General features: G+C 66.5%; 38 protein-coding genes and 2 tRNA genes. 20 read left to right on the plus strand and 20 right to left on the minus strand.

The features are described 5' to 3' along the window. A partial coding sequence (locus tag VAE53_RS10845) for a transglycosylase domain-containing protein (protein ID WP_322819398.1) occupies positions 1-2435 on the minus strand: 2435 nt, incomplete at its 3' end. Between the two features lie 117 nt (positions 2436-2552). Between VAE53_RS10845 and gatC (VAE53_RS10850) the strand changes: the two genes are divergently transcribed. From gatC (VAE53_RS10850) to VAE53_RS10860, 3 genes are read left to right on the plus strand one after another with little or no spacing between them, the layout of a single operon-like run. Further along, positions 2553-2840, plus strand: coding sequence for an Asp-tRNA(Asn)/Glu-tRNA(Gln) amidotransferase subunit GatC (gene gatC, locus VAE53_RS10850; RefSeq protein WP_322819399.1), 288 nt, complete (start codon positions 2553-2555; stop codon positions 2838-2840). Further along, positions 2837-4306, plus strand: coding sequence for an Asp-tRNA(Asn)/Glu-tRNA(Gln) amidotransferase subunit GatA (gene gatA / locus VAE53_RS10855; RefSeq protein ID WP_322819400.1), 1470 nt, complete (start codon positions 2837-2839; stop codon positions 4304-4306). The genes gatC (VAE53_RS10850) and gatA (VAE53_RS10855) overlap by 4 nt, the downstream gene beginning before the upstream one ends. A 52-nt stretch (positions 4307-4358) precedes the next feature. After that, the gene (locus tag VAE53_RS10860) at positions 4359-4901 is read left to right on the plus strand and encodes a restriction endonuclease (RefSeq protein WP_322819401.1); all 543 of its coding nucleotides are present in this window, start codon (positions 4359-4361) and stop codon (positions 4899-4901) included. A 6-nt stretch (positions 4902-4907) separates the two neighbouring features. On the opposite strand, the gene VAE53_RS10865 is transcribed toward VAE53_RS10860, so the two are convergent. Together VAE53_RS10865 and VAE53_RS10870 are read right to left on the minus strand one after the other, a co-directional pair. Continuing rightward, positions 4908-6311 carry an amidase gene (locus tag VAE53_RS10865; RefSeq protein ID WP_322819402.1) on the minus strand — a complete coding sequence of 468 codons (1404 nt, stop codon included), beginning with the start codon at positions 6309-6311 and terminating at the stop codon, positions 4908-4910. Positions 6312-6342: 31 nt separating this feature from the next. Further along, positions 6343-7881 (minus strand): class I SAM-dependent methyltransferase, encoded by a 1539-nt coding sequence (locus tag VAE53_RS10870; RefSeq protein WP_322819403.1) that lies wholly within the window; start codon positions 7879-7881, stop codon positions 6343-6345. A 283-nt stretch (positions 7882-8164) separates the two neighbouring features. Between VAE53_RS10870 and VAE53_RS10875 the strand changes: the two genes are divergently transcribed. Together VAE53_RS10875 and VAE53_RS10880 are read left to right on the plus strand one after the other, a co-directional pair. Continuing rightward, the gene (locus tag VAE53_RS10875; protein ID WP_322819404.1) at positions 8165-9361 is read left to right on the plus strand and encodes an aminotransferase class I/II-fold pyridoxal phosphate-dependent enzyme; all 1197 of its coding nucleotides are present in this window, start codon (positions 8165-8167) and stop codon (positions 9359-9361) included. 117 nt (positions 9362-9478) lie between these two features. Continuing rightward, entirely contained in the window at positions 9479-9877 is a 399-nt protein-coding gene (locus VAE53_RS10880; protein ID WP_322819405.1) for a hypothetical protein, read from the plus strand. Between the two features lie 16 nt (positions 9878-9893). On the opposite strand, the gene VAE53_RS10885 is transcribed toward VAE53_RS10880, so the two are convergent. Further along, positions 9894-11432, minus strand: a complete 1539-nt coding sequence (locus tag VAE53_RS10885) for a GMC family oxidoreductase N-terminal domain-containing protein (RefSeq protein WP_322819406.1) — start codon at positions 11430-11432, stop codon at positions 9894-9896. Positions 11433-11533: 101 nt separating this feature from the next. Here VAE53_RS10885 and VAE53_RS10890 point away from each other — a divergent pair, with 101 nt between their 5' ends. Both VAE53_RS10890 and VAE53_RS10895 read left to right on the plus strand, forming a co-directional pair. Beyond that, on the plus strand, positions 11534-12232 hold the full coding sequence (locus VAE53_RS10890; RefSeq protein ID WP_322819407.1) for an acetate--CoA ligase family protein: 699 nt from the start codon (positions 11534-11536) through the stop codon (positions 12230-12232). Between the two features lie 31 nt (positions 12233-12263). Further along, entirely contained in the window at positions 12264-13688 is a 1425-nt protein-coding gene (locus VAE53_RS10895) for a CoA-binding protein (RefSeq protein WP_322819408.1), read from the plus strand. Position 13689: 1 nt separating this feature from the next. Here the strand turns inward: VAE53_RS10895 and VAE53_RS10900 are convergent, their stop codons facing one another. The 3 genes from VAE53_RS10900 to VAE53_RS10910 all read right to left on the minus strand — a co-directional run bounded on the left by VAE53_RS10900 (position 13690) and on the right by VAE53_RS10910 (position 16362). Beyond that, on the minus strand, positions 13690-14448 hold the full coding sequence (locus VAE53_RS10900) for a response regulator transcription factor (RefSeq protein ID WP_322819409.1): 759 nt from the start codon (positions 14446-14448) through the stop codon (positions 13690-13692). A gap of 91 nt (positions 14449-14539) precedes the next feature. Further along, positions 14540-15157 carry a Maf family protein gene (locus VAE53_RS10905; protein WP_322819410.1) on the minus strand — a complete coding sequence of 206 codons (618 nt, stop codon included), beginning with the start codon at positions 15155-15157 and terminating at the stop codon, positions 14540-14542. Next, entirely contained in the window at positions 15154-16362 is a 1209-nt protein-coding gene (locus tag VAE53_RS10910; protein ID WP_322819411.1) for a class I SAM-dependent RNA methyltransferase, read from the minus strand. Before VAE53_RS10910 ends, VAE53_RS10905 begins: the two co-directional genes overlap by 4 nt. Before the next feature lie 82 nt (positions 16363-16444). Between VAE53_RS10910 and VAE53_RS10915 the strand changes: the two genes are divergently transcribed. Then, positions 16445-16521 (plus strand) — tRNA-Val (locus VAE53_RS10915). Between the two features lie 252 nt (positions 16522-16773). Here VAE53_RS10915 and VAE53_RS10920 read toward each other — a convergent pair. The 4 genes from VAE53_RS10920 to VAE53_RS10935 all read right to left on the minus strand — a co-directional run bounded on the left by VAE53_RS10920 (position 16774) and on the right by VAE53_RS10935 (position 20804). Beyond that, the gene (locus VAE53_RS10920) at positions 16774-17160 is read right to left on the minus strand and encodes a hypothetical protein (RefSeq protein WP_322819412.1); all 387 of its coding nucleotides are present in this window, start codon (positions 17158-17160) and stop codon (positions 16774-16776) included. A 209-nt stretch (positions 17161-17369) separates the two neighbouring features. Then, positions 17370-18257 (minus strand): succinate--CoA ligase subunit alpha, encoded by an 888-nt coding sequence (gene sucD / locus VAE53_RS10925; protein ID WP_322819413.1) that lies wholly within the window; start codon positions 18255-18257, stop codon positions 17370-17372. Between the two features lie 110 nt (positions 18258-18367). Further along, positions 18368-19981, minus strand: a complete 1614-nt coding sequence (locus VAE53_RS10930) for a CHAD domain-containing protein (protein ID WP_322819414.1) — start codon at positions 19979-19981, stop codon at positions 18368-18370. Positions 19982-20024: 43 nt separating this feature from the next. Beyond that, positions 20025-20804 carry an SDR family NAD(P)-dependent oxidoreductase gene (locus VAE53_RS10935; RefSeq protein WP_322819415.1) on the minus strand — a complete coding sequence of 260 codons (780 nt, stop codon included), beginning with the start codon at positions 20802-20804 and terminating at the stop codon, positions 20025-20027. A 136-nt stretch (positions 20805-20940) separates the two neighbouring features. On the opposite strand from VAE53_RS10935, the gene VAE53_RS10940 reads away from it, so the two are divergent. After that, the gene (locus tag VAE53_RS10940; RefSeq protein WP_322819416.1) at positions 20941-22128 is read left to right on the plus strand and encodes a CaiB/BaiF CoA-transferase family protein; all 1188 of its coding nucleotides are present in this window, start codon (positions 20941-20943) and stop codon (positions 22126-22128) included. Between the two features lie 82 nt (positions 22129-22210). Here the strand turns inward: VAE53_RS10940 and VAE53_RS10945 are convergent, their stop codons facing one another. Then, a complete protein-coding gene (locus VAE53_RS10945) occupies positions 22211-23398 on the minus strand; it encodes a CaiB/BaiF CoA-transferase family protein (RefSeq protein WP_322819416.1) in 1188 nt (395 codons plus the stop codon). A gap of 136 nt (positions 23399-23534) precedes the next feature. Here VAE53_RS10945 and VAE53_RS10950 point away from each other — a divergent pair, with 136 nt between their 5' ends. The 4 genes from VAE53_RS10950 (at position 23535) to VAE53_RS10965 (ending at position 27565) form a co-directional block, all read left to right on the plus strand. After that, positions 23535-24314 (plus strand): SDR family NAD(P)-dependent oxidoreductase, encoded by a 780-nt coding sequence (locus VAE53_RS10950; RefSeq protein WP_322819415.1) that lies wholly within the window; start codon positions 23535-23537, stop codon positions 24312-24314. Positions 24315-24357: 43 nt separating this feature from the next. Next, positions 24358-25971 carry a CHAD domain-containing protein gene (locus tag VAE53_RS10955; RefSeq protein ID WP_322819414.1) on the plus strand — a complete coding sequence of 538 codons (1614 nt, stop codon included), beginning with the start codon at positions 24358-24360 and terminating at the stop codon, positions 25969-25971. A 110-nt stretch (positions 25972-26081) separates the two neighbouring features. Continuing rightward, on the plus strand, positions 26082-26969 hold the full coding sequence (sucD, locus tag VAE53_RS10960; RefSeq protein ID WP_322819413.1) for a succinate--CoA ligase subunit alpha: 888 nt from the start codon (positions 26082-26084) through the stop codon (positions 26967-26969). A 209-nt stretch (positions 26970-27178) separates the two neighbouring features. Then, positions 27179-27565: a hypothetical protein gene (locus tag VAE53_RS10965; RefSeq protein ID WP_322819412.1), complete on the plus strand. Its 387-nt coding sequence runs from the start codon at positions 27179-27181 to the stop codon at positions 27563-27565. 252 nt (positions 27566-27817) lie between these two features. On the opposite strand, the gene VAE53_RS10970 is transcribed toward VAE53_RS10965, so the two are convergent. Continuing rightward, positions 27818-27894, minus strand: a tRNA-Val gene (locus VAE53_RS10970). An 82-nt stretch (positions 27895-27976) separates the two neighbouring features. On the opposite strand from VAE53_RS10970, the gene VAE53_RS10975 reads away from it, so the two are divergent. The 3 genes from VAE53_RS10975 to VAE53_RS10985 all read left to right on the plus strand — a co-directional run bounded on the left by VAE53_RS10975 (position 27977) and on the right by VAE53_RS10985 (position 30649). After that, positions 27977-29185 (plus strand): class I SAM-dependent RNA methyltransferase, encoded by a 1209-nt coding sequence (locus VAE53_RS10975; protein WP_322819411.1) that lies wholly within the window; start codon positions 27977-27979, stop codon positions 29183-29185. After that, entirely contained in the window at positions 29182-29799 is a 618-nt protein-coding gene (locus VAE53_RS10980) for a Maf family protein (RefSeq protein WP_322819410.1), read from the plus strand. Before VAE53_RS10975 ends, VAE53_RS10980 begins: the two co-directional genes overlap by 4 nt. 91 nt (positions 29800-29890) lie before the next feature. Beyond that, entirely contained in the window at positions 29891-30649 is a 759-nt protein-coding gene (locus tag VAE53_RS10985; protein WP_322819409.1) for a response regulator transcription factor, read from the plus strand. Position 30650: 1 nt separating this feature from the next. On the opposite strand, the gene VAE53_RS10990 is transcribed toward VAE53_RS10985, so the two are convergent. Together VAE53_RS10990 and VAE53_RS10995 are read right to left on the minus strand one after the other, a co-directional pair. Beyond that, positions 30651-32075 carry a CoA-binding protein gene (locus tag VAE53_RS10990; protein ID WP_322819408.1) on the minus strand — a complete coding sequence of 475 codons (1425 nt, stop codon included), beginning with the start codon at positions 32073-32075 and terminating at the stop codon, positions 30651-30653. 31 nt (positions 32076-32106) lie between these two features. After that, a complete protein-coding gene (locus tag VAE53_RS10995; RefSeq protein ID WP_322819407.1) occupies positions 32107-32805 on the minus strand; it encodes an acetate--CoA ligase family protein in 699 nt (232 codons plus the stop codon). 101 nt (positions 32806-32906) lie between these two features. On the opposite strand from VAE53_RS10995, the gene VAE53_RS11000 reads away from it, so the two are divergent. After that, a complete protein-coding gene (locus tag VAE53_RS11000; RefSeq protein ID WP_322819406.1) occupies positions 32907-34445 on the plus strand; it encodes a GMC family oxidoreductase N-terminal domain-containing protein in 1539 nt (512 codons plus the stop codon). Between the two features lie 16 nt (positions 34446-34461). Here VAE53_RS11000 and VAE53_RS11005 read toward each other — a convergent pair whose 3' ends face one another. Then, entirely contained in the window at positions 34462-34860 is a 399-nt protein-coding gene (locus tag VAE53_RS11005) for a hypothetical protein (RefSeq protein WP_322819405.1), read from the minus strand. 117 nt (positions 34861-34977) lie between these two features. Further along, a complete protein-coding gene (locus VAE53_RS11010; protein WP_322819404.1) occupies positions 34978-36174 on the minus strand; it encodes an aminotransferase class I/II-fold pyridoxal phosphate-dependent enzyme in 1197 nt (398 codons plus the stop codon). 283 nt (positions 36175-36457) lie between these two features. On the opposite strand from VAE53_RS11010, the gene VAE53_RS11015 reads away from it, so the two are divergent. Both VAE53_RS11015 and VAE53_RS11020 read left to right on the plus strand, forming a co-directional pair. Then, complete coding sequence (locus VAE53_RS11015) at positions 36458-37996, plus strand: class I SAM-dependent methyltransferase (RefSeq protein WP_322819403.1); 1539 nt, start codon at positions 36458-36460, stop codon at positions 37994-37996. A 31-nt stretch (positions 37997-38027) separates the two neighbouring features. Beyond that, complete coding sequence (locus VAE53_RS11020; protein WP_322819402.1) at positions 38028-39431, plus strand: amidase; 1404 nt, start codon at positions 38028-38030, stop codon at positions 39429-39431. A gap of 6 nt (positions 39432-39437) precedes the next feature. Here the strand turns inward: VAE53_RS11020 and VAE53_RS11025 are convergent, their stop codons facing one another. Genes VAE53_RS11025 through gatC (VAE53_RS11035) form a run of 3 tightly spaced genes read right to left on the minus strand, consistent with a single transcriptional unit; the run spans position 39438 to position 41786 of the window. Then, entirely contained in the window at positions 39438-39980 is a 543-nt protein-coding gene (locus VAE53_RS11025) for a restriction endonuclease (RefSeq protein WP_322819401.1), read from the minus strand. Positions 39981-40032: 52 nt separating this feature from the next. Then, entirely contained in the window at positions 40033-41502 is a 1470-nt protein-coding gene (gene gatA, locus VAE53_RS11030; RefSeq protein ID WP_322819400.1) for an Asp-tRNA(Asn)/Glu-tRNA(Gln) amidotransferase subunit GatA, read from the minus strand. Beyond that, on the minus strand, positions 41499-41786 hold the full coding sequence (gatC, locus tag VAE53_RS11035) for an Asp-tRNA(Asn)/Glu-tRNA(Gln) amidotransferase subunit GatC (RefSeq protein WP_322819399.1): 288 nt from the start codon (positions 41784-41786) through the stop codon (positions 41499-41501). The genes gatA (VAE53_RS11030) and gatC (VAE53_RS11035) overlap by 4 nt, the downstream gene beginning before the upstream one ends. A 117-nt stretch (positions 41787-41903) precedes the next feature. On the opposite strand from gatC (VAE53_RS11035), the gene VAE53_RS11040 reads away from it, so the two are divergent. Then, a partial coding sequence (locus tag VAE53_RS11040) for a transglycosylase domain-containing protein (RefSeq protein WP_322819398.1) occupies positions 41904-44338 on the plus strand: 2435 nt, incomplete at its 3' end.

Consider the following 44338-nt stretch of genomic DNA (forward strand, 5'->3'; position numbering starts at 1 on the left):
GCGGTGACGACCTGGTCGCAGTACTTGAAATCGGGGCCGAGGTTACGGTCGGTTGCGGGGGTCTGGAATTCGCGTTGTGCGACGTTGGGGGGTTGGAGGTCGGCGAAGCCCTTGCCGATGTCGGGGACGCCGCGGGCGGCGAGGGCTTCGTGGTAGTAGCCCATCCAGTTTTTCCAGAGGCGGACGGTGGTGTTGGCAGCGGCGAACTGGCGGTCGTTGACGAGTTCGTTGGTGGCGTTGCCGACCCAGACCGCGGTGGCGGCGTGGCGACTGTAGCCAGTCATCCACGTTTCGAGGGTTTCGGCGGCGGAGCCGGGGCCCTGCTGGGTTCCGGTCTTGACACCTGAAGGGATGCGTTGGCCGTTGGCGAAGAAGTCGAGGCCGAGGTCGTTGTTGCTGCCACCGCAAACCCAGATGATGAAGCGGGCGGTGCAATCGGACATGATGCTGTGGAGGAGCCAGACGGAGCCGGCGTTGACGACCTGGCGCGTCTCTGGTTCGCCCTGGCGGAAGATGACTCGACCCTCTTTGTCGCGCACTTCGAGGATGACCACCGGGTCGAGTTCGCGGGTGCCCTGAATCCGGAGATACCCTTTTTGGAAGAGGAGTTTCTGTTCGAGGGCGAGTTCGTAATCGGCGCCGGTATCGAGGGCCGTGCTCTTGAGATCGCTCACTTTGACGTATTTGGCAAGTGTGGGGACGCCGACCATTTTCCCCATGTTGGCGATGGTGGCGTCCATGTAGGCCATGTCGATGGCGCGGATGTTGGCTCCGCCGGTGGCGATGGATGCGCCGTAGGTGACATCCGGATGGGAACGGAATGTTGGGTCGAACCGTTGTTCGAGGGTCGTGATGCCGAGGGCTTTGGCCATGGCGATGACGTTGTCGATGCCGGCTTCTTGTGCGGCGCGGAAGGCAGGGACGTTTTGGGAACCGCCGAGTGCGGCGCGGGCCGAGATGAGCCCTTCGGTTTTGTCTGCATCGCGGCGAGGGTTTTCGATTGCGGTTCCTTCGACGGTGAGGGGGCTGGTATCCCAGAAGATGCTCATGGGAGCCTTGGTGAGCACGTCGAACCAGGTGAGGTAGACGGCGGGCTTGAAGGACGAGCCGGGCTGGTTGATCTCGTTGAGTTGGTCGATATCGCCGGCGACGCGGCGATCGGAGCGGTATGAGGGGTCACGATTGGGGGCGTAGACGATGACTTGGCCGGTGGATGGTTCGATAGTGACGATGGCAGCGTTGTAGCATTCGCACCCGGCTTCGAGGCCAGCGGCGATGAATCCGCGAGCCATTTCCATGGCTTTCTCGGTGAGTTGCCAGTCGAGCGTGGCGGTGACTTTGTAGCCGGCCATGTGGACGCTGGACTTGCAATCGGGCGCGGCAGGGAGCTTTTCGAGGATTCCCGCCTCGCACATGCGGACGAGGCGGGGTTCGACCTGGTTATCGACGAAGGCCTCGGCGCGCTGCGGGTTGGAGCCGAGGTAGACGCGGATCTCCTCGGATTTGGCAGCGGCTGCTTGCTCGGGGGTGATGCGGCCGTGCCGGACCATGAGGTCGATGACGGCTTCCTGTCGTTCTTTGGCTTCACCGCCAACGGTGCCTCTGCCGAGCTCGTCGACGATGCATTCGCCGCTATCGTTCTTGATGCAGTTGAGTCGGGGGTGGTAGGTGGTGGGAGCCTGGGGGATGCCGGCGAGGAGGGCGGCTTCGGCAAGGGTCAGGTCTTTGGCGGGCTTGCGGAAGTAGCCTTGGGCGGCTGCTTCGACGCCGATGTAGCGATCGGCGTAGCTGATCTGGTTGAGGTACCAGGTGAGGATTTGTTCTTTGGTGTAGTCGCGCTCGAGCTCGATGGCGTAGGCGATCTCGCGGAGCTTGCGGTCGAGGGTTCGTTCGGCCGTCACGCAGGCGTTTCGCGTGTCGCCGTCCTCGGAGACGGCAGGGCAGATGTAGACGTTCTTGATGAGCTGCTGGGTGATGGAGGAGCCGCCTGTGCCGGAGCCGAACTCGTTGAGGATGTAGTTTTCGTAGGCGGCACGGATGAGGCCTTTGAGGTTGACACCTGGGTGCGACCAGAAGGAGTTGTCCTCGGTGGAGATGGTGGCCTCGATCATCCAGGGCGAGATCTGGTCAAGGGTCACTGGGTCGAGGAGCTGGGCATTGGGGTTGGAGAGGGTAGCGAGGAGGACGCCACCTTCGGGACCGTTGCGGTCGTAAATCTCGGTGGGAATGGACGAGACTTCGAGGAGTTTTTGCTCGATGGGGACGTAGTCGCGAGCGTAGGAGTTGTACACGGTGAAGAGTGCGCCGAAGGCGGCTGCCGCGCCGATAGCGCCGAGCCCGACGAGGGCGAGGAGGGCGATGAGCAGGGGGCGTGCGCGGTTGCTTCCGTTGCGGCGCCGCTCGCGGAGGCGACGACGGACGACGATGTTGTTCATGGGCGGGCACCCCCTGCGCGCCCGGGGCGGATGCGTGGCATCGGGGTTGAGGGTAGCAGAAGGCGGCTACAGGCAGTATGGCGGCAGGTAAGGCCGGCTTCCCCTATTCTTGACGGCATGGCGCTGACTCGTGAAGAGGTGTTGCATATCGCTCGGCTGGCCCGGATCGCGCTGAACGCGGACGAGGTGGAGCGGTTCCGGGCTCAGCTTTCGACCATCCTGGACCATTTCGAAGCGCTCGCTGCGGTGGACACGGAAGGCATCGAACCGACGGCCCACCCGCTTCCGTTGGCGAATGTGATGCGTGAGGACGTTGTCGAGCCTTCGCTTCCGCGTGACGAGGTGCTTGCGAATGCGCCCGTTGTGGAGGATGGGTATTTCCGGGTGCGGGCGGTACTGGAATGAGCGAGCTATGGAGGCTGACGGCGCACGAGGCGCACGAGGGGCTGCGTCGCCGGGAGTTTACGAGCGTCGAGCTGACGGAGGCAGTCCTCGAGCGGGTGGCCGAGGTCGAGCCGATGGTGAACGCGTACATCACGCTGACGGCGGAGCTCGCGCTGGAGCAGGCGCGCGAGGCGGATGCGAAGCTCGCGGCGGGTGCGGCGACGCCACTGACGGGCATTCCGGTCGGTGTGAAGGATTTGATTGTCACGAAGGGTGTCCGGACGACGGCGGGGTCGAGGATGCTGGAGAACTTCATCCCACCGTATGACAGCCATGTGTACGAGAACTTACGGCGCGCGGGTGCGGTGATGGTAGGGAAGTGCAACATGGACGAGTTCGCGATGGGATCTTCGACGGAGCATTCGGCTTTCGGTCCGACGCGGAATCCTTGGAATCTGGAGCTGGTTCCTGGCGGCTCGTCGGGCGGGTCGGCGGCGGCGGTCGCTGCGGGGGAATGCTTGGTTTCGCTGGGGAGCGACACTGGCGGCTCGATTCGGCAGCCGGCTGCGCTCTGTGGGCAGGTTGGGCTCGACCCGACGTATGGGCGCGTGAGCCGCTACGGCATTGTCGCGTTCGGGAGCTCGCTCGATCAGGTGGGACCGATCGGACGGGACGTCGAGGATGTGGCGACGATGCTGGATTGCATCGGTGGGCACGATCCGCGCGATAGCACGACGAATCCGGAGCCGATGCCCGATCTGCGCCACTATCTGGGGAGGGACATCCGGGGGATGCGGATTGGGGTGCCGAAGGAATACTTCGTCAGCGGGATGGAGCCCGGGGTTGCGGCGCGAATCGAGGAGGCGCTGGCGGTGCTGGCGTCGTTGGGAGCGGAGATCGATAGGGAGGTGTCGCTGCCAAGCACGGAGCATGCGCTGGCGGTGTATTACATCATCGCTCCGAGCGAGGCTTCGGCGAACCTGGCGCGATACGACGGTGTGAAGTATGGGTTCAGCGACCGCTCGGCCCCTTCGATGTGGGAGAACATGGAGCAAACTCGGGCGAAGGGCTTCGGGAACGAGGTGAAGCGCCGCATCATGCTGGGGACGTATGCGCTGAGCGCGGGCTATTACGACGCTTATTATCTGAAGGCGCAGAAGGTGCGGACGCTGATCAGTCGGGAGTTCGCGGCTGCGTTCGAGCGGTACGATGTGCTGATTACGCCGACGTCGCCGACGGTGGCGTTTCCTATCGGCGCGAAGGTCGACGATCCGTTCGCGATGTACTTGAACGATATTTATACGCTGCCTGCGTCGGTGGCGGGGCTGCCGGCGGTGAGCGTGCCGTGCGGTTTTAGCGATGGGTTGCCGGTCGGGATGCAGATTATCGGGAACTTTTTCGACGAGGGGCGGATTCTGCAGGTAGCCCATGCGTACGAGCAGGCGAGCGGATTTCGCAACCTGCTCGCGCCTGTCGGGGGGAGCTGACGCGGACGGTGCCGGCGGGCATCGTCGGCCGGCAGGTTAGGTGCCGGGGACGATGATGCGCGCGATTGGTTTGGCGTTCGTTTTGGGCCTTGCCGTCGTGTGGTGGGATCCGGCAGGGCTACGCTGGGCTGGTGCGGCCGGGGCATCGGTGGGGGCGGTGCTGGTTCTCTTTCGGTTCGCGACGGCGGCGCGGCGGCGGGCCGCGCGAAGGACCCTGGAGGGGTTGCGGGCGATGGCACCGGAGGCGTTCGAGGCGGAGGTGGCGGTTTGGCTCCGGCGAGACGGCTGGCGCGTGGAGCGCACAGGGGGACCGCGAGACGGCGGGGTCGACCTGGTTGCGAGGCGGGGGCGCGAAACGGCGTTCGTGCAGTGCAAGCGGTTGGGGGAGGGCGGGACGGTCGGTGCGTCGACGGTCCGTGACCTTTACGGGGCGGCGGTGGCCGGGGGTGCGACGTTGGCGGTGCTCGTTACGACGGGCCGCGTTTCTCCGGCCGCGCGGGAGTGGGCTGGGGGGCTCGCTGGTACGCCTCGGATGGTGGTAGTCGATGCGAGCCTTGTGACCGATGTCGCCGGTGGTCGGCCGCTGCTCGGATGAGCGGGCTCAGAGTGTCGGCGCCTTCCGGTGCCAGTCGGTCGCACATTCATAGGCGAAGGCGGCACGCAGGAGTGTCGCTTCGTCGAAGGGGCGAGCTGCGAGCTGGAGGCCGATGGGCAGGCCCTCGCTGCTGAATCCGCACGGGATGCTGATGGCGGGTATGCCTCCGATGTTGAACGGCATGGTGAGCGAGGCGAAGGCTGCGCCGGTGCTGAGCTGGACGCCTTCGACTTCGACGGGGTCTTCGCCGATGAGGGAGGCGGGGCGCATGGTGGTCGGTGTGACGAGCAGGTCGACTTGGGCGAGGGTGTGGCGGAGGGCCTCGGCGACGCGGTAGCTGGCGAGGTAGGCGGCCGAGAGATCGAGGGGTTCGGGGAGTGGCTGGAGGAGGATGTTGCGCAGTTCTTCGCTGTAGGCTTCGGGGTTTTTTTCGAGGTAGGGCGCGTGGTGGAGCCGGCCTTCGACGTTGACGAGGCGCCAGGCGGAGACCACGTCTTCGCGGGTGAAGCCGGGATCGATGTCTTCGACGATGGCGCCGAGGCTGCGGAGCACCTCGAGGGCTTCTTCGACGGCCACGATGACCTCAGGGTCGAGCAGGCTGAAGAATTGGTCGCGGGGGACGCCGATCCGAAGCCCTCTGATGTCGGGAATGAGCGCTTGGCGGTGGTCGACCTGGGGAAGGGGAACGGTGGCGAAATCGGCAGGGTCGTAGCCGGAAATGATGTCGAGGACGATGGCGACGTCCTCGACGGTCCGGGCGAGTGGTCCTGCGTGGTCGAACCGCCATGACATGGGGACGATGCCTGCGCGGCTGACCCGGCCGTACGTCGGCTTCAGGCCGACGCAGCCACAGAGTGCGGCCGGGATGCGGATGCTGCCGCCGGTGTCGGTCCCGAGGGCGACGGGACAGAGGGATGCGGCGACTGCCGCCCCGGAACCGCCGCTGGAGCCGCCGGGGATGCGGTCGTGGCCCCACGGGTTGCGGGTGGGGCCGGTATGGGGGTTGTTGGTGGTCGTTCCCCAGGCGAATTCGTGGGTGTTGGTTTTCCCCAGCATGATGGCGCCGGCGTCGAGGAGGCGGCGGACCACGGTGGCGTCGCTGGATGGCACGCGGCCGCGGAGGACGGCGGAGCCGGCCGCGGTCTCGACGCCCGCGGTGTCGTAGAGGTCTTTGAAGGCGACTGGCACGCCGTGGAGGGGGCCGCGGTAGTGACCGGCGAGCAGCTCCTGTTCGGCGCGTGCGGCGTCCTGCAGGGCACGCTCGGCGGTGACGAGGACGAAAGCGTTGAGGCGGGGATTGAGCCGTTCGATTCGTTCGAGGCAGGCGCGGGTGAGCTCGTGGGGCGAAAGGTCGCGGCGAGCGATGGCACGGGAGGCTTCGGCGAGGGTGAGGGCGGTGGGGTCGGTCACGGTCGGCTCCGGCGGTTGCGATGGGACGACGTCAGTGTTCGAGGAATCCGCGCCGCGCGAGCCAGGCGAGGGCACCGGCGACGGCAACGCGGGCGGTGGCGAAGGATACTCCGGCGGCCCGGATGGCGTCATCCTGGTTGCTGGGCGCAAGGACGTTGACGACGAGTTCGGCAAGGTCGTCGAGAGTGCGGCTGCCGTCGAGGTACGGCAGGAGGGCGAGCGGCAGCGGCGGGACGTCGTGGACGGCGTGGGTGAGCGCGACGGGCATGGTGTCGTCGCGGAGGGCCTGGTCGCGGGCCATGGCGAAGGCGCGGGGACGTGGGCCTGGCGTGGATGGGATGGGGACGGGTTCGGCCTCGAGTTGGAGACCGCCCTGAAGGAAGAGGCGCAGAAGGCGGGGCGCGGTATCGGCCCAGAATTGGTCGGGGCCGACGAGCTCGGCGAGCTCGTCGACGGGCACTGCTGCTGGACGGCGCTCTGCGAGGCGGTGTAGCGCGGTGAGCAGGTCGCGGTGGCGGATGGCGAGGAGGCCGCCGGGGTGAAGGAGTTTGGGAAGGACCGGGTCGTAGCGGTCTTCTCCGGGGCCGATGAAGTCGCCGAGGAGGCGGAGTGCGAGGCCGTGGAGGCGCCGGGGCGATGGCGGGCGGCCGAGGTCCCGGTCGATGTGGCAGAGGAGGGACTCTCGAAAGGTTCGACCGTGGACGAAGTCGAGGAGCTGTTCGCGCTCGACGGGGCCGGGCGCGAGGGCTTGGAATTCGGCGGCGACGTTTCTGGCGAGATCGGGGAGGGCCATGCGGAGGGGCCAGGCGTCACCGAGATACTGGAGCCCGTGGGTGCCTGCGTGGCGGACGAAGTCGGCGAGGTAGACCGGCGCGTTGGTTGGCTCGAGGTGTTCGTGGGCGAGGTAGTCGTCCGGACGCTCGGTGATGAATGCGAGTTCGCGGGCGAGCACTTGGGCGTAAAGGGGGCCGCCGGGGAGGCGGGCTTCGAGATCGAGCGCGGTGCGCACGACGATTTCGGCCATCGCGCGGGCGTGGGCGACGAGCTGTCCGGGCTGGGCCTGGAGTTGGCGTGTGGAGAAAACCATGAGTTCGCGGAGGGGCTGGCGGAGGTACCAGCCGGGGTAGCAGTTGTAGCTGACGAAGGCGATGCCGTTGGGTGCGAGGAGTTCGCGGCAGAGGCGGAGGAGGCGGTCGCGGACGGGTTCTTCGACCCAGGAGTAGACGCCGTGGGCGATGACGTAGTCGAAGGTGCCGAGATCTGGGCCGGCGTCCATGATGTCGAGGACTTCGAATCGAACGTTGGCGAGGCCGAGGCGGGCGGCCACGGCGCGCGCGAACTGGACTTGGCGGGGGGCGTTGTCGATGCCGAGACAGGTGGCACGAGGGAGGCTGGCGGCGATGGCGTTGAGGTTTTCGCCGACGGCCGAGCCGATTTCGAGGATGCGGGCGGTGGAGGGCGGTGGGGTCTCGATGCCGAAGAGGCGGCCGAGCGCAGCGAGGCGCCGAGGGTGAGACGCTTCGACGGCGGTGCCTTCGTAGGGGATGGCGTCGTAACTGATGACCGACACGTCGGCTTCCAGTGTAGGGCGGGGGAAAAACGGGGGGCGAGCGGCGGGGGATGGGGGGAAATCCTGGTATTGACGTTATGAACGGGAGCCGTGAGAGTTAGGGGCGATGGTTCCTTCGACCTCCCTCGCTGCGTTCCTGGCTGCTGCTGCGGCGGCTGCTGCGCGTGCGCGCCGGTGAGGGTGGCGGTCGGAGCCGTACGTCGAGTACTCCAGCAGGAAGGCCGCCCCCGGGGCGGCCTTTCCCGGTAGGAATGGCTGGCGGGGGCAAACGAGGAGCAGCACGATGACCGCTGACACGACGACCCCATCTTCGCCGGCACGTTACATTTCGCGACGGGTGCAGGCGGTTCCGCCAAGCGGTATCCGACGGTTTTTCGACCTCCTGAGCACGATCGAGGATGTGATTTCGCTCGGTGTCGGGGAGCCGGACTATGTGACGCCGGAACCGTTCCGACGGGCGGCGATCGCGAGCATCGAACGGGGCGACACGCATTACACGTCGAACTATGGCCTTATCGAGCTGAGGGAGCGATTGGCCGCTCACCTGGAGCGGCTCTATGGCGTGCGGTACGACCCGCGGGCGGAGATCGTGATTACGTGCGGGTCGAGCGAGGGGCTGGACATTGCGATGCGGGCGTTGGTCGACCCGGGGGATGGGGTGTTGTGCGCCGACCCAAGTTATGTTGCGTACATGCCGGTGACGGTGATGGCGGGCGGGGTGTTCCAACCGGTACCGACGCGGTCGGAGGATGATTTTCGGCTGCTCCCGGCGGACCTGGAGGGGGAGATTACGGCGGCATCGCGGGTGCTGCTGCTGGGGTTTCCGGCGAATCCCACTGGTGCGACGATGTCGCGGGGGGACCTGGAGGCGATCGCGGAGGTGGTGGAGCGGTACGACTTAGCGGTGATCAGTGACGAACTCTACGACCGGATGACGTACGAAGGGGAGCACACGTGCTTTGCCTCGTTGCCGGGGATGCGCGAGCGGACGGTGCTCCTCGGGGGATTCAGCAAGGCTTACGCGATGACTGGCTGGCGGCTGGGGTGGGTTGCGGCGCCGGCGCCGATGGCCGAGGCGATGATGAAGGTCCATCAGTACGTGATGATGTCGGCGCCGACGGCATCGCAGTTCGCGGCGCTCGCGGCGCTGGAGGAGGGGGAGGCATTCGTTGCGGAGATGGTGACGGAGTACAACCGTCGGCGGCGGCTGATCGTGGACGGGTTCCGCGCGGTGGGGCTTCCGACGTTCGAGCCACGGGGTGCGTTTTACGCGTTCCCGGACATTCGGGTGACGGGAATGACGAGCCTGGAGTTCAGCGAGCTGCTGCTCGCGGAGGAACGGGTGGCGGTGGTACCGGGCAGTGCCTTCGGTGCCTGCGGCGAGGGGCACGTCCGGGCCTGCTACGCGAGCAGTTACGAGCAAATCGAACGTGCGCTGGAGCGGGTTGGGCGGTTCGTGCAGCGGCATCGGAGCGGTTGAGCGGAGGGCTCGACGCCAAGGTTGCGGAGATAGCGAACGCCTCCTGAACTACTTGGGCAGGATAGGGTTGGCCGATGGTAGGATGCGGCGCCATCGATAGGTCGACAGGAGGAGGCCATGACAATCGAGATGCCCGGCATACGGGTTTGGTTGGGCGTGGTGCTGGGTGGTGTGGCGCTGGCGGCGATGGCCTGCGGCGGCGGGGGGAACGGTACTTCGGATGTGAAGCTGGAGAACGTCAATCCGAACGTGAATGCGACGGAGGCACCCGTCGAGCGACCGGTGCAGGAGATCAGGGTGACCGATCAGGGATGCGAGCCGGCGCAGGTGACCATCAAGGCGCGCACGCGGGTGGTTTGGAAGTGGGAGAATACGTCGAGTCCGATCGCTATCATGCTGGCCGGTGTTTCGTCGCCGGCGCAGACCAGCGGGGAGTACCAGCGGGACTTCGACCAGGCGGGCGTGAGCTACCCGTATCAGTGCGGCCCAGCGACCGGGCGGATCGTTGTCGAGTAGCTGGTAGCGGTCGGGCTCAGAGGCCGTAGAGCTCGGGGCGCGTTCGAACCCATTCGCCGACCATTTCGCCGATCATGATGCTTGTGAGGTTGGTGTTCGCGCGCGGGACTGTGGGCATGATGCTGGCGTCGGCGACGACGAGGCCCTCGACGCCGTAGGCACGGCCGTACTGGTCGACGACGGCGTGGGTGTCGGTGGGCGGGCCCATCGGTGCGGTGGAGCATGGGTGGTAACCGCTGGCGGCGAACCGGAGGAGGAGGCGGTCGAGGGCTTCTTCGCTCAGGGGGCGCGAGAGGTCGGGGAAGACGACGCGGTCGACGAGCCGTGCGAGGGGGCCGGTGGTGACGAAGGTGAGGGCATGGCGGAAGGAGACTGCGAGTCGGCGCCGATCTTCGGGGTCTTCGCAGAAGTGGTTCTCGATGGTTGGCGGGGTGTGCGGTTCGGCGGAGGGGAGGCGGAGGCGGCCCCGCCCGTTGACCTGTTCGAGGACGGCGGCGACGGCGATGGTTTCGAGGCGGCTTCCGCGGGGGGAAAACGAGAAGGCTTCGATCTGGAGGTCGTTGCGGTACGGGCTATCGGGAGCGGTATAGCGCAGGATCGTCTGGACGATTGGCTGGTCGGGGTCGAGGATGGAGGGGTCGCGGACGGTGGCAACGACGGCGAGCGCCGGATGATCGCTCAAGCGGGTACCGACGCCCTCGGCGGCGTGAATGGGTTCGACGCCGAGCCGGGTAAGCTCTTGGGCGGGGCCGATGCCCGAGCGGAGGAGGATCGCCGGTGAGTGAATCGCGCCGGCCGAGAGGATGGCCAGGCGGCACTGGTAGGTTTCGACCGAACCGTTACGTTCGACTTCGAGGCCGATGGCGCGGTTGCGCTGGAAGAGGATTCGGCGAACGAGGGTGTTGGGTTGGATGGTGAGGTTGGGGCGGGCGCGGGCCGGCGCAAGGTAGCCGATGGCTGTCGAGATCCGGAGGCGGCCGATTTTGTTCATGGGGTGGGGTCCGGCTCCCCAGCTGGATGGGTCGTTGGCATCGTCGCAGCGGGGGTAGCCGAGTTGGTCGGCGGTTTCGAGCCATGCCTGATGGACGGCCGTCAGTTCGTCCCATTGGTAGCGGCGGATGGTGATGGGTCCGGCGTTGCCGTGGTAGGGGCGGTCGCCGAAGTCGAGGTCCCGTTCGAGTCGGCGAAAGGCGGGGAGTACGCGGTCCCACGACCACTCGGGGTTGCCCGCGGCGGCCCAGGCGTCGTAGTCCTCGGGGAGGCCACGCAGGGCGATGGTGGTGTTGACGGCACTGGAGCCGCCGGTGACGCGGCCTCGGGGGAAGGGTGCGGAGCGTCCGGCGGCGGTGGGCTGGTAGGCGAGGCCCCAATCGTGGGCGGTGTAGGAGTTGTTATGGCTATTGAGGAGGTCGAAGGGGAGGTGGGCGAGGTCGGGGTAGTCGGGTCCGGCCTCGAGGAGGAGGACGGAGCGGCGTGGGTCTTCGCTTGCCCGGGCGGCGATGGCGGCGCCGGAGGACCCGGCGCCGACGATGACGATGTCGTACGGTTGGTTCATGGTGCTGCCTCCGCGGCGGGAGCGTAGCCGGTGGGGCGGTAGGACGCACGCGCGGGTTCCCGTACAATCCGGCCACACTACGTCGTTTCCGCGAGGCAGGCATGTCGTTCGATTCCGTACTTGCGCAGGTGCGCGCAGAGGGGCGCACGCTGCTGACCGAGGTCGAGGCGAAGTCGGTTCTAGAGGAGGCCGGGGTGCCGGTGGCGCCGACGCTCTTGGCCCGGACGCGTGAGGAGGCCCAGGCGCGTGCGGCTGAGGTTGGCTATCCGGTGGTGTTGAAGGTGGTTTCGCCGGACATTGCTCATAAATCCGATGTGGGCGGGGTGAGGCTGAACCTTCGGGATACGGAGGAGGTGGCCGCTGCGTTCGACGAGATCGTGGCCGATGCGCAACGGGCGGTGCCAGGGGCGCGGATCCTGGGGGTGGCGGTGCAGCACATGGCGCCGCAAGGGACGGAGGTGATCGTGGGGATGACGATGGACCCGCAATTCGGGCCGGTGATGATGTTCGGGCTGGGGGGCATCATGGTGGAGGTGCTGAAGGATGTGTCGTTCCGCCTGGTGCCGCTGGAGGAGAAAGACGCCCAGCAGATGATCGACGAAATCAAGGGGCGGCCGGTGCTCTCCGGGGTGCGCGGGCAGCCGCCTGCCGATATCGAGGCGCTGAAGCGGACGATCCTGAAGGTTTCGGAGTTCGTGGAGCGGCACCCGGAGGTGCGGGAACTGGATTTGAACCCGGTATTCGCCTACCCGGACGGTGCCCTTGCGGTGGATGCCCGGATCGTGGTGAGCGAGAACTGAGGCGCGGCGGAGCCGCCGGGAGGAGTGCGAGATGGCCGTTCCGGGTCACCGGCTGGACCGGATGTTCAACCCGAAGGTGGTGGCTGTGATCGGCGACAAGGGGCCCGGATACATGTGGCTCCACAACAATCTTCCGCTGACGGAGCGCGGCGGTCGGTTGTACTCGGTGCAGCTGGACGAGAAGGAGATTCCGGGTATCGAGGCGCTCGGGGTTCGGAATTTCAGGTCGGTGCTCGATATTCCAGAGCCGATCGATTACGCGCTGGTGGCGGTGCCGCGTCAGGTTTCGCCGTTCGTTTTGAAGGACCTGATCGCTGCGGGGGCGGGAGGGGCGGCGTTCTTTACGTCGGGGTTCGCGGAGACGGGTGAGGAGCTGGGGATCCGGCTCCAGGATCAGCTGGCGGCGATGGCGCGAGAGGGGGACTTCAACCTTGTTGGCCCGAACTGCATGGGCCTGTATCTGCCGAAGGCGGGGGTGCGCTTCAGCGCCGATGCCCCGGTGACCGATGTGGGCGAGATCGGATTTCTGAGTCAGTCGGGGACGCACGGAATTATGTTCAGTCTGGTGGCAGCGGCGAACGGGATGTTCGTGAGCAAGTGTGCCTCGATTGGCAATGCGATCGTGCTCGATGTCTCGGACTACTTGGAGTACCTGATGCTGGATGACGAGACGCGAGTGATCGGGATGTACGTGGAAGGTGTGAAGGACGGGCGACGCTTTTTCGAGACGCTGCGCGAAGCTTGCCGACGGAAGCCGGTGGTGGTCTGGAAGGGTGGCCAGACGGAGGCTGGTGCGCGAGCGACGATGTCGCATACGGGCTCGCTGGCGGCGCCGCAGGCGGTGTGGGACGGGATGATGCGCCAATGTGGCGCCATCACGACGAACAATCTCGACGAGACGATAGATGTGATGAAGATGCTCCTTCGGGCGCGGACGCCGGGCGGAGATGGGATGGCCTTGCTCGCGCAGACGGGTGGTCAGTCGGTTTCGATGACGGATGCGTTTGCGAAAGCGGGGCTTCGGGTACCGAGGTTCGCGGATGCGACGTACGCGGCTCTGGGGGAGTTTTTCAACATCGTGGGCGGGAGTTACCAAAACCCGCTCGACATGGCGGGAACGATTCAGGGGAACATGGAGACGCTGGATCGCATTCTGCGCATTGTCGATGGCGACCCGAACGTAGACGGGATGGCAATGGAGCTATCGGCGATGTTCGCTGCGCGACAGTGGAAGGCGAAGCCGGAGACGTTGGAGGCGACGATTCGGACCTTGGCGAACCACATCGAACGTTCGCAAAAGCCGTTGGTGGCGATTCTCCATCCGGCGCACGAGGCTGAATACGTTGCCAGTATCCAGGGAAAGTTCAACGAGGCGGGGGTACCGGTGTTCGCGAGCTTCGAACGGGCGGCTGCGGCGTATCGACGGGCGCTGGATTACGCGCGAGCGAACGGCTGAGCTATCCCTCGGCGGCACCACCGAGGTTGGTGAGGCTGCGCTCGGCTTCGTCGACGCTCTCGAGCCTGACGATGCCGCGCTTGAGGGCGTAGCGGATGAGGTCGGTTCGCGAGCGGGCTTTGAGTTTTTCCATGATGTGGGCCTTGTGGGCTTCGACGGTTTTGACGCTGACCACCAGTTCGTCGGCGATCTGTTGGTTCGTGCGTCCTTCGGCGATGAGTTGAAGTACTTCGCGCTCGCGGGGGGTGAGGTTTTCGAGCGAGCTCTTGGCTCCAGGCCGGCGAGCCTGTAGCTGGAGCTCGGCGATATCGAAACCGTCGGAGAGTGCTGCCGAGAAGTACTGGTTGCCGCGGTGGACGGTCTGGATGGCGAGAAGGAGCTCGGAGACGTCGGAGTTCTTGACGAGATAGCCTGCGGCGCCCGCTCGGATGGCGCCGACGATTTGTTCTTCGTCGACGAAGCCAGAGAGGATGACGACTTTGGTGGCGGAGGATGCCCGTTTGACTTGGCGTGTGGCTTCGATGCCATTGAGTCCGGGCATGACCACGTCCATGAGGACGACATCGGGTCGCAGGCGCTGGACGGCGAGGAGTGCTTCGCGGCCGTTTTCGCAGTCGGCGACGACTTCGATTTCGGCTTGGGTTTCGAGCAGCATGCGGAGGCCTTGCCTGATGACGGCATGGTCATCGACGACGAGCACGCGGATGGGCCGCGAACCGCCAGCGGGGCTCCCCCTCCCGAGCGAGCGGCTATTGCTCATGCAACGAACTCCCGCGAGGTGGAACCTACACCCCGCATGCAGAGCGCAAGTCTACGCTTCCGGCGCCGGGTGCCAAGAGGGGCTCGGAGCCTCAGCGTGGGCGCGCAGGACAGGCTGCGCAGCGGGCGTGGCGCTCGTCCGGGCGCTTTGGCGCGCAGCCGAAGAGTTCGAGCAGCCGGTGGAGTGTCCAAAGGGGGAGCCCCATGACGGCGCAGTAGCAGCCTTCGAGCCGCTCGACGGGCTGGACGTCGTCGTGTTGGATGGCGTATCCGCCGGCCTTGTCGAGCGTTCGGCCGGAGGCGGCGTAGGCCTCGAGGATTTCGTCGGCGAGGTTGGCCATGAGGACGGTGGAGACCTCGTGGTCGATGGCGGTGCCTTCGGGGCCGATCAGGGTGACGGCAGTGACGACCTGGTGAGCTCGGCCGCGCAGTTCGCGGAGCATGGCGATGGCTTCGGGGACGGTGGTGGGCTTGCCGTAGAGTTTGAGGCCGCGAAAGACGACGGTATCGCATCCGATGACGACGGCGGCCGGGTGGTGGCGAGCGACGGCCTCGGCCTTGGCATAGGCGAGTTGGCGCGCGCAATCGATGGCGTCGCCGGAGAGATCCTCTGGGATTTCGGCTGCTTCGACGTCGAATTCGGAGAGGAGGGCGTCGAGGAGCTCGCGGCGACGGGGGGAGGCGGAGGCGAGGACGACGCGGCGGGTCATTCTGCGGGCCACTCCAGCCGGCTGACGCATTCGATGTGCCCGGTTTGGGGGAACATGTCGAGGGGTGTGACGGCGGTGAGGCGGTACCCTCCATCGACGAGCACGCGGAGGTCGCGCGCGAGCGTTGCCGGGTTGCAGGAGACGTAGACGACGGTTCCGGGCCGGAACCGACAGATCGCGGCGAGCACGGGTGGGGCGCAGCCGGGCCGGGGCGGGTCGAGCACGACGGCGTCTGGGTAGTCCTCGAATGTGGGGAGGATTTCTTCGACTTTTCCGATGCGAATATGGGCGTTTCGGACCGAGCGGAGGTTGACCTTGGCATCGCGGGCGGCGCTGTTGGATTCTTCGATCGCGATGACGGAGTCGAAGCGGTCGGCGAAGATTCTGGCGAAGGTTCCGACGCCAGCGAAGGCATCGACGAGGAGGTGGCCGCGGGGCGGGAGGGCTTCGCCAACGAGGCGGACAAGCTCTTCGGCTTGGGCTGTGTTGACTTGGAAGAAGGCGGAGGCGCTGACGACGAAATCGTGGCCGGCGAGCCGCTCGAGGTAACTGGTTTGGCCTGTTGGGATATCGACTCCGGGGATTGCGGGGTTGACGAGGAACGAGCCGGTAGCTGCGGAGTGGCGCACCTGCACCTGGTGGAGTCCGGCGCCATGCCCTTGGAGCTTGGGGAGGAGATCGTTGACCCACGGGTCGGCGATGGGGCAGTTTTCGACTTGGAGGAGCCCGTGCCCACGTCGTGAGATGAAGCCGATATGGCCGAATTTTTTGCCGGTGGAGAATCGCAGGTGGTTGCGGTAAGCCCAAGGTTCCGTGGCTGGGACGATCGGGCGGACGACTCCAGGGTCGAGCCGCCCGATTCGTTCCAGCTGCTCTCGAACGACGGCTTCCTTCAGGCGGACTTGGGCTTCGTAGGCGATGTGCTGGAGCTGGCAACCGCCGCATTCGCCGAAGAGCGGGCAACGGGGGGCGATGCGTTCGGGGGAGGGTTCGAGGACGCGGGTGGTAACGGCCTCGAGGTAGTCGGGGTATTCGCGTTCGACGGTGGCTTCGACGAGCTCGCCTGGGATCGCGAACCAGAGGAAGGCGACCCGGCCATCGGGTGCGTGGGCGAGGGAGGCGCCGCCGAAGACGAGGCTCTCGGCGCGCAAGGTGAGCGTGATTGGCTCGGAGGGCGTTTTCCAGCGGTGACCGCGTCGGGGCATAGGTTTCAGGTTAGGGGTGTACTTCGCCACACGCGAGAGGCTGGCGATTAGCGGTTGGCGGGCGTATGCTTTTGGCTACCGTGGGCGGTTAGCTCAGATGGTTAGAGCGCTGCGTTGACATCGCAGAGGTCACTGGTTCGAATCCAGTATCGCCCACCATCCCACGCACTGAGTGTCTGACGGCCGGCGGTATGCCGGCCGCTTTGGTTGGGTGCGCAGAGCTGGGCTGCGGGGCGTGGAATGCGACCGGAAGGTAGAGGCTGAAGATTTGCAAGGGATGTGGGAGCGAGTGGTCGGGGCAGGCGTGCGCGTGCTCGACCCGCTCGCGGAGCGGTCGTGGGGGAAAAACGAATTCACCGTCGAGGACCTAGCGGGGAACTGGTTGACGTTCTGGAGTTCGGCGAGGGTAGGCTAATCGAGGGCTTCGGGCAGGGCGAGCTGAGCGAAGGCGAAGGCTGCTTCCCGTTGCGCTGCGCGCGTGGCTGCCCGCGCGAACGACGCGAGGCGGGGGCGGTCGGCGAGGGCGTCATCGCCGGCTTCGAGTAGCCGCCAGGCTTCGATCAGCACCTCGCGGAGGACCTGTTCGACGGCGCGGCCGGCAGGTACGAGGGAAGGGTCGAGCTGCCCGCGTGACGGTTCGAGTTCGCGGGCGAGGGTGTCGAGGCGGAATTCGATGGCGAGCGCACAGTCACGGATGGCTTCCCGGATGGCGCGGGGCTCTCGGGCGACTTCGAGGCGATGAACGGCACCGAGGAGTGAATCGACGAACCGGGGCTCGCTGGCTTCGAGCGCTTCCACGTCGGCACCTCCCGCGCTGTGCCTTGCTCGGCATGGCGCTGGGTGAATGGTAGCCGACGGTGTTCGGGTTGGTGGGCAAGCCAGGGGATGGGCTGGAAAACGTAACATGATTGGAACGAACGGAACGTCTGGGCGGCCCCGGCGTGGGGACGCTGCGGTGGAAGGGGGGTCGGCCGCAGGACGATAGACCGAATCGAGGGTGGCGGAAGCTAGCGAACGAGGCCTCGTTCGGTCAGCAAGCGCTTCATCGTGGTTCCGATGTCGGCGGGGGAGTCGGATACGACGGCGCCGGCGGCGCGCAGGGCTGCCTTTTTGTTCTCGGCTTTGCCGTCCTCTCCGGAGATGATGGCGCCGGCGTGCCCCATGCGGCGGCCTGGGGGTGCGGTCGCGCCGGCGATGAAGGCGACGACGGGTTTCTCGACGTGGGAGCGGATGTAGGCGGCTGCCTCCTGTTCGGCGGACCCGCCGATTTCGCCGACGAGGACGATGGCATCGGTATCGGGGTCTTCGTTGAGCATGCGAACGGCCTCGGCCTGGCGCGTGCCGATGATGGGGTCGCCGCCGACGCCGATGCAGGTGCTCTGACCGATGCCTTGGGCGGTGAGCTGGGCGACGACTTCGTAGACGAGGGTGCCGGACCGACTGACGACGCCGACCCGGCCAGGCATGAAGACGTCGCCGGGCATGATGCCGACGCGGGTTCTGGTGCCGGGGGTGATGACGCCGGGGCAGTTAGGGCCGATGAGGATGCTTCCGCTGGACTGGAGGGCCGCCTTGACGCGGACCATGTCGAGGACGGGGATGCCTTCGGTGATGCAGACGATGAGGGGAATCTTGGCAGCAGCTGCTTCGAGGATGGCATCGGCGGCGCCCGGGGCGGGGACAAAGATGATGCTGACGTTGGCGCCGGTTTCGCGGACGGCCTGGTCGACGGTGGTGAAGATAGGGACGCCATCCTGCTGCTCGCCGCCGCGCTTGGGATGGATGGCGGCGACGACGTTGGTGCCGTAGGCGATGGAGCGGCGCATGTGGTTGGCGCCTTCGGTGCCGATGCCTTGCACCAGGAGGCGGGTGTTCTGATCGACGAGCACTGCCATATGGCGAAATCCCGGGTGGCGCGATTTCCGTTTGCGGGCCCGGAGCGTTATTTCGACCGGGGCCGGCATGGGTTCGGATGCCCGGAGGGGAAGGATACCTGCTGGTAGGCCTAGGGGCGATCTGCGGGTGGTGACGGGATGTGGGCGATCGGCTGTGGCCGCTGTGCCTCCATGAGGCGGAGGAGCTTTTTCCACTCGGTGCCACGCAGCTGGCGGTAGACGGTGGGGAATCGGGCGCGGAGCTCTTGGGCCTGGGTGCGGTAACGTTCGGCGAGCATTCCCATGGCCATGAGGGTTTCGGGCGGCAGCCGGCGGCCGGCCGTTGAGGCGAGATCTTCGAGCATGTCGATGGCGACGTAGGCGTCTTGGTGGAGGCCGAGGAGGTCTTGGAGAGCGGTGACTCGGGCGCTGAACTCGAGTGCCGGTTTGCCGTAGAGGCCGTTTCCGACGAATTCGAGGGCGTAGCGCAGCTTTTTGGCCTCGATGCGGAGAAGGTGGTACGCCTCGGGCGGGGAGGATTTGCGGATGCGGTCGCCGAGTTTGCGGACTTTGCGGTAGCGCCGCTCGACGAGGTCGGGGGCGACGGCGAGGGCCGGGACGCGGCCGGCGGCGAATGACTTGGGTGGGCCGGTGTGGAGGACCGCGCCGAAGCGCGCGCAGAGGCGTTCGTAGCGGCGGGAATCGAGCACTTGGAGCATCCGCTTGCGCGCGGCCTTTCGGCGGCGGAGGAGGAGGGTCTCGATGCTATCGAGCACGTGGGCGCGTTCGGGAGGAAAGGCGGTGCGCCACTCGGCCATCCGTTCGAGCTGGACATCGAGGTCGCGGACTTCGCCGAGTGCACGGGCGACGAGGCCAAATTCGTCGCGGAAGGCGAGGGTGCGGGGGGAGAGGAAGGGGCGGAAGGTGGACATCGCTGCGCGGAGGCGGCGGGTTGCGACGCGCATGTCGTGGAGGGCTTCGATGTCCTCTCCGAGGCGGGTGCCAGGCTCGTTTTGGAGGAAGACGCGGAACTGGCGACGAAGGACGGCGAAAGCGACCTGCGCCGCGGTCATGGTGGTTTCGACGGTTTCGGGGCCGAACGAGGGGGGTTCGGGTGGGCGCTGGCCCGTGGCGACGAGGGCCGCTTCGAATTTGGATGTGGAGGCCGGCCCGAGGCTACAGGCGGCCACGAGGGCGTCGACGAAGGGGCGTGTGCGTTCGAGGGCCTCGGATTGGACTTCGACTTCGACGCGTGCGATGCGAACGGGTTCGTCGCCGGCGACTGGGATGGTGGTGTCGTCGAGGGCGATTTCGGCGAGCGTCCCGGCGCCATCGTCGAGGCGGAACCTCTGGCGGGTGGTGAGGAGGCGGAAGAGGGGGACGAGGGGGTGGCGTCCACAGAGGGCACGCAGGGCTTCTCCGGCTTCACCGGGCGCGGTGCGTGGGTCGGCGTCGGGCTCGGCGAGCTCGGCGGTGATTTCGCGGCGGGTACGGATGCCTTCGGAGGCTTCGGCCATCGACTTGAGGGTGAGCTCGGCGGTGGTGTTTTTCCTGCGCACGCGGCAGGTGTAGCCGGCGCGGTGAATGCGCCAGTCGGGTGTGTCGAGGTAGGTGTCGTCGAGTGTTTGGGTTCCTTCGGGTTCGACGGTGAAACCGGGCAGGGGTTGCGTTTGCAGCCACCTGAGGACGGGACGGGTATCGAGCGCTGCGAACTGCCACTCGATTTCGAGGTTCTTCGGGGTCACGCGGGTGATGATAGCGCCAGCGCGTGGCCGACGGGTGAACGACTCAGGCGCGGCGGATGGTGAGGCCGCCATCGACCGGCAGGGCTACGCCGGTGACAAAGGAGGCGGCGGGCATGGCGAGGGAGAGGGTGAGGTGGGCGACTTCCTCGGGCAGGCCGTAACGTCGAAGGGCGGTACGCTGACGGGCGTACCGTTCTTTGGCTTCTTCGGGGATGGCCTCGGTCATGGCGGTTCGTATCGGGCCGGGGCAGATGCAGTTGACGGTGATGCCTTCCTTCCCGAATTCGAGGGCCAAGGACCGGGTGAGGCCGACGACGCCATGTTTGGCGGCGGTGTAGGCGCTGTGGCCGGGGGTGGCGCCGAGACCTTCGGTGCTGGCGATGTTGACGATGCGCGGGCTTTCCGAGCGGCGGAGGTGGGGTAGGGCGGCGCGGATGGTGTAGGTCATGGCGGTGAGGTCGACGGCGAGGGTGCGGGCCCAGACCTCGTCGTAGTTGTCGGCCTCGAAGGGGACTGCGGCGGCGATGCCGGCGTTGTTGATGAGGATGTCGATGCCGCCGAACTGGACTACCACTTCGGCGATGAGCTGCTCGACGGCCGCTCGGTCGGCGACATCGCAGGCCCAGGCGCGGGCGTTGCCGCCAGCGGCGCGAATCTCGGCTGCGACGCTTTCGACCGGTTCGCGGTTGACGTCGACGGCGGCGACGGCGGCGCCTTCGTCGGCGAAGAGGATGGCGGTGGCGCGCCCCATTCCGCTGGCGGCGCCGGTGACGAGGGCGACCTTTCCGGCTACAGAGCGGCTGAGTCGAGAGAGACGGGGCATGTGGGATCCTCGTTGGGGGGTAGGGATGGAGAGGAGGTGTACGCTCCTGACCCGCGGGGTGCAAGGTGTTGCACGGCCGGGCGGGCGCCAGCATGCTACCGGGACAGAGTTCGCCCCTACAGGAGATGTTCGTTCCATGGTGATGGCTCTCGAAGGTATCAAGGTGCTGGACCTCTCCCGGCTGGCGCCGGGCCCCCATTGTTCGATGTTGCTGGCGGATTTCGGTGCCGAGGTGACGCTGGTGGAGGCAGTCCCGGGCGCGTCGGCGAAGTTGGGGACGACGGGGCTCCGGCGTAGCGAGGCGGCCGAGCGGGCGGCTGCGTTCAATGCGCTAGGCCGCGGGAAGCGTTCGATCGCACTGAACTTGAAGGAGGAGGAAGCGCGGAGGATTTTCTACCGGATGGTGGAGAACGCCGACGTGGTGATCGAGGGGTTCCGTCCGGGCGTGGTGAGGAGGCTGGGCGTGGACTACGAGACGCTCTCTGGTATCAATCCGCGGATTATCTGCTGTTCGATTTCTGGGTTCGGGCAGACGGGGCCGTACGCGAATCTTGTGGGGCACGATATCAATTACATTGCGATTGGCGGTGCGCTGGGGGTGACTGGGCGGCCGGGCCAGCCGCCGGCGATTCCGGTGAATCTGCTGGCGGACTTTGCGGGGGGCGGCCTGACGGCGGCCTTCGCGATCTGCCTGGCGATCATTGCGCGGGAGAAAACGGGCCGGGGCCAGAATATCGATGTGGGGATGAGCGACGGGGTGCTTTCGCTGATGACGAGCGCCTTTAGCCATTATTTTTCCACGGGGCAGCCGATCCGCCCGGGTGAGTATCTGCTCAATGGTGCGGCGCCGTTCTACAACACGTATCGATGCAGCGATGGTCGGTGGTTTTCGATCGGGAGCATCGAGCCGCACTTCTGGGAGAATCTCTGCCGGGTGCTGGGGACGGAGGATTTGCTGCCGCACCAGTTCGACCAGGCGCGATGGCCGGAGATGATCGAGCGGTTCGCGGGAATTTTTGCGACGAAGAGTGCGGACGAGTGGATGGAGGTGATGTCCCAGTACGACATCTGTGCGGCGCCGGTGCTGGAGATGGAGAACGTGGTTACGAACGAGCACAATTTGGCGCGGGGGATGGTGGTGGAGCTCGATTCGCCGGTTGGCAAGGTGAAGCAGATCGGGGTGGCGCCGAAGCTGAGCGATACGCCTGGGATGCCGCGTTTTACGGCGCCGCTCATTGGGCAACACACCGACGAGATTCTCGGCGGGCTGGGGTATACGGCCGAGCAGATTGGAGAGCTGCGGAGCCGCGGCGTGGTGGGCTGAGCGACGCCGGGGAGCCCAGACAGCGCGAGGAGGCGGCGCCTAGGCGCCGCCTCCTCGCGCTGTCTGGGCTCCCCGGCGTCGCTCAGCCCACCACGCCGCGGCTCCGCAGCTCTCCAATCTGCTCGGCCGTATACCCCAGCCCGCCGAGAATCTCGTCGGTGTGTTGCCCAATGAGCGGCGCCGTAAAACGCGGCATCCCAGGCGTATCGCTCAGCTTCGGCGCCACCCCGATCTGCTTCACCTTGCCAACCGGCGAATCGAGCTCCACCACCATCCCCCGCGCCAAATTGTGCTCGTTCGTAACCACGTTCTCCATCTCCAGCACCGGCGCCGCACAGATGTCGTACTGGGACATCACCTCCATCCACTCGTCCGCACTCTTCGTCGCAAAAATTCCCGCGAACCGCTCGATCATCTCCGGCCATCGCGCCTGGTCGAACTGGTGCGGCAGCAAATCCTCCGTCCCCAGCACCCGGCAGAGATTCTCCCAGAAGTGCGGCTCGATGCTCCCGATCGAAAACCACCGACCATCGCTGCATCGATACGTGTTGTAGAACGGCGCCGCACCATTGAGCAGATACTCACCCGGGCGGATCGGCTGCCCCGTGGAAAAATAATGGCTAAAGGCGCTCGTCATCAGCGAAAGCACCCCGTCGCTCATCCCCACATCGATATTCTGGCCCCGGCCCGTTTTCTCCCGCGCAATGATCGCCAGGCAGATCGCGAAGGCCGCCGTCAGGCCGCCCCCCGCAAAGTCCGCCAGCAGATTCACCGGAATCGCCGGCGGCTGGCCCGGCCGCCCAGTCACCCCCAGCGCACCGCCAATCGCAATGTAATTGATATCGTGCCCCACAAGATTCGCGTACGGCCCCGTCTGCCCGAACCCAGAAATCGAACAGCAGATAATCCGCGGATTGATACCAGAGAGCGTCTCGTAGTCCACGCCCAGCCTCCTCACCACGCCCGGACGGAACCCCTCGATCACCACGTCGGCGTTCTCCACCATCCGGTAGAAAATCCTCCGCGCTTCCTCCTCCTTCAAGTTCAGTGCGATCGAACGCTTCCCGCGGCCTAGCGCATTGAACGCAGCCGCCCGCTCGGCCGCCTCGCTACGCCGGAGCCCCGTCGTCCCCAACTTCGCCGACGCGCCCGGGACTGCCTCCACCAGCGTCACCTCGGCACCGAAATCCGCCAGCAACATCGAACAATGGGGGCCCGGCGCCAGCCGGGAGAGGTCCAGCACCTTGATACCTTCGAGAGCCATCACCATGGAACGAACATCTCCTGTAGGGGCGAACTCTGTCCCGGTAGCATGCTGGCGCCCGCCCGGCCGTGCAACACCTTGCACCCCGCGGGTCAGGAGCGTACACCTCCTCTCCATCCCTACCCCCCAACGAGGATCCCACATGCCCCGTCTCTCTCGACTCAGCCGCTCTGTAGCCGGAAAGGTCGCCCTCGTCACCGGCGCCGCCAGCGGAATGGGGCGCGCCACCGCCATCCTCTTCGCCGACGAAGGCGCCGCCGTCGCCGCCGTCGACGTCAACCGCGAACCGGTCGAAAGCGTCGCAGCCGAGATTCGCGCCGCTGGCGGCAACGCCCGCGCCTGGGCCTGCGATGTCGCCGACCGAGCGGCCGTCGAGCAGCTCATCGCCGAAGTGGTAGTCCAGTTCGGCGGCATCGACATCCTCATCAACAACGCCGGCATCGCCGCCGCAGTCCCCTTCGAGGCCGACAACTACGACGAGGTCTGGGCCCGCACCCTCGCCGTCGACCTCACCGCCATGACCTACACCATCCGCGCCGCCCTACCCCACCTCCGCCGCTCGGAAAGCCCGCGCATCGTCAACATCGCCAGCACCGAAGGTCTCGGCGCCACCCCCGGCCACAGCGCCTACACCGCCGCCAAACATGGCGTCGTCGGCCTCACCCGGTCCTTGGCCCTCGAATTCGGGAAGGAAGGCATCACCGTCAACTGCATCTGCCCCGGCCCGATACGAACCGCCATGACCGAGGCCATCCCCGAAGAAGCCAAAGAACGGTACGCCCGTCAGCGTACCGCCCTTCGACGTTACGGCCTGCCCGAGGAAGTCGCCCACCTCACCCTCTCCCTCGCCATGCCCGCCGCCTCCTTTGTCACCGGCGTAGCCCTGCCGGTCGATGGCGGCCTCACCATCCGCCGCGCCTGAGTCGTTCACCCGTCGGCCACGCGCTGGCGCTATCATCACCCGCGTGACCCCGAAGAACCTCGAAATCGAGTGGCAGTTCGCAGCGCTCGATACCCGTCCCGTCCTCAGGTGGCTGCAAACGCAACCCCTGCCCGGTTTCACCGTCGAACCCGAAGGAACCCAAACACTCGACGACACCTACCTCGACACACCCGACTGGCGCATTCACCGCGCCGGCTACACCTGCCGCGTGCGCAGGAAAAACACCACCGCCGAGCTCACCCTCAAGTCGATGGCCGAAGCCTCCGAAGGCATCCGTACCCGCCGCGAAATCACCGCCGAGCTCGCCGAGCCCGACGCCGACCCACGCACCGCGCCCGGTGAAGCCGGAGAAGCCCTGCGTGCCCTCTGTGGACGCCACCCCCTCGTCCCCCTCTTCCGCCTCCTCACCACCCGCCAGAGGTTCCGCCTCGACGATGGCGCCGGGACGCTCGCCGAAATCGCCCTCGACGACACCACCATCCCAGTCGCCGGCGACGAACCCGTTCGCATCGCACGCGTCGAAGTCGAAGTCCAATCCGAGGCCCTCGAACGCACACGCCCCTTCGTCGACGCCCTCGTGGCCGCCTGTAGCCTCGGGCCGGCCTCCACATCCAAATTCGAAGCGGCCCTCGTCGCCACGGGCCAGCGCCCACCCGAACCCCCCTCGTTCGGCCCCGAAACCGTCGAAACCACCATGACCGCGGCGCAGGTCGCTTTCGCCGTCCTTCGTCGCCAGTTCCGCGTCTTCCTCCAAAACGAGCCTGGCACCCGCCTCGGAGAGGACATCGAAGCCCTCCACGACATGCGCGTCGCAACCCGCCGCCTCCGCGCAGCGATGTCCACCTTCCGCCCCTTCCTCTCCCCCCGCACCCTCGCCTTCCGCGACGAATTTGGCCTCGTCGCCCGTGCACTCGGCGAAGTCCGCGACCTCGATGTCCAGCTCGAACGGATGGCCGAGTGGCGCACCGCCTTTCCTCCCGAACGCGCCCACGTGCTCGATAGCATCGAGACCCTCCTCCTCCGCCGCCGAAAGGCCGCGCGCAAGCGGATGCTCCAAGTGCTCGATTCCCGCCGCTACGAACGCCTCTGCGCGCGCTTCGGCGCGGTCCTCCACACCGGCCCACCCAAGTCATTCGCCGCCGGCCGCGTCCCGGCCCTCGCCGTCGCCCCCGACCTCGTCGAGCGGCGCTACCGCAAAGTCCGCAAACTCGGCGACCGCATCCGCAAATCCTCCCCGCCCGAGGCGTACCACCTTCTCCGCATCGAGGCCAAAAAGCTGCGCTACGCCCTCGAATTCGTCGGAAACGGCCTCTACGGCAAACCGGCACTCGAGTTCAGCGCCCGAGTCACCGCTCTCCAAGACCTCCTCGGCCTCCACCAAGACGCCTACGTCGCCATCGACATGCTCGAAGATCTCGCCTCAACGGCCGGCCGCCGGCTGCCGCCCGAAACCCTCATGGCCATGGGAATGCTCGCCGAACGTTACCGCACCCAGGCCCAAGAGCTCCGCGCCCGATTCCCCACCGTCTACCGCCAGCTGCGTGGCACCGAGTGGAAAAAGCTCCTCCGCCTCATGGAGGCACAGCGGCCACAGCCGATCGCCCACATCCCGTCACCACCCGCAGATCGCCCCTAGGCCTACCAGCAGGTATCCTTCCCCTCCGGGCATCCGAACCCATGCCGGCCCCGGTCGAAATAACGCTCCGGGCCCGCAAACGGAAATCGCGCCACCCGGGATTTCGCCATATGGCAGTGCTCGTCGATCAGAACACCCGCCTCCTGGTGCAAGGCATCGGCACCGAAGGCGCCAACCACATGCGCCGCTCCATCGCCTACGGCACCAACGTCGTCGCCGCCATCCATCCCAAGCGCGGCGGCGAGCAGCAGGATGGCGTCCCTATCTTCACCACCGTCGACCAGGCCGTCCGCGAAACCGGCGCCAACGTCAGCATCATCTTTGTCCCCGCCCCGGGCGCCGCCGATGCCATCCTCGAAGCAGCTGCTGCCAAGATTCCCCTCATCGTCTGCATCACCGAAGGCATCCCCGTCCTCGACATGGTCCGCGTCAAGGCGGCCCTCCAGTCCAGCGGAAGCATCCTCATCGGCCCTAACTGCCCCGGCGTCATCACCCCCGGCACCAGAACCCGCGTCGGCATCATGCCCGGCGACGTCTTCATGCCTGGCCGGGTCGGCGTCGTCAGTCGGTCCGGCACCCTCGTCTACGAAGTCGTCGCCCAGCTCACCGCCCAAGGCATCGGTCAGAGCACCTGCATCGGCGTCGGCGGCGACCCCATCATCGGCACGCGCCAGGCCGAGGCCGTTCGCATGCTCAACGAAGACCCCGATACCGATGCCATCGTCCTCGTCGGCGAAATCGGCGGGTCCGCCGAACAGGAGGCAGCCGCCTACATCCGCTCCCACGTCGAGAAACCCGTCGTCGCCTTCATCGCCGGCGCGACCGCACCCCCAGGCCGCCGCATGGGGCACGCCGGCGCCATCATCTCCGGAGAGGACGGCAAAGCCGAGAACAAAAAGGCAGCCCTGCGCGCCGCCGGCGCCGTCGTATCCGACTCCCCCGCCGACATCGGAACCACGATGAAGCGCTTGCTGACCGAACGAGGCCTCGTTCGCTAGCTTCCGCCACCCTCGATTCGGTCTATCGTCCTGCGGCCGACCCCCCTTCCACCGCAGCGTCCCCACGCCGGGGCCGCCCAGACGTTCCGTTCGTTCCAATCATGTTACGTTTTCCAGCCCATCCCCTGGCTTGCCCACCAACCCGAACACCGTCGGCTACCATTCACCCAGCGCCATGCCGAGCAAGGCACAGCGCGGGAGGTGCCGACGTGGAAGCGCTCGAAGCCAGCGAGCCCCGGTTCGTCGATTCACTCCTCGGTGCCGTTCATCGCCTCGAAGTCGCCCGAGAGCCCCGCGCCATCCGGGAAGCCATCCGTGACTGTGCGCTCGCCATCGAATTCCGCCTCGACACCCTCGCCCGCGAACTCGAACCGTCACGCGGGCAGCTCGACCCTTCCCTCGTACCTGCCGGCCGCGCCGTCGAACAGGTCCTCCGCGAGGTGCTGATCGAAGCCTGGCGGCTACTCGAAGCCGGCGATGACGCCCTCGCCGACCGCCCCCGCCTCGCGTCGTTCGCGCGGGCAGCCACGCGCGCAGCGCAACGGGAAGCAGCCTTCGCCTTCGCTCAGCTCGCCCTGCCCGAAGCCCTCGATTAGCCTACCCTCGCCGAACTCCAGAACGTCAACCAGTTCCCCGCTAGGTCCTCGACGGTGAATTCGTTTTTCCCCCACGACCGCTCCGCGAGCGGGTCGAGCACGCGCACGCCTGCCCCGACCACTCGCTCCCACATCCCTTGCAAATCTTCAGCCTCTACCTTCCGGTCGCATTCCACGCCCCGCAGCCCAGCTCTGCGCACCCAACCAAAGCGGCCGGCATACCGCCGGCCGTCAGACACTCAGTGCGTGGGATGGTGGGCGATACTGGATTCGAACCAGTGACCTCTGCGATGTCAACGCAGCGCTCTAACCATCTGAGCTAACCGCCCACGGTAGCCAAAAGCATACGCCCGCCAACCGCTAATCGCCAGCCTCTCGCGTGTGGCGAAGTACACCCCTAACCTGAAACCTATGCCCCGACGCGGTCACCGCTGGAAAACGCCCTCCGAGCCAATCACGCTCACCTTGCGCGCCGAGAGCCTCGTCTTCGGCGGCGCCTCCCTCGCCCACGCACCCGATGGCCGGGTCGCCTTCCTCTGGTTCGCGATCCCAGGCGAGCTCGTCGAAGCCACCGTCGAACGCGAATACCCCGACTACCTCGAGGCCGTTACCACCCGCGTCCTCGAACCCTCCCCCGAACGCATCGCCCCCCGTTGCCCGCTCTTCGGCGAATGCGGCGGTTGCCAGCTCCAGCACATCGCCTACGAAGCCCAAGTCCGCCTGAAGGAAGCCGTCGTTCGAGAGCAGCTGGAACGAATCGGGCGGCTCGACCCTGGAGTCGTCCGCCCGATCGTCCCAGCCACGGAACCTTGGGCTTACCGCAACCACCTGCGATTCTCCACCGGCAAAAAATTCGGCCATATCGGCTTCATCTCACGACGTGGGCACGGGCTCCTCCAAGTCGAAAACTGCCCCATCGCCGACCCGTGGGTCAACGATCTCCTCCCCAAGCTCCAAGGGCATGGCGCCGGACTCCACCAGGTGCAGGTGCGCCACTCCGCAGCTACCGGCTCGTTCCTCGTCAACCCCGCAATCCCCGGAGTCGATATCCCAACAGGCCAAACCAGTTACCTCGAGCGGCTCGCCGGCCACGATTTCGTCGTCAGCGCCTCCGCCTTCTTCCAAGTCAACACAGCCCAAGCCGAAGAGCTTGTCCGCCTCGTTGGCGAAGCCCTCCCGCCCCGCGGCCACCTCCTCGTCGATGCCTTCGCTGGCGTCGGAACCTTCGCCAGAATCTTCGCCGACCGCTTCGACTCCGTCATCGCGATCGAAGAATCCAACAGCGCCGCCCGCGATGCCAAGGTCAACCTCCGCTCGGTCCGAAACGCCCATATTCGCATCGGAAAAGTCGAAGAAATCCTCCCCACATTCGAGGACTACCCAGACGCCGTCGTGCTCGACCCGCCCCGGCCCGGCTGCGCCCCACCCGTGCTCGCCGCGATCTGTCGGTTCCGGCCCGGAACCGTCGTCTACGTCTCCTGCAACCCGGCAACGCTCGCGCGCGACCTCCGCGTGCTCGTCGATGGAGGGTACCGCCTCACCGCCGTCACACCCCTCGACATGTTCCCCCAAACCGGGCACATCGAATGCGTCAGCCGGCTGGAGTGGCCCGCAGAATGACCCGCCGCGTCGTCCTCGCCTCCGCCTCCCCCCGTCGCCGCGAGCTCCTCGACGCCCTCCTCTCCGAATTCGACGTCGAAGCAGCCGAAATCCCAGAGGATCTCTCCGGCGACGCCATCGATTGCGCGCGCCAACTCGCCTATGCCAAGGCCGAGGCCGTCGCTCGCCACCACCCGGCCGCCGTCGTCATCGGATGCGATACCGTCGTCTTTCGCGGCCTCAAACTCTACGGCAAGCCCACCACCGTCCCCGAAGCCATCGCCATGCTCCGCGAACTGCGCGGCCGAGCTCACCAGGTCGTCACTGCCGTCACCCTGATCGGCCCCGAAGGCACCGCCATCGACCACGAGGTCTCCACCGTCCTCATGGCCAACCTCGCCGACGAAATCCTCGAGGCCTACGCCGCCTCCGGCCGAACGCTCGACAAGGCCGGCGGATACGCCATCCAACACGACGACGTCCAGCCCGTCGAGCGGCTCGAAGGCTGCTACTGCGCCGTCATGGGGCTCCCCCTTTGGACACTCCACCGGCTGCTCGAACTCTTCGGCTGCGCGCCAAAGCGCCCGGACGAGCGCCACGCCCGCTGCGCAGCCTGTCCTGCGCGCCCACGCTGAGGCTCCGAGCCCCTCTTGGCACCCGGCGCCGGAAGCGTAGACTTGCGCTCTGCATGCGGGGTGTAGGTTCCACCTCGCGGGAGTTCGTTGCATGAGCAATAGCCGCTCGCTCGGGAGGGGGAGCCCCGCTGGCGGTTCGCGGCCCATCCGCGTGCTCGTCGTCGATGACCATGCCGTCATCAGGCAAGGCCTCCGCATGCTGCTCGAAACCCAAGCCGAAATCGAAGTCGTCGCCGACTGCGAAAACGGCCGCGAAGCACTCCTCGCCGTCCAGCGCCTGCGACCCGATGTCGTCCTCATGGACGTGGTCATGCCCGGACTCAATGGCATCGAAGCCACACGCCAAGTCAAACGGGCATCCTCCGCCACCAAAGTCGTCATCCTCTCTGGCTTCGTCGACGAAGAACAAATCGTCGGCGCCATCCGAGCGGGCGCCGCAGGCTATCTCGTCAAGAACTCCGACGTCTCCGAGCTCCTTCTCGCCATCCAGACCGTCCACCGCGGCAACCAGTACTTCTCGGCAGCACTCTCCGACGGTTTCGATATCGCCGAGCTCCAGCTACAGGCTCGCCGGCCTGGAGCCAAGAGCTCGCTCGAAAACCTCACCCCCCGCGAGCGCGAAGTACTTCAACTCATCGCCGAAGGACGCACGAACCAACAGATCGCCGACGAACTGGTGGTCAGCGTCAAAACCGTCGAAGCCCACAAGGCCCACATCATGGAAAAACTCAAAGCCCGCTCGCGAACCGACCTCATCCGCTACGCCCTCAAGCGCGGCATCGTCAGGCTCGAGAGCGTCGACGAAGCCGAGCGCAGCCTCACCAACCTCGGTGGTGCCGCCGAGGGATAGCTCAGCCGTTCGCTCGCGCGTAATCCAGCGCCCGTCGATACGCCGCAGCCGCCCGTTCGAAGCTCGCGAACACCGGTACCCCCGCCTCGTTGAACTTTCCCTGGATACTGGCAACGTATTCAGCCTCGTGCGCCGGATGGAGAATCGCCACCAACGGCTTTTGCGAACGTTCGATGTGGTTCGCCAAGGTCCGAATCGTCGCCTCCAACGTCTCCGGCTTCGCCTTCCACTGTCGCGCAGCGAACATCGCCGATAGCTCCATTGCCATCCCGTCTACGTTCGGGTCGCCATCGACAATGCGCAGAATGCGATCCAGCGTCTCCATGTTCCCCTGAATCGTTCCCGCCATGTCGAGCGGGTTTTGGTAACTCCCGCCCACGATGTTGAAAAACTCCCCCAGAGCCGCGTACGTCGCATCCGCGAACCTCGGTACCCGAAGCCCCGCTTTCGCAAACGCATCCGTCATCGAAACCGACTGACCACCCGTCTGCGCGAGCAAGGCCATCCCATCTCCGCCCGGCGTCCGCGCCCGAAGGAGCATCTTCATCACATCTATCGTCTCGTCGAGATTGTTCGTCGTGATGGCGCCACATTGGCGCATCATCCCGTCCCACACCGCCTGCGGCGCCGCCAGCGAGCCCGTATGCGACATCGTCGCTCGCGCACCAGCCTCCGTCTGGCCACCCTTCCAGACCACCACCGGCTTCCGTCGGCAAGCTTCGCGCAGCGTCTCGAAAAAGCGTCGCCCGTCCTTCACACCTTCCACGTACATCCCGATCACTCGCGTCTCGTCATCCAGCATCAGGTACTCCAAGTAGTCCGAGACATCGAGCACGATCGCATTGCCAATCGAGGCACACTTGCTCACGAACATCCCGTTCGCCGCTGCCACCAGACTGAACATAATTCCGTGCGTCCCCGACTGACTCAGAAATCCGATCTCGCCCACATCGGTCACCGGGGCATCGGCGCTGAAGCGCACCCCCGCCTTCGGCAGATACAGGCCCATGCAGTTCGGGCCAACAAGGTTGAAGTCCCCCTCTCGCGCCATCGCCGCCAGCTGATCCTGGAGCCGGATCCCCAGCTCCTCACCCGTCTCCGCGAACCCCGACGTAAAGAACGCCGCCCCTCCCGCCCCCGCAGCGATCAGGTCCTTCAAAACGAACGGCGAAACCTGACGCGGCACCGCCACCAGCGCGTAATCGATCGGCTCTGGAATATCGAGCACCGACCTGAAATTCCGAACCCCGAGCGCCTCGATACCCGGAATCTCCTTCTCGTCCAGCTGCACCGAGTACAACCGACCGCCGCGCTCCGTCAGCGGAAGATTGTTGTGGAGCCACATGTATCCGGGCCCCTTGTCGCCGATCACAGCCACCACCTTCGGGTTGAACATCCGGTCCAGCCGGTGACCCGGAACGGCCATCTCGCACTCCTCCCGGCGGCTCCGCCGCGCCTCAGTTCTCGCTCACCACGATCCGGGCATCCACCGCAAGGGCACCGTCCGGGTAGGCGAATACCGGGTTCAAATCCAGTTCCCGCACCTCCGGGTGCCGCTCCACGAACTCCGAAACCTTCAGGATCGTCCGCTTCAGCGCCTCGATATCGGCAGGCGGCTGCCCGCGCACCCCGGAGAGCACCGGCCGCCCCTTGATTTCGTCGATCATCTGCTGGGCGTCTTTCTCCTCCAGCGGCACCAGGCGGAACGACACATCCTTCAGCACCTCCACCATGATGCCCCCCAGCCCGAACATCATCACCGGCCCGAATTGCGGGTCCATCGTCATCCCCACGATCACCTCCGTCCCTTGCGGCGCCATGTGCTGCACCGCCACCCCCAGGATCCGCGCCCCTGGCACCGCCCGTTGCGCATCGGCCACGATCTCGTCGAACGCAGCGGCCACCTCCTCCGTATCCCGAAGGTTCAGCCTCACCCCGCCCACATCGGATTTATGAGCAATGTCCGGCGAAACCACCTTCAACACCACCGGATAGCCAACCTCAGCCGCACGCGCCTGGGCCTCCTCACGCGTCCGGGCCAAGAGCGTCGGCGCCACCGGCACCCCGGCCTCCTCTAGAACCGACTTCGCCTCGACCTCGGTCAGCAGCGTGCGCCCCTCTGCGCGCACCTGCGCAAGTACGGAATCGAACGACATGCCTGCCTCGCGGAAACGACGTAGTGTGGCCGGATTGTACGGGAACCCGCGCGTGCGTCCTACCGCCCCACCGGCTACGCTCCCGCCGCGGAGGCAGCACCATGAACCAACCGTACGACATCGTCATCGTCGGCGCCGGGTCCTCCGGCGCCGCCATCGCCGCCCGGGCAAGCGAAGACCCACGCCGCTCCGTCCTCCTCCTCGAGGCCGGACCCGACTACCCCGACCTCGCCCACCTCCCCTTCGACCTCCTCAATAGCCATAACAACTCCTACACCGCCCACGATTGGGGCCTCGCCTACCAGCCCACCGCCGCCGGACGCTCCGCACCCTTCCCCCGAGGCCGCGTCACCGGCGGCTCCAGTGCCGTCAACACCACCATCGCCCTGCGTGGCCTCCCCGAGGACTACGACGCCTGGGCCGCCGCGGGCAACCCCGAGTGGTCGTGGGACCGCGTACTCCCCGCCTTTCGCCGACTCGAACGGGACCTCGACTTCGGCGACCGCCCCTACCACGGCAACGCCGGACCCATCACCATCCGCCGCTACCAATGGGACGAACTGACGGCCGTCCATCAGGCATGGCTCGAAACCGCCGACCAACTCGGCTACCCCCGCTGCGACGATGCCAACGACCCATCCAGCTGGGGAGCCGGACCCCACCCCATGAACAAAATCGGCCGCCTCCGGATCTCGACAGCCATCGGCTACCTTGCGCCGGCCCGCGCCCGCCCCAACCTCACCATCCAACCCAACACCCTCGTTCGCCGAATCCTCTTCCAGCGCAACCGCGCCATCGGCCTCGAAGTCGAACGTAACGGTTCGGTCGAAACCTACCAGTGCCGCCTGGCCATCCTCTCGGCCGGCGCGATTCACTCACCGGCGATCCTCCTCCGCTCGGGCATCGGCCCCGCCCAAGAGCTTACCCGGCTCGGCGTCGAACCCATTCACGCCGCCGAGGGCGTCGGTACCCGCTTGAGCGATCATCCGGCGCTCGCCGTCGTTGCCACCGTCCGCGACCCCTCCATCCTCGACCCCGACCAGCCAATCGTCCAGACGATCCTGCGCTATACCGCTCCCGATAGCCCGTACCGCAACGACCTCCAGATCGAAGCCTTCTCGTTTTCCCCCCGCGGAAGCCGCCTCGAAACCATCGCCGTCGCCGCCGTCCTCGAACAGGTCAACGGGCGGGGCCGCCTCCGCCTCCCCTCCGCCGAACCGCACACCCCGCCAACCATCGAGAACCACTTCTGCGAAGACCCCGAAGATCGGCGCCGACTCGCAGTCTCCTTCCGCCATGCCCTCACCTTCGTCACCACCGGCCCCCTCGCACGGCTCGTCGACCGCGTCGTCTTCCCCGACCTCTCGCGCCCCCTGAGCGAAGAAGCCCTCGACCGCCTCCTCCTCCGGTTCGCCGCCAGCGGTTACCACCCATGCTCCACCGCACCGATGGGCCCGCCCACCGACACCCACGCCGTCGTCGACCAGTACGGCCGTGCCTACGGCGTCGAGGGCCTCGTCGTCGCCGACGCCAGCATCATGCCCACAGTCCCGCGCGCGAACACCAACCTCACAAGCATCATGATCGGCGAAATGGTCGGCGAATGGGTTCGAACGCGCCCCGAGCTCTACGGCCTCTGAGCCCGACCGCTACCAGCTACTCGACAACGATCCGCCCGGTCGCTGGGCCGCACTGATACGGGTAGCTCACGCCCGCCTGGTCGAAGTCCCGCTGGTACTCCCCGCTGGTCTGCGCCGGCGACGAAACACCGGCCAGCATGATAGCGATCGGACTCGACGTATTCTCCCACTTCCAAACCACCCGCGTGCGCGCCTTGATGGTCACCTGCGCCGGCTCGCATCCCTGATCGGTCACCCTGATCTCCTGCACCGGTCGCTCGACGGGTGCCTCCGTCGCATTCACGTTCGGATTGACGTTCTCCAGCTTCACATCCGAAGTACCGTTCCCCCCGCCGCCGCAGGCCATCGCCGCCAGCGCCACACCACCCAGCACCACGCCCAACCAAACCCGTATGCCGGGCATCTCGATTGTCATGGCCTCCTCCTGTCGACCTATCGATGGCGCCGCATCCTACCATCGGCCAACCCTATCCTGCCCAAGTAGTTCAGGAGGCGTTCGCTATCTCCGCAACCTTGGCGTCGAGCCCTCCGCTCAACCGCTCCGATGCCGCTGCACGAACCGCCCAACCCGCTCCAGCGCACGTTCGATTTGCTCGTAACTGCTCGCGTAGCAGGCCCGGACGTGCCCCTCGCCGCAGGCACCGAAGGCACTGCCCGGTACCACCGCCACCCGTTCCTCCGCGAGCAGCAGCTCGCTGAACTCCAGGCTCGTCATTCCCGTCACCCGAATGTCCGGGAACGCGTAAAACGCACCCCGTGGCTCGAACGTCGGAAGCCCCACCGCGCGGAACCCGTCCACGATCAGCCGCCGCCGACGGTTGTACTCCGTCACCATCTCCGCAACGAATGCCTCCCCCTCCTCCAGCGCCGCGAGCGCCGCGAACTGCGATGCCGTCGGCGCCGACATCATCACGTACTGATGGACCTTCATCATCGCCTCGGCCATCGGCGCCGGCGCCGCAACCCACCCCAGCCGCCAGCCAGTCATCGCGTAAGCCTTGCTGAATCCCCCGAGGAGCACCGTCCGCTCGCGCATCCCCGGCAACGAGGCAAAGCACGTGTGCTCCCCTTCGTACGTCATCCGGTCGTAGAGTTCGTCACTGATCACCGCTAAGTCGTACCGCTCCACCACCTCCGCGATCGCCTCCAGGTCCCCCCGCGACATCGTCGCACCAGTGGGATTCGCCGGAAACCCCAGCAGCAGCACCCGCGATGCCGCCGTAATCTCCCCCTCCAGGTCCGCCGGGAGCAGCCGAAAATCATCCTCCGACCGCGTCGGTACCGGTTGGAACACCCCGCCCGCCATCACCGTCACCGGCATGTACGCAACATAACTTGGGTCGGCGCACAACACCCCATCCCCCGGGTCGACCAACGCCCGCATCGCAATGTCCAGCCCCTCGCTCGACCCGCACGTAATCACGATCTCCGCCCGCGGGTCGTACCGCACGCCATAGAGCCGCTCCAGGTGAGCGGCCAATCGCTCCCTCAGCTCGATAAGGCCATAGTTCGACGTGTAATGCGTGTCGCCCCGTTCGATGCTCGCGATCGCCGCCCGTCGGAACGGTTCCGGCGTCACATAGTCCGGCTCCCCGACACCGAGCGAAATCACATCCTCGATCGTGCTCAGGAGGTCGAAAAACCGTCGGATACCGCTTGGCGGAACCGCCTGCACCCGTCGCGAAATGTAACGTGCCGGCGAAGATGGGGTCGTCGTGTCAGCGGTCATCGTGCTGCTCCTCGTTTGCCCCCGCCAGCCATTCCTACCGGGAAAGGCCGCCCCGGGGGCGGCCTTCCTGCTGGAGTACTCGACGTACGGCTCCGACCGCCACCCTCACCGGCGCGCACGCGCAGCAGCCGCCGCAGCAGCAGCCAGGAACGCAGCGAGGGAGGTCGAAGGAACCATCGCCCCTAACTCTCACGGCTCCCGTTCATAACGTCAATACCAGGATTTCCCCCCATCCCCCGCCGCTCGCCCCCCGTTTTTCCCCCGCCCTACACTGGAAGCCGACGTGTCGGTCATCAGTTACGACGCCATCCCCTACGAAGGCACCGCCGTCGAAGCGTCTCACCCTCGGCGCCTCGCTGCGCTCGGCCGCCTCTTCGGCATCGAGACCCCACCGCCCTCCACCGCCCGCATCCTCGAAATCGGCTCGGCCGTCGGCGAAAACCTCAACGCCATCGCCGCCAGCCTCCCTCGTGCCACCTGTCTCGGCATCGACAACGCCCCCCGCCAAGTCCAGTTCGCGCGCGCCGTGGCCGCCCGCCTCGGCCTCGCCAACGTTCGATTCGAAGTCCTCGACATCATGGACGCCGGCCCAGATCTCGGCACCTTCGACTACGTCATCGCCCACGGCGTCTACTCCTGGGTCGAAGAACCCGTCCGCGACCGCCTCCTCCGCCTCTGCCGCGAACTCCTCGCACCCAACGGCATCGCCTTCGTCAGCTACAACTGCTACCCCGGCTGGTACCTCCGCCAGCCCCTCCGCGAACTCATGGTTTTCTCCACACGCCAACTCCAGGCCCAGCCCGGACAGCTCGTCGCCCACGCCCGCGCGATGGCCGAAATCGTCGTGCGCACCGCGCTCGATCTCGAAGCCCGCCTCCCCGGCGGCCCCCTTTACGCCCAAGTGCTCGCCCGCGAACTCGCATTCATCACCGAGCGTCCGGACGACTACCTCGCCCACGAACACCTCGAGCCAACCAACGCGCCGGTCTACCTCGCCGACTTCGTCCGCCACGCAGGCACCCACGGGCTCCAGTATCTCGGTGACGCCTGGCCCCTCCGCATGGCCCTCCCCGATCTCGCCAGAAACGTCGCCGCCGAATTCCAAGCCCTCGCGCCCGGCCCCGTCGAGCGCGAACAGCTCCTCGACTTCGTCCACGGTCGAACCTTTCGAGAGTCCCTCCTCTGCCACATCGACCGGGACCTCGGCCGCCCGCCATCGCCCCGGCGCCTCCACGGCCTCGCACTCCGCCTCCTCGGCGACTTCATCGGCCCCGGAGAAGACCGCTACGACCCGGTCCTTCCCAAACTCCTTCACCCCGGCGGCCTCCTCGCCATCCGCCACCGCGACCTGCTCACCGCGCTACACCGCCTCGCAGAGCGCCGTCCAGCAGCAGTGCCCGTCGACGAGCTCGCCGAGCTCGTCGGCCCCGACCAATTCTGGGCCGATACCGCGCCCCGCCTTCTGCGCCTCTTCCTTCAGGGCGGTCTCCAACTCGAGGCCGAACCCGTCCCCATCCCATCCACGCCAGGCCCACGTCCCCGCGCCTTCGCCATGGCCCGCGACCAGGCCCTCCGCGACGACACCATGCCCGTCGCGCTCACCCACGCCGTCCACGACGTCCCGCCGCTGCCGCTCGCCCTCCTGCCGTACCTCGACGGCAGCCGCACTCTCGACGACCTTGCCGAACTCGTCGTCAACGTCCTTGCGCCCAGCAACCAGGATGACGCCATCCGGGCCGCCGGAGTATCCTTCGCCACCGCCCGCGTTGCCGTCGCCGGTGCCCTCGCCTGGCTCGCGCGGCGCGGATTCCTCGAACACTGACGTCGTCCCATCGCAACCGCCGGAGCCGACCGTGACCGACCCCACCGCCCTCACCCTCGCCGAAGCCTCCCGTGCCATCGCTCGCCGCGACCTTTCGCCCCACGAGCTCACCCGCGCCTGCCTCGAACGAATCGAACGGCTCAATCCCCGCCTCAACGCTTTCGTCCTCGTCACCGCCGAGCGTGCCCTGCAGGACGCCGCACGCGCCGAACAGGAGCTGCTCGCCGGTCACTACCGCGGCCCCCTCCACGGCGTGCCAGTCGCCTTCAAAGACCTCTACGACACCGCGGGCGTCGAGACCGCGGCCGGCTCCGCCGTCCTCCGCGGCCGCGTGCCATCCAGCGACGCCACCGTGGTCCGCCGCCTCCTCGACGCCGGCGCCATCATGCTGGGGAAAACCAACACCCACGAATTCGCCTGGGGAACGACCACCAACAACCCCCATACCGGCCCCACCCGCAACCCGTGGGGCCACGACCGCATCCCCGGCGGCTCCAGCGGCGGTTCCGGGGCGGCAGTCGCCGCATCCCTCTGTCCCGTCGCCCTCGGGACCGACACCGGCGGCAGCATCCGCATCCCGGCCGCACTCTGTGGCTGCGTCGGCCTGAAGCCGACGTACGGCCGGGTCAGCCGCGCAGGCATCGTCCCCATGTCATGGCGGTTCGACCACGCAGGACCACTCGCCCGGACCGTCGAGGACGTCGCCATCGTCCTCGACATCATTTCCGGCTACGACCCTGCCGATTTCGCCACCGTTCCCCTTCCCCAGGTCGACCACCGCCAAGCGCTCATTCCCGACATCAGAGGGCTTCGGATCGGCGTCCCCCGCGACCAATTCTTCAGCCTGCTCGACCCTGAGGTCATCGTGGCCGTCGAAGAAGCCCTCGAGGTGCTCCGCAGCCTCGGCGCCATCGTCGAAGACATCGATCCCGGCTTCACCCGCGAAGACGTGGTCTCCGCCTGGCGCCTCGTCAACGTCGAAGGCCGGCTCCACCACGCGCCCTACCTCGAAAAAAACCCCGAAGCCTACAGCGAAGAACTGCGCAACATCCTCCTCCAGCCACTCCCCGAACCCCTCGATCTCTCGGCCGCCTACCTCGCCAGCTACCGCGTCGCCGAGGCCCTCCGCCACACCCTCGCCCAAGTCGACCTGCTCGTCACACCGACCACCATGCGCCCCGCCTCCCTCATCGGCGAAGACCCCGTCGAAGTCGAAGGCGTCCAGCTCAGCACCGGCGCAGCCTTCGCCTCGCTCACCATGCCGTTCAACATCGGAGGCATACCCGCCATCAGCATCCCGTGCGGATTCAGCAGCGAGGGCCTGCCCATCGGCCTCCAGCTCGCAGCTCGCCCCTTCGACGAAGCGACACTCCTGCGTGCCGCCTTCGCCTATGAATGTGCGACCGACTGGCACCGGAAGGCGCCGACACTCTGAGCCCGCTCATCCGAGCAGCGGCCGACCACCGGCGACATCGGTCACAAGGCTCGCATCGACTACCACCATCCGAGGCGTACCAGCGAGCCCCCCAGCCCACTCCCGCGCGGCCGGAGAAACGCGGCCCGTCGTAACGAGCACCGCCAACGTCGCACCCCCGGCCACCGCCGCCCCGTAAAGGTCACGGACCGTCGACGCACCGACCGTCCCGCCCTCCCCCAACCGCTTGCACTGCACGAACGCCGTTTCGCGCCCCCGCCTCGCAACCAGGTCGACCCCGCCGTCTCGCGGTCCCCCTGTGCGCTCCACGCGCCAGCCGTCTCGCCGGAGCCAAACCGCCACCTCCGCCTCGAACGCCTCCGGTGCCATCGCCCGCAACCCCTCCAGGGTCCTTCGCGCGGCCCGCCGCCGCGCCGCCGTCGCGAACCGAAAGAGAACCAGCACCGCCCCCACCGATGCCCCGGCCGCACCAGCCCAGCGTAGCCCTGCCGGATCCCACCACACGACGGCAAGGCCCAAAACGAACGCCAAACCAATCGCGCGCATCATCGTCCCCGGCACCTAACCTGCCGGCCGACGATGCCCGCCGGCACCGTCCGCGTCAGCTCCCCCCGACAGGCGCGAGCAGGTTGCGAAATCCGCTCGCCTGCTCGTACGCATGGGCTACCTGCAGAATCCGCCCCTCGTCGAAAAAGTTCCCGATAATCTGCATCCCGACCGGCAACCCATCGCTAAAACCGCACGGCACGCTCACCGCCGGCAGCCCCGCCACCGACGCAGGCAGCGTATAAATATCGTTCAAGTACATCGCGAACGGATCGTCGACCTTCGCGCCGATAGGAAACGCCACCGTCGGCGACGTCGGCGTAATCAGCACATCGTACCGCTCGAACGCAGCCGCGAACTCCCGACTGATCAGCGTCCGCACCTTCTGCGCCTTCAGATAATAAGCGTCGTAATAGCCCGCGCTCAGCGCATACGTCCCCAGCATGATGCGGCGCTTCACCTCGTTCCCGAAGCCCTTCGCCCGAGTTTGCTCCATGTTCTCCCACATCGAAGGGGCCGAGCGGTCGCTGAACCCATACTTCACACCGTCGTATCGCGCCAGGTTCGCCGAAGCCTCGCTCGGAGCGATGATGTAATACACCGCCAGCGCATGCTCCGTGCTTGGCAGCGACACCTCCCTATCGATCTCCGCTCCCAACGACGCCAGCACCGCCAGCGCCTCCTCGATTCGCGCCGCAACCCCGGGCTCCATCCCGCTGACGAAGTATTCCTTCGGCACCCCAATCCGCATCCCCCGGATGTCCCTCCCCAGATAGTGGCGCAGATCGGGCATCGGCTCCGGATTCGTCGTGCTATCGCGCGGATCGTGCCCACCGATGCAATCCAGCATCGTCGCCACATCCTCGACGTCCCGTCCGATCGGTCCCACCTGATCGAGCGAGCTCCCGAACGCGACAATGCCGTAGCGGCTCACGCGCCCATACGTCGGGTCGAGCCCAACCTGCCCACAGAGCGCAGCCGGCTGCCGAATCGAGCCGCCAGTGTCGCTCCCCAGCGAAACCAAGCATTCCCCCGCAGCGACCGCCGCCGCCGACCCGCCCGACGAGCCGCCAGGAACCAGCTCCAGATTCCAAGGATTCCGCGTCGGACCGAAAGCCGAATGCTCCGTCGAAGATCCCATCGCGAACTCGTCCATGTTGCACTTCCCTACCATCACCGCACCCGCGCGCCGTAAGTTCTCGTACACATGGCTGTCATACGGTGGGATGAAGTTCTCCAGCATCCTCGACCCCGCCGTCGTCCGGACACCCTTCGTGACAATCAAATCCTTCACACCGACCGGAATGCCCGTCAGTGGCGTCGCCGCACCCGCCGCGAGCTTCGCATCCGCCTCGCGCGCCTGCTCCAGCGCGAGCTCCGCCGTCAGCGTGATGTACGCGTTCACCATCGGCTCGACCTCGGCCACCCGCTCGAGGACTGCCTCCGTCAGCTCGACGCTCGTAAACTCCCGGCGACGCAGCCCCTCGTGCGCCTCGTGCGCCGTCAGCCTCCATAGCTCGCTCATTCCAGTACCGCCCGCACCCGGAAATACCCATCCTCCACAACGGGCGCATTCGCAAGCACCTCGTCACGCGGAAGCGAAGGCTCGACAACGTCCTCACGCATCACATTCGCCAACGGAAGCGGGTGGGCCGTCGGTTCGATGCCTTCCGTGTCCACCGCAGCGAGCGCTTCGAAATGGTCCAGGATGGTCGAAAGCTGAGCCCGGAACCGCTCCACCTCGTCCGCGTTCAGCGCGATCCGGGCCAGCCGAGCGATATGCAACACCTCTTCACGAGTCAGCGCCATGCCGTCAAGAATAGGGGAAGCCGGCCTTACCTGCCGCCATACTGCCTGTAGCCGCCTTCTGCTACCCTCAACCCCGATGCCACGCATCCGCCCCGGGCGCGCAGGGGGTGCCCGCCCATGAACAACATCGTCGTCCGTCGTCGCCTCCGCGAGCGGCGCCGCAACGGAAGCAACCGCGCACGCCCCCTGCTCATCGCCCTCCTCGCCCTCGTCGGGCTCGGCGCTATCGGCGCGGCAGCCGCCTTCGGCGCACTCTTCACCGTGTACAACTCCTACGCTCGCGACTACGTCCCCATCGAGCAAAAACTCCTCGAAGTCTCGTCCATTCCCACCGAGATTTACGACCGCAACGGTCCCGAAGGTGGCGTCCTCCTCGCTACCCTCTCCAACCCCAATGCCCAGCTCCTCGACCCAGTGACCCTTGACCAGATCTCGCCCTGGATGATCGAGGCCACCATCTCCACCGAGGACAACTCCTTCTGGTCGCACCCAGGTGTCAACCTCAAAGGCCTCATCCGTGCCGCCTACGAAAACTACATCCTCAACGAGTTCGGCTCCGGCACAGGCGGCTCCTCCATCACCCAGCAGCTCATCAAGAACGTCTACATCTGCCCTGCCGTCTCCGAGGACGGCGACACGCGAAACGCCTGCGTGACGGCCGAACGAACCCTCGACCGCAAGCTCCGCGAGATCGCCTACGCCATCGAGCTCGAGCGCGACTACACCAAAGAACAAATCCTCACCTGGTACCTCAACCAGATCAGCTACGCCGATCGCTACATCGGCGTCGAAGCAGCCGCCCAAGGCTACTTCCGCAAGCCCGCCAAAGACCTGACCCTTGCCGAAGCCGCCCTCCTCGCCGGCATCCCCCAGGCTCCCACCACCTACCACCCCCGACTCAACTGCATCAAGAACGATAGCGGCGAATGCATCGTCGACGAGCTCGGCAGAGGCACCGTTGGCGGTGAAGCCAAAGAACGACAGGAAGCCGTCATCGACCTCATGGTCCGGCACGGCCGCATCACCCCCGAGCAAGCAGCCGCTGCCAAATCCGAGGAGATCCGCGTCTACCTCGGCTCCAACCCGCAGCGCGCCGAGGCCTTCGTCGATAACCAGGTCGAACCCCGCCTCGTCCGCATGTGCGAGGCGGGAATCCTCGAAAAGCTCCCTGCCGCGCCCGATTGCAAGTCCAGCGTCCACATGGCCGGCTACAAAGTCACCGCCACGCTCGACTGGCAACTCACCGAGAAAGCCATGGAAATGGCTCGCGGATTCATCGCCGCTGGCCTCGAAGCCGGGTGCGAATGCTACAACGCTGCCATCGTCACTATCGAACCATCCACCGGCCAAGTCATCGTCTACGCCCCCAATCGTGACCCCTCATACCGCTCCGATCGCCGCGTCGCCGGCGATATCGACCAACTCAACGAGATCAACCAGCCCGGCTCGTCCTTCAAGCCCGCCGTCTACCTCACCTGGTTCGACGTGCTCACCAAGGCTCCCATGAGCATCTTCTGGGATACCAGCCCCCTCACCGTCGAAGGAACCGCAATCGAAAACCCTCGCCGCGATGCAGACAAAACCGAAGGGCTCATCTCGGCCCGCGCCGCACTCGGCGGTTCCCAAAACGTCCCTGCCTTCCGCGCCGCACAAGAAGCCGGCATCGACAACGTCATCGCCATGGCCAAAGCCCTCGGCATCACGACCCTCGAACAACGGTTCGACCCAACATTCCGTTCCCATCCGGATGTCACCTACGGCGCATCCATCGCCACCGGCGGAGCCAACATCCGCGCCATCGACATGGCCTACATGGACGCCACCATCGCCAACATGGGGAAAATGGTCGGCGTCCCCACACTTGCCAAATACGTCAAAGTGAGCGATCTCAAGAGCACGGCCCTCGATACCGGCGCCGATTACGAACTCGCCCTCGAACAGAAACTCCTCTTCCAAAAAGGGTATCTCCGGATTCAGGGCACCCGCGAACTCGACCCGGTGGTCATCCTCGAAGTGCGCGACAAAGAGGGTCGAGTCATCTTCCGCCAGGGCGAACCAGAGACGCGCCAGGTCGTCAACGCCGGCTCCGTCTGGCTCCTCCACAGCATCATGTCCGATTGCACCGCCCGCTTCATCATCTGGGTTTGCGGTGGCAGCAACAACGACCTCGGCCTCGACTTCTTCGCCAACGGCCAACGCATCCCTTCAGGTGTCAAGACCGGAACCCAGCAGGGCCCCGGCTCCGCCGCCGAAACCCTCGAAACGTGGATGACTGGCTACAGTCGCCACGCCGCCACCGCGGTCTGGGTCGGCAACGCCACCAACGAACTCGTCAACGACCGCCAGTTCGCCGCTGCCAACACCACCGTCCGCCTCTGGAAAAACTGGATGGGCTACTACCACGAAGCCCTCGCCGCCCGCGGCGTCCCCGACATCGGCAAGGGCTTCGCCGACCTCCAACCCCCCAACGTCGCACAACGCGAATTCCAGACCCCCGCAACCGACCGTAACCTCGGCCCCGATTTCAAGTACTGCGACCAGGTCGTCACCGC

The organism is Tepidiforma sp. (genome assembly GCF_034432735.1).
In the GTDB taxonomy this organism is placed as follows: domain Bacteria; phylum Chloroflexota; class Dehalococcoidia; order Tepidiformales; family Tepidiformaceae; genus Tepidiforma.

Excerpts from the sequence above, each read along its gene's own strand:
- gatC (WP_322819399.1), top strand. The coding sequence starts at position 2,553 with ATGGCGCTGACTCGTGAAGAGGTGTTGCATATCGCTCGGCTGGCCCGG.
- gatA (WP_322819400.1), top strand. The coding sequence starts at position 2,837 with ATGAGCGAGCTATGGAGGCTGACGGCGCACGAGGCGCACGAGGGGCTG.
- VAE53_RS10860 (WP_322819401.1), top strand. The coding sequence starts at position 4,359 with ATGATGCGCGCGATTGGTTTGGCGTTCGTTTTGGGCCTTGCCGTCGTG.
- VAE53_RS10875 (WP_322819404.1), top strand. The coding sequence starts at position 8,165 with ATGACCGCTGACACGACGACCCCATCTTCGCCGGCACGTTACATTTCG.
- VAE53_RS10880 (WP_322819405.1), top strand. The coding sequence starts at position 9,479 with ATGACAATCGAGATGCCCGGCATACGGGTTTGGTTGGGCGTGGTGCTG.
- VAE53_RS10885 (WP_322819406.1), bottom strand. The coding sequence starts at position 11,432 with ATGAACCAACCGTACGACATCGTCATCGTCGGCGCCGGGTCCTCCGGC.
- VAE53_RS10890 (WP_322819407.1), top strand. The coding sequence starts at position 11,534 with ATGTCGTTCGATTCCGTACTTGCGCAGGTGCGCGCAGAGGGGCGCACG.
- VAE53_RS10895 (WP_322819408.1), top strand. The coding sequence starts at position 12,264 with ATGGCCGTTCCGGGTCACCGGCTGGACCGGATGTTCAACCCGAAGGTG.
- VAE53_RS10900 (WP_322819409.1), bottom strand. The coding sequence starts at position 14,448 with ATGAGCAATAGCCGCTCGCTCGGGAGGGGGAGCCCCGCTGGCGGTTCG.
- VAE53_RS10905 (WP_322819410.1), bottom strand. The coding sequence starts at position 15,157 with ATGACCCGCCGCGTCGTCCTCGCCTCCGCCTCCCCCCGTCGCCGCGAG.
- VAE53_RS10910 (WP_322819411.1), bottom strand. The coding sequence starts at position 16,362 with ATGCCCCGACGCGGTCACCGCTGGAAAACGCCCTCCGAGCCAATCACG.
- sucD (WP_322819413.1), bottom strand. The coding sequence starts at position 18,257 with ATGGCAGTGCTCGTCGATCAGAACACCCGCCTCCTGGTGCAAGGCATC.
- VAE53_RS10935 (WP_322819415.1), bottom strand. The coding sequence starts at position 20,804 with ATGCCCCGTCTCTCTCGACTCAGCCGCTCTGTAGCCGGAAAGGTCGCC.
- VAE53_RS10940 (WP_322819416.1), top strand. The coding sequence starts at position 20,941 with ATGGTGATGGCTCTCGAAGGTATCAAGGTGCTGGACCTCTCCCGGCTG.
- VAE53_RS10945 (WP_322819416.1), bottom strand. The coding sequence starts at position 23,398 with ATGGTGATGGCTCTCGAAGGTATCAAGGTGCTGGACCTCTCCCGGCTG.
- VAE53_RS10950 (WP_322819415.1), top strand. The coding sequence starts at position 23,535 with ATGCCCCGTCTCTCTCGACTCAGCCGCTCTGTAGCCGGAAAGGTCGCC.
- sucD (WP_322819413.1), top strand. The coding sequence starts at position 26,082 with ATGGCAGTGCTCGTCGATCAGAACACCCGCCTCCTGGTGCAAGGCATC.
- VAE53_RS10975 (WP_322819411.1), top strand. The coding sequence starts at position 27,977 with ATGCCCCGACGCGGTCACCGCTGGAAAACGCCCTCCGAGCCAATCACG.
- VAE53_RS10980 (WP_322819410.1), top strand. The coding sequence starts at position 29,182 with ATGACCCGCCGCGTCGTCCTCGCCTCCGCCTCCCCCCGTCGCCGCGAG.
- VAE53_RS10985 (WP_322819409.1), top strand. The coding sequence starts at position 29,891 with ATGAGCAATAGCCGCTCGCTCGGGAGGGGGAGCCCCGCTGGCGGTTCG.
- VAE53_RS10990 (WP_322819408.1), bottom strand. The coding sequence starts at position 32,075 with ATGGCCGTTCCGGGTCACCGGCTGGACCGGATGTTCAACCCGAAGGTG.
- VAE53_RS10995 (WP_322819407.1), bottom strand. The coding sequence starts at position 32,805 with ATGTCGTTCGATTCCGTACTTGCGCAGGTGCGCGCAGAGGGGCGCACG.
- VAE53_RS11000 (WP_322819406.1), top strand. The coding sequence starts at position 32,907 with ATGAACCAACCGTACGACATCGTCATCGTCGGCGCCGGGTCCTCCGGC.
- VAE53_RS11005 (WP_322819405.1), bottom strand. The coding sequence starts at position 34,860 with ATGACAATCGAGATGCCCGGCATACGGGTTTGGTTGGGCGTGGTGCTG.
- VAE53_RS11010 (WP_322819404.1), bottom strand. The coding sequence starts at position 36,174 with ATGACCGCTGACACGACGACCCCATCTTCGCCGGCACGTTACATTTCG.
- VAE53_RS11025 (WP_322819401.1), bottom strand. The coding sequence starts at position 39,980 with ATGATGCGCGCGATTGGTTTGGCGTTCGTTTTGGGCCTTGCCGTCGTG.
- gatA (WP_322819400.1), bottom strand. The coding sequence starts at position 41,502 with ATGAGCGAGCTATGGAGGCTGACGGCGCACGAGGCGCACGAGGGGCTG.
- gatC (WP_322819399.1), bottom strand. The coding sequence starts at position 41,786 with ATGGCGCTGACTCGTGAAGAGGTGTTGCATATCGCTCGGCTGGCCCGG.